The organism is Streptomyces sp. NPDC058052 (assembly GCF_042885515.1).
GTDB lineage: Bacteria > Actinomycetota > Actinomycetes > Streptomycetales > Streptomycetaceae > Streptomyces.
Window position 1 is genome coordinate 55,328 of the sequence record NZ_JBHVRX010000027.1, and the last position, 54,473, is coordinate 109,800.

The window sequence follows — 54,473 nt, forward strand, 5'->3', positions numbered from 1 at the left end:
CAGGGCGGGAATCGGGTCGTGCCACGTGCCGAAGCGGCGGAGGAGCTCGGCACGTGCGTCGGCCAGGTGGGCTCCGGCCGGGACGACGGCGGTGGCGTAGAGGTAGAACCGGCCGTCGGAGAGCGGGGTCACACCGAACCGCTCGCCCCGCCCCCAGCTCTCGCTCATGGCGTCGATCCGCAGGTCGGGGGCTTCCACGAGGGCCCGCCAGGCCGTCTCGCCGAGATAGCGCGGGCCGGGGTGGGCGGGGAAGTGCGCGCCGCGCAGCGGGCCGTGGATCCCGTCGGCGGCGACCACCAGGTCCGCGGGCAGGCCGGGGCCGTGCTCCGTCCGCACGACGGGGCGGCCCGCGGCGTCGTCGACGCCGAGCACGGTGGTGCCGTGGCGGAGCGCCCCCGCCGGGAGCGCGGCGGCCAGTGCGGCGGTGAGGGCGGGGCGGGGGACGGCGATCGGGGGCATGCCGTAGCGCGCCGCCATGTCGGCGGTGCGGACACGGGTCAGCCACCGGCCGTCGGCCCGGCGCACGCCCATCGACTCGGGCACGGCCCCGCCGGCGGCGCGGGTGACGTCGACGCCGACCGCGTGGAGCGCGCGCAGCGCGTTGGGCGCGAGGCCGATGCCGGCTCCGGTGACGGGGGGTTCGGGGGCGCGTTCGCAGACGGTGACCCGCCAGCCCCGGCGGTGCAGCCCCACGGCGGCGGTGAGCCCGCCGATCCCGGCTCCGACCACGACCGCACGACGTCTCGTCATGGAGCCGCCTCCTTCCGTTCCGCCCACCCGCTGTCACCGCGAACCCGCGGCCGCCGCCTCGTTCGCGCGCGTCCGGCCACCGCTCACGGAACGGTCCGTGATCCAGTATCGGGCGGGGCGCGGCCGGTGCGACGGCCGGGACCGCGGGATCCGGCGGAGGGCGTCAGGGCCGGGAGGCGCCGGACGGGGTCACTCCGGGGAGTGCCGGTCGGGCGTGGCGTGCGCGAGGAGGAACTCGGTCGCTCCGGCGATGGCCTCCGCGTAGGTGCCGTGGACGGGCTCGGACTCCTTCTCCCGCTGGTCCGCGGCGGTGGCGGTGTACCACCAGGCGTCGGTCTCGGCGTCGTGGTGCACGACGGCGGTGCCGCCCGCGTAGTGGAGCGGGATGGACTCGCTGGTGGACTTCCTGACCACGGCGTGGGGCCACTTGAGCCGGGCGGACTGCCGCTTGATGCCGCCCCAGGCGGCGCCGAGCTGCGCGTAGTTCGCCCCGCTGCGGCCGGCGACGGTGGCGGCGCTCTCCGCGAGGCGGTCGACGGACTGCTTGGCCTCGTACAGCGCCCGCAGGAGCGCGAGCTGCACGTCCGGCGCCGCCATGAGCACGGGGTCGTGCGTCTTGCCGGCCGCGCGGTAGGCGAGCAGGCGGGTGGAGATCCGCTCCGCCAGGGCGCGCACGGCGTCGTGGACCTCCTCGTCCATGGTGAACGCGTCGTCCTGGGTGGGCTCGTTCCAGGGAGGTTCCACCAGGTTCGAGACGGCGGTCCAGAAGTCGTCGTCACTCTTGTCGGGGGTCGGGATCCCAGCCACATCGTTCATGCGACAAGCCTACCTGTCGGAACCATATTTCGACAGTTTTTACTGTCACATCGCTCCGCTCCGCCGTGTCGGCCGGCCACCGGCGGCACCCCGGGAGCGGCGTGTGGGACGGTGGGGGCATGCCGGTTCCCGTGATCCTCGACTGCGACCCCGGTCACGACGACGCCTTCGCCATCCTGCTGGCCGCCGCCCACCCCGCGATCGACCTGCTCGCCCTCACCACCGTCGCGGGCAACCAGACCCTGGAGAAGACCACGCTCAACGCCCGCCGGGTGTGCGCGGTGGCCGGGATCCGGGGTGTGCCCATCGCGGCGGGCCGGGACCGGCCCCTGCACGGGGCGCGCCGGACCGCCGAGAACATCCACGGCGACTCGGGGCTGGACGGGCCCGGCTTCGGCGCGGGCGAACCGGACGTGCCGCAGGACCCGCGCGACGCCCTCGCCCTCGTCCGGGACACCCTGCTGGCGCACCCGGAACCGGTGACGCTCGTGCCGACCGGGCCGCTCACCAACATCGCCGCCCTCCTCCTCGCCCACCCCGAGCTCGCCGGCCGGATCGCGCGGATCGTGCTCATGGGCGGCTCGACCGGACGCGGGAACACCACGCCCGCGGCCGAGTTCAACATCCTGTGCGATCCGGAGGCGGCGGACATCGTCTTCCGCAGCGGCCTGCCGGTGACCATGTTCGGCCTCAACGCGACCCATCAGGTCCGGGCGACCGCCGAGGTCGTCGCCCGGATCGCGGCGCTCGGCACCCCGCTCAGCGCGCTCTGCGTCGAGCTGCTCACCTACTTCGCGTCCACCTACCGCGAGGTGTACGGCTTCGACGCGCCCCCGCTGCACGACCCGCTCACCGTCGCCCATCTGATCGACCCGTCGCTCGTGGGCCTGGTGCGCGCGGCGGTGACGGTGGAGCTGAACGGCACGTACACCCGGGGCGCGACCGTGGTGGACCTGCACGGGGTGACGGGCCTGCCCCCCGCCGTCGAGGTCGGCACGGACGTCGACACGGACCGGTTCTGGGACCTGATCGTGGAGGCCGTACGGACCCTGGGCGACGCCTCGGGGCGTTAGACCGTCCCGTTCGGATCCCGCCGGGCCGGCTCAGGCTCCACGGGAGACGCGGCCGCCCCGTCAGGCGCGGCCCGCGGCCTTCTGGCTGCGGCGGGACAGCGAGTCGACGACCACGGCGGCCAGCAGCACCGCGCCGGTGATCATGAACTGGACGGCGTTGCTGACGCCCATGATGTTCATGCCGGACTGGATGGAGCCGATGACGAGCGCGCCGAGCAGGGCGGACCAGACGGAGCCGCGTCCGCCGAAGAGGCTCGTCCCGCCGATGACGGCGGCCGCGATCACGTTCATGAGGAGATTGCCGCCGCCGGAGGTCTGGCTCGCGGACTGGATCTGTCCGGCGAGGAAGAGGCCGCCGACGGCCGCCATCGTGCCGGCGACGGTGAAGACGCTCATGCGGACGAACGGCACACTGATGCCGGCCCGCCGGGCTCCCTCGATGTTGCCGCCGACGGCGAAGATCTGGCGCCCGTAGCGGGTGCGGCGCAGCACGAAGTCGAGGATCACCAGCAGGACCAGGAAGATCAGCAGCGCGAGCGGGAGCCCCCGGTACTGGTTGAGGATGTACGCGGCGGCGAAGGCGATCGCCGCGATGACGGCGGTCCGCAGCACGATCTCGGCGAGCGGACGGTACGGCACCCGGGCGGCCCGCCGGCGCCGGGCGTCGAGCAGCCCGGCGAGCAGGAACAGCCCGACGCCCACCGCCGCCGTGACGTAGGCGGCGGCCGGGCTCTCGAAGATCGTGGAGTAGAGCTCGGAGACGATGCTCTCGCTGGGGATGTTGACCGTGCCGCTGGTGCCGAGCACCTGCAGCATCAGCCCGTTCCAGGCGAGGTTGCCCGCCAGCGTGACGACGAAGGCGGGCACGCCCACCTTGGCGAAGAAGAACCCGTGGATGAGTCCGACCGCCGCTCCCCCGGCCAGGGCGACCAGCAGCGCCAGCCACTCGTTCATGCCGTTGATGACGTTCAGCACGGCGAAGATCGCCGCGCACAGGCCGCTGACGGAGCCGACGGACAGGTCGATCTCGCCGAGCAGCAGGACGAAGACGATGCCGACGGCGATCATGCCCGTGCCGACGATCTGCTGGCTGAGGTCGGAGAGGTTCTGCGCGGAGAGGAAGGCGCTGTCGAGGCTGCCGAAGACCGTCCAGATGATGACGACGGCGACGACGACGGGCAGCGAGCCGAGTTCGCCGCTGCGCAGCTTGCGGCGGAACTCGCCCGCGTACCCGCGGAAGCCCTCCTCGCGGACGATCAGCCGGCTGTCGACCGCGGGCATCGCCTCGGGGGCGGGCTGCTGGGCGGCGGCGTCCGGGCCGGGCCGGCCGTCGCGGTCCCCGGGGTCACGGCCGTGCGCGCCGCGGTGGCCGGAGTCGCTCATCATGGCGTCTCCTCCCCGCGTGCCTCCCGCTCCTCGCGTTTCCGGGCCTGGCGCCGGGTGACGGCGCTGTCGGAGGCGCCCGTGATGGCGGAGATGATCTCCTCGGTGGTGGTGGAGCGCCGGTCGAAGAAGCCGTTGTTGCGGCCGAGGCGCAGCACCGCGATCCGGTCCGCGACCGCCATCACGTCCACCATGTTGTGGCTGATCAGGATGGTGCCGAGGCCGTGTTCGCGGAGGCGTTCGACGAGGTCGAGGACCTCGGCGGTCTGCTCCACGCCCAGCGCGGCGGTCGGCTCGTCCAGGATGACGACCCTGGGGTCGCCGATCAGCGAGCGGGCGATCGCCACGGTCTGGCGCTGGCCGCCGGAGAGCGACGCGACGGGGATCCGAACCGACGGGATCCGGATGGAGAGCGTCTCCAGCAGTTCGCGGGAGCGCTGTTCCATGCGGACCTCGTCGAGCACGCCGAAGCGGCGCAGCTCCCGGCCGAGGAAGAGGTTGCCGACGACGTCGAGGTTGTCGCAGAGGGCGAGGTCCTGATAGACGGTGGCGATGCCGAGGTGCTGGGCGTCGTGCGGCCGGTGGATGGAGACCGGCCTGCCCTGCCACTCGATGACGCCGTCGTCGGGCGGGTTCACCCCGGCGATCGCCTTGACGGCGGTCGACTTGCCGGCGCCGTTGTCGCCGACCAGGGCGACCACCTCACCGGCGTGGACCTCCAGGTCGAAGTCCGACAGGGCCTGGACCGCGCCGAACCTCTTGGACACCCCCCGCAGCATGAGCACGGGTGCTTCGGACAACGTCGACCGCCTCCTCGGCGGGAGCGGGCACCAGCGGGCCGGTCACTCCAGCCCGGCTTCCTTGCAGGCGTCGGCGTAGGCCGGCGTGCAGATCTCCTGGACCGTGTACAGACCGTCCTTGACGACCGTGTCCTTGATGTTGTCCTTGTCCACCACGACCGGCGTCAGCAGGGTGGCCGGGACCTCCTGGCCACTGCCGCTGGTGACGGTGACGGGGGTCAGGTCGTCGGGGAGCGGCTTGCCCTCGGCGAGGTTGACGGCCATGGTGGCGGCGATGTCGGCCTCGGGCTTGTACGGCTTCTCGATGGTGATGGTCTGTGTGCCGAGCAGGATGCGCTGGATGGCGTCGAGCTGGGCGTCCTGGCCGGTCAGCGGCACGTTCATGCCGGCCGACTTGAGGGCGGTGGCGATGCCGGCGGCCAGTCCGTCGTTGGCCGAGTAGACGCCGACGATGTTGTCCTTGCCGAGCGCGCTGATGGCACCGGACATCTGCTGGTTGGCGTTGTTCGGGTCCCAGTTGGGGGTGTCGTACTCCTTGCCGATCTTCACCTTGCCGTCGAGGACCGAGTGGGCGCCGGCCTTGAACTCGGCCGCGTTCGGGTCGGTGGGCGACCCGTTGTGCATGACGATCTGGCCGCTCTCGGCCTTGTCGCCGAGCGCGTCGAGGAGCGCCCTGCCCTGGAGCTCGCCGACCTTGCGGTTGTCGTACGAGACGTAGGCGTCGACCGGGCCCTGGGCGAGCCGGTCGTAGGCCACGACCTTCACGCCGGCCTCGTTGGCCTTCTCCACGGAGGACTGGATCGACTTGGCGTCCACGGCGTCCAGGATCAGCACCTGGTCGCCCTTGGCGAGGGCGGTGTTGACCTGCTGCTGCTGCGTGGTCGCGCTCTCGGCCGCGTTGTAGTAGTCGATCTGGGCGTCCGGGGCGAGTTCCTTGATCTTCTGCTCGATGTACGGCCGGTCGAACTTCTCGTACCGCGTGGTCTTGCTCTCCGGCAGCAGCAGTCCGATCTTGATGTCCTGCTTGGCCTGCCCGGGCGACGCGCCTGTCGTCGTCGCCACCACGCCCAGCGACAGGGCCACGGTCGAGGCCACCGCTATCGCGCCTCGCAATGTACGGGTCATGGGAGGCTCCTTTCGCGCGCCTCGACCCGCCCCACGGACCACGGGACCGCGGGGGCGCGGGCGCACCTTCGGCCTATCTCTCGACACTAGACCCAACGCGGGGGCCGGACCATTCGCCCCGAGGGACCGGCGCGGAGCGTGAGCGGACGGGGCCGGACGGTGGCCGGACCGGCGGGCGCGGGAGCCGGCCGGTGTGCGGGGCGGCCTCGTCACCGCGCGGGATCGCCGCCCAGCCTGCGGCGCTCGCGGCGGTCGGGGTGGCGGACGACGATGCCGCCCGCGCCACCGGAGCCGGTCAGCCGGATCAGCGGGGTTCCCGGGAGCCGGTCGGGCGTGGTCCGGTCCTTCAGGCCGCCGACGCCGGGGTCCACGCCGCCGGTGTCCGCGGCCCAGCCGTCGGGGATGACGACGGTGACACCGGACGTGTCCCCGTACACCTCCACCGCGACCTCCGCGAGACGGCACTCGACCCGCGTGAAGTCGAGCTTCACACCCCCCACGCCCCCGTGCGCGATCACCCGCCCGGGGACCTCCCAGCGCCCGGGCCCCCGGGATGCGCCGTACAGTCCGCCCTTGAGCACCAGCGGAGGCAGGCTCTCCGCGGTGACCGGCTTCGGCAGATCGGCGGTCACCACGGCCAGTTCGGCGCGGGTCCTGGACGTCAGCGCCTGTTCCAGTCGCGCGTCCAGTTCCCCGAGATCGATGCGCCCCTCGGCCGCCGCGTCGCGCAACTGCTCGACCACCGCTTCCCGTTCGGCGTCCGAGGCGCGGAGCGCTCCGGTGGGGACGGGATCCGGAAGGGGTGACGCGGGCTGGGCGGTCATGATCGCAAGGATAGGCGAACGCCCCCTCCGGGCGGGCGGATTCAGGAGCCCACGCACGTTCCCGCCGTGCCGGGGCTCACGCCGTGGACGGGACCGGGTCCGGGAGGGGCGGGGACCCGATCCGGTCGCGGACGGCTCGCCGGGCCTGCGGGCTGGCCGACCGGGCCGCGTACACGGTGGCCGTCGCCGCCCTCGACCCCGTCGGGGACGCCGGCACCGACGGCGTCGCCGCGCTCACCGAGGCGCTCGGCCACCTGCCGGCCGTCTCGTTCGCCGTCGCCCCCTGCGCCGGCGACGAGGCGGCGGCCGTCGTCGCCCACGAGGACGACACGGCGGACGCCGTGAAGGAACGCCTGCGCGAGGTGGCGCCGCTCGTCGAGGCGTGCCGGCCGGGAAGTGCCTGGCGGGTCGGCCTGAGCACACCGGTCACCGCGCCCGCTGCCCTGAACACGGCGCTGGCACAAGCCCGTTACGCCCTCGCGGCCACCCGTGTCACTCCCCTGCCGTCCCCCCGTGTCGCCGGCCTCGGCGACCTCGACGGACTGGCCCTGCTCCTCGCCGGCGTCCCGGCCGGCATCCGGGAGATCTACCGCGGCACCGTCCTCGCGCCGCTCCTCGGAGCCGTGCGGGGCTCGGGCGCCATGCTCCTGGAGACGCTGGAGGTGTTCCTGGCGCACGACGGCTCCTGGGCGCGGACCGCCGAGGCCCTCCACGTCCACGTCAACACGGTCCACTACCGGGTCGAGCGCATCGAGGCGCTCACCGGCCGGGACCTGTCCCGCCTCGACGACCGCCTGGACCTGCGCGCCGCGCTCCTCTGCGGCTGAAACGGCTCCCGGAGGGAGCGGTCAGGGCAGATCGATGTGCACGCTGGTCGACTTCACCCGGGCCGTCACGGTGACGCCGACGTCGAGCCCCAGTTCGTCGACGGCCTCACGGGTCACCAGGGACACCAGCCGGTGCGGCCCCGCCTGCACCTCCACCTGCGCGGCGACCTCGTCCACCCGCATCCCGGTCACGATCCCCACGAAGGAGTTCCGCACCGAGGTGGACACGTCGCCCTCCGGGACGGCGTGCGGCCCCGCCCCCCGCTCCTGGGCGAAGGCGGCGAGGGCCACCCCCTCGATCACCCGTCGGCCGGCCCCGTCGCGCACCATGGCCAGCCTGCCCCCGTCCGCCCATCGGCGAACGGTCTCCGAACTCACTCCGAGCAGCTGCGCGGCCTGCCCGATGCTGTACGACGGCACGCCCGCACTCTAGGCCACGCCCGCACCCGGGCGCCGCAGGAGTCCGGGTGCGGTGACGGCAAGCCCTCGGGCGGTGTTCACCGGACGGCCAGATCCCGACCGCCGGAGGTTCGGGTCGGACACATATCCATAACGGGTCTGGACCAAGGAGGCCCGCCCCGGCACCCCCGTCGCCGGAGGAGGGCTCCCGCTCGCGAAGGGAAGTCCCCGTGGATCGCCGATCCCTCCTCACCACCACCGCCGCCACCGGAGCGGCCGGGCTGCTGGCCGCCGGGCAGACGCCCGCGGCCGCCGCGCCCTCGACGGCCGGCTCCCCCGCCCGGGGACGCGGACGGCAGGAACGCCCGGTCGCCACGTTCAACGTCATCAGCGACATCCAGGGCGACCTCCGCGACCTGGGCGTGGCCATGGAGGACATGCGCGTCACCAACCCCGGCAGCGCCGGCCTCGCCGTCGCCGGCGACCTCACGCCGCGCGGATACGACTTCGAGTACGCGGCCCTGGCCGCCGAGTTCCGGAAGCACTCGCGGCCGTCGGCCGTCGCCTGGGCGATCGGCAACCACGAGTTCTACGTGCCGAAGTACCGGGACCCCGACACCCTCGCCCAGGCCACGTGGCCGAACGGCACCACCGAGGACTCCCTCTTCCGCAGCTTCTACCGCTTCGCGGGCCGCGGCGAGGTCTACGCCGAGCACTCCTTCGGCGGCATACCCGTGCTGAGCATCGGCACCGAGAAGTACATGCACTACCACGACCCCCAGCTGTGGGACGAGGTCTGGCTGAGCGACGCCCAGTTCGCCTGGCTGGAGGACCGCCTCGCCCACTGGGCCCGCCGCCGCCGGCCCGTCATGGTGATCACCCACCACCCGCTGCCGAACACGGTCTCCGGCAGCCACAACAAGCTGTACGCGCGGGACTACCTCCAGGCCGAGCGCCTCCTCGGCATCCTCGGCCGGCACCCCGACGCGTTCCTCTTCTGCGGACACACGCACTGGGACCTGGCGCTCTCCGACTGGTACGTCCGCCGGGTCGTCCCCGGCACCGGCAACCTGGACGGCTTCAACGTCCTCAACACCGGTGCCGTCCAGACCGGTTACACGGACAACGGCAGCGGCGGCGAGGTGGCCGTCCCCGGCACCTTCAACCAGGGCCTCCAGGTCTCCGTGTACCAGGACCGGGTGAAGGTCTCCGCCCGCGACTTCGCCACGGGCACATGGATCAAGCAGGTCACCGTCCCCCTGAACACCCACCTGTGACGGTCCCTCCTCCGCGCGTACGGGGAAGAGGGACGGCCGGGCGGAGGCGTACGGGCGGCTCCGGTCAGGGGATCGTGACGGCGTCGAGGGCGTCGCGGGTGGGCAGGGTCTCGGCGGCGCGGCCCTGCTGATCGCCGTTCCCGAAGCTCTGGGACAGGAGCCCGAGCCCGGGGAGGGTGTTGCCGACGCTGTCGGCCGACGCCACCCCGGCGGAGGCGAGGACAGCGGTGGCGGCGACGGCGGCGGACGCGAGGACACGGCGGTGGAAGATCGTCATGCCGGGCTCAACGACGCGGGCCACAACAGGGCACGGCGCGGGCCCCGCTCACCCCTGCCCCCTGGCGCGAGGCGCGCCGGGCGGAACGCGCCGGAACGGTGCCGCCCCGCACCGGAAGCGCGGTTCACCCGCGGTCGCCGGCCGCCTGCCCGGCGGTCTTCGCGTCCTTGACGGGCGGCCGGGGGCCGCGGGGAGGCACGGCGCGCTTCCAGCCCGGCGCCCAGGCCGAGGGCGCCTTCGGCGGGGCTCCCGCGTACCCGCGCCCGGAAGCCGGGGACGAGGACGTCGTCGCGGAATCCGGGAGCGAGTCGCAGTGCGGTTCCCTGCCCCCGGCCTGACCGGCAGACCCCTTACGGCCCGGAGCCTCCACGGCTCCGGCCCTGCCCGGGACCTTCTCGTGGGGGTGGCAGGGCGGCCCGTCCGTCCGGGGCGGCCGTGCGGAGGTACGGGGATCGAGGGGTGCGGCGGTGGCGCGGGAGGACGACGGCGACGAGGAGCCCGGGGACCCGGACGACGGGCTCGCGGGCCCCTCCGGAGGCTGGGGGACGGCGGTGACGAGGCGGGATCCGGGCTCGCGGCTCTCGGTGTCGCCGAAGGGGCCGACCGGGAGGACCGCGGCGACGGCCACGCCCCCCAGGGTCAGGCTCGCGGCCAGGGCCGAGAGCGTGGCCCTGAGCGAGCGTCCCACGCGGCGCTCCGCCGGCCGCCAGTCCTCGCGACGCCGGGTGCGCCGGGACACGTGCAGCCCCGCGTCGCGGGCCGTCCGGAACGCGGCCACCGCGGCTCGGGCCGAGGCGTCGTCCACGTCGGCGGGCCGCAGGGCTCCGGCCAGGTCCGCCGCCATCTCGTCGTGCTCCCGCATGCCGCGCTCGCCTCTCATCCCTTGAGTTCCTTCGCGAGCCGTCGCAGTCCGCGGTGCGCGGCGGAGCGTACCGCTCCGACCCGCTTTCCCAGTACCCGGGCCGCCGCGGGTCCGTCCAGCCCGACGACCACCCGCAGCAGCACCGCCTCGGCCTGGTCCCTGGGCAGGCCGGCGACCAGGGCCAGGGCCTCGGCGGTGGACATCGCCTCCAATGCCTCGCCGGCCGTCTCGCGCGGGGCGGGAACATCGAGCACGCCCGGTTCGAGGGGGGTCGTCGACGGCCGGGAGCGCAGGCGCCGGAGATGGTCCAGCGCGCGGTGGCGGGCGATCGTCGCGGTCCAGCCGCGGAACCCCGCACCGTCGCCCCGGAACCGACCCAGGTCCCGGGCTATCTCGAGCCAGGCGTCGGAGGCCACGTCCTCGGCGGACTCCCCGACGAGTCCCCGCAGATAGCCCAGCATCCCGGGCTGCACGATCCGATAGGCATCGGCGAACGCCTCGTCGTCACCGGCCTGCGCGCGCTCCACCGCGTGCTGCAGAGCGGCGTCGTCCGGCCTCAAATGATCTTCCTCTGGTCTTCCCGCGTCACGCTGTCCGGCGGATCACCTTACGCGGCCGCGGACCCGCGGCCGCCGGTGGTGCGCCGCGACCCCGGCGGGACCTGCGCCCGTCGAGGGATCAACAGGTAGAACTCGTAGGCGGATTCACCGCGACCCGCCTCGAATCGATTGACGACCTTGCCGAGCGGATTCCACGCTCGTCCGTCAGGTGTCCGGACGCCGACCGGCTGCCGGAACAGCTCGGACGTCATGTCGTCGAAGTCCTCCCAGCGGGCGCGCGTCCGGCGGACGATCACCTCGCCGACGTACGCGCCGAGTTCGTGGAGGACCGGTGCCGCGGCGTCCGGGTCGCCGGCTCCGCTCCGCAGCCCGTCCACCACGCGGTCGACGATCCGCAGGCTGGCCGCGGAGAAATCGAGGGGCAGCCGTGAGCGCGCGGTCGCGCGGGAGGCGAACGCGGCGGCGTACCGGCTCATGTCGGCGGCTCGCAGCCGGCGGCTGGCGTGGTCCATCGGTTCCACCCTTCGTGTCCGGACCGGCGCGCTCTCCGCCGGTCCTCCGCGGTCCTCGGGAGGCGTGCGTTCTCCACGTCTCCCGGTGAACAAGCGGAGCCGGACTCCGGATCATCACGGGGGCGGTCTGTGATCATCGTCATACCTGGTGACTTCCGTGACCGGAGGCGCCGCGAGCGGGACCCGCCGGGCACCCGAGGGGGCCCGGCGGTGCGGTGCCGACCGGTCGTCAGCCGGCCGGGCCCGAAAGGGCGGTGCCGGCCGTCGCGTCAGTTTCCGGTGGCGTGGGCGGAGGCCCCCGCGGCCGTGCGGATCTCCGGGAGCGCCGCGTACAGGCTCGCGCCGGGGCAGAGCGTGGCGTAGCCGTCGCGGTGCCCGGAGACGGTGTGGAGCGTGGCGGCCTGGCCCTTCGTCCAGACGCCGGTGTCGGCGGCGGCGGTGAGCGTCACCCGCGCCTCCGGGTCGACGCCGTGGAGACCCAGCTTCCACGCGGCGAGGTCGGCGATGGCCCGCTGGGCCGCCGCCGTCGGCGTGCCGCCGCTCTCGTAGTCGCCGAGCAGGGAGATGCCGGACGAGTAGCCGTTGAACCCGTAGGTGTGCGCACCGAGGACGGGTCGGTCCGTCCCGCCCGCGCGGCCCTCGAAGACCGTGCCGCACTTGTCGACGAAGAAGTTGTAGCCGACGTCGTTCCAGCCGTTCGTCTTCACGTGGAACGTGAGGATCGCGCGGATGATGGCCGGAGAGTCGGCGCAGGCGTAGTCGTTCGTCCCGGCGGTGTGGTGGACGAAGACCGCGTCGACCTTGTTCAGGTACGAGGGCGCGTTCTGGACGAGCGACTCGTCCGCACCCCACTCGGCACGGCTGACGACGGCGGGAGCGGCCGGCGCGGCGGAGCCGGTGCCGGAGGTACGGCTCGGGGTGGTGGCGGGCCCGTCGGTGGAGTCGGCCGTCGGGGAGCCGGTGGGGTCGTCCGTCGGGGCGGCGGTGGGGTCGCCCGTCGGGGCGGCGGTGGGGTCGCCCGTCGGGGCGAGGGTGGGGTCGCCCGTCGGGCCTTGCGTCGGGTCCGTGCCCGGGGCGGATCCGGTCGGGGTGGCCGAAGGAGCCGGGACCTCGGAGGTGCCGGCCGCGGTCGTCGGCACCCCGGTCGGCGCGGGCTCTGCGGAAGCGGTCTGCGAGGTGCCGGAGGAGGTGGTGGGCCCGGCACCCTTTCCGGCGCCGTCGCTCCTGCCCTTGCCCTTGGCCTTGACGGGCTCGCCGGGGTCGATCATGTCCAGGCGGAGCGCGTCGGGCACCGCGGTCTCCCCGACGTCGGCGACCACCCGCGCCTCGACCCCGTCCGACGGGCCGACCCACAGCGGCTCCGACGCGCCCCGCACCTCCGCCTCCCCGCCTTCGGTGGACTCCGGTGCCCGTACGCCGAAGTCGAGGTCGCGCCATGCGCTCCAGGCCCCGGTGGCCGCCTCGCGGGTACGGATCTGGGCGGTGCCCTCGAAGACGTCGCCGCTGTTCTCCCACGAGACGCCGACGAGCGAGAACGTCTGCGTCGCGGTGCGCGGGAGCGCCCGCCGCTTCGGGTCCTCGCCGCCCAGTGCCAGCGCGTGCGCCGTCGCCTGCCGCGTCCCGTCGCCGGGCACGACGTCCTCGCCGCTCGCGGAGGCGGCGACGGCGGTCACGCCCGTGCCTCCCAGGACGACGATTCCCGCCGCGAGCCACGTCATGCGCTTCTTGCCGTTCGCCCGCCTGGCGCGGGCTCCTCGAGGACTCATGTCCCCTCCCTCGTACGCAGCTGATCGATATACGCGGCCGGTCGCCCACGGCTGTTCATGCCGTGGTACGGAAAACGAGGGAAGGACGTAAGAATTCGGAGGCCCTTCCTTTTCCCTCCCCTTCCGGCCGGCGGCAGTCCGGATCGTATGACGGTCCGTACAGCGCAGCGGTTATACACGATGAGCCGTTCCGGTGCACCTGCGTACGCAAACCGGACGGTGAAGGCTTTAACCGACGCTCATGAGGCCGGTGAGCTGGGCGAATCCAGGGTCCAGGCCCGGCGCTCCGGCGAGATGCCGATGCCCGCGTGTTCGCAAGCGAACGGCGCAATCGGGCGATCGACACCCCTTCCGGGCGTACTGCCGTCCCTTATGTCGCCATGATTGACGGGGCATCAAAAGGCTGATTAGAAAGCCGACTGCGCCTCCGCGAGTTCGCGTCTTTCCTGCTTCTCGCGGTCGGCTCGCATGGCTCCCAGCCGGGCGGAAACATCCGCTCCGGCTCGTTCGGCGTGCCCATTTCGCGGACAGCGGTGCGGGCGCGCCGATACCGAAAGGTCTCGTGGTGAAAGTTCCGCACAGGAGACTCCTCTCCTGTCTGGTCGTATCGGCGGTGGCGGGCACGCTGCTGCCGCAGGCCGCCTATGCGGCTCAACCGTCGTCGACGGACGACGACACCGGTGTCTTCGACACGATCGCCGGGTGGTTCTCGGACGACGAGGAGCCACCGGCCGCCGCGCCGCCGCCCGTGGGCGGGGCGCTGGAGATAGCCAGCCGGGAGAAGCTGCCGAAGGGCGAGAAGCTCCCGAAGGCGAAGCGGGTCGGGGAACTGACGGCCCGCCGCACGTCGCAGGCGCGCTTCTGGCAGCTCTCGGACGGCCGGATCGAGGCCGAGCTGACGGCGGTACCGACGTCGTACCGGTCCGGGACGGCCTGGAAGCCGGTCGAGACCACGGTGCGCGCCACCCGGGACAAGGGCTTCGACTTCGCCAACACCGCGAACGCCGGCAAGAGCTGGTTCGGCTCCGACGCCGACCGGTTCATGCGGTTCGAGGCGGAGGGCGGCGGGGCGGTCACGTTCGGCCTGGCCGGCGCGGGTGCGCTCACGCCGGAGGCGAAGGGCGACCGGGTCGTCTACAAGGACGCCGTGTCCGGCGCGGACCTCTCGTACCGGGTCGGCAACGGCCAGGTGAAGGAGGACATCGTCCTCTCCGGACGCCCGGCCGGACCGGTGTCGTTCACCTTCACCCTGGACACCGAGGGCGGTCTGACGCCGAGGGCCCGCGAGGACGGCTCCATCGCCTTCTTCGGGGAGGCCCCGGGCACCCCGGTCATGGTGATCCCGGCGCCGTACATGACGGACGCCAGGAAGGACCCGCAGTCGGTCACCGGCGGCACGTACAGCACCCGGGTCACCCAGAAGCTGAGCCGTGACACGGACGGCAAGGGCTGGAAGCTGACCGTCACACCGGACGCGAAGTGGCTCGCGGCGAAGGAACGCCAGTACCCGGTCGTCATCGACCCGACGATCACGATCACGCCGATCGCCTCGGTCTCCGAGGACACGATGGTCCTGTCGGACCAGCCGGCGGTGAACTTCAACAACAGCTGGAAGCTGTCGGTCGGCAAGACGGACACCGGCATCGCCCGCTCGCTGATCAAGTTCCCGCTGAGCGAGATCCCGGCGGGCGTGAAGGTCGACGCGGCCCGCCTCAGCCTGTACTACGACCAGTCCCACACCACCAACGGCAACGCGGTCGCCCTGGAGGCACACCGCGCCACGGGGGCCTGGAGCGAAGCGGGCGCGACGCCCGCGACCTGGTCCAACACCAGCGCCCTCGTGGGCGAGCTGTCCGGGACCACGGTGCAGCTGGACGACGGCGACGCCGGCACGGCGGCGGTCGGCGAATGGCCGCGGGGCACCACGACCGGCGGTGCGGCGACCAACGACGACTACGCCTCCAACAAGAACGCGCTCACCGGCGAGTCGTACGCCTGGCAGCCCCGGGTCGCGGAGACCGACACCTACCGGGTGGACGTGCACTATCCGGCCGCGGCGGACGCGGCCACGGCCGCCCCGTACACGGTCACCCACAACGGCGGCACCAAGAACTACACGGTCGACCAGACCGGCACCGGCGGAGTGTGGAAGACCCTGGGCACGGCGGAGCTGAGCTTCGCCAAGGGCAACGCCGGGAAGATCGTCCTCGGTGACACGGGCTCGGCCACGACCCGCGCGCTGGCCGACTCGGTGCGCCTGGTGAACCCGGCCGAGATCACCAAGGCCGCCTGGGACTACAACAAGTGGCACGACTTCCCCGTCGCCGACACGGTCCAGAAGTGGGTGTCCGGGACGGCCGTCAACCACGGCTTCGTGCTCAAGGCCAAGGACGAGTCGGGCACCGCCCCGCTGGGCGGCCCGCGCTACGAGGCGGCCGACGGCAACACCTACGGCGGCGAGACCTCCACGTACCCGCGGCTGACCGTGACCTACGGGGCCGTCGGCACCTCGCTGAACTCTCCGACCGTGGTCCACTCCACCGGTCCTGAGCTCTCATGGCCGGCGTACGCCAACACCAGCGGGGACAGCGGTCTCGACATCGCGGAGTACCAGCTGCACCGCTCCACGCAGCAGGTCTTCACCCCGTCCGCCGCGACCCTGATCGCCCCGATCGCCTCCACCACGACGGCGTACACGGACACCACGGCGGTGCCGACCCCCGACTCCTCCTCCAGCGAGATCGGGAAGTCGTACTACTACCAGCTCGCGGTCAAGGCCAAGAACGGCCAGCTCCTCGGCTCCCCGACCCGCATCGTCGGCATCCCCAAGGCCGGCCGGACGATGAGGATCATCCAGGCGGGCCAGGCCGACACCACGCTCTCCTCGCAGCAGCCGACCGTCAACCACGACGGCCTGGTCTCCGGCAAGGCCCAGACCTGGCTGAGCGTCGGCAACAACTCCGGCACGTACGGCAAGACCCGCGCGGCCCTGAGGTTCCCCACCACCGCCATCCCCACCACCGCCACGGTGCTGGAGAACAAGATGTACCTGTGGGGCGCGGAGACCACCAGCACGACCAACGGCGCGATCTACGAACTCCACGCCCTGAACCGGGACTTCACCGAGACCCAGGCCACGTGGAACAACGCGAGCTCGACCACCCCGTGGACCACCGCGGGCGGCGACTTCTCCGCCACCGTCTCCGACACCGTCCCGCAGATCACCGACGAGGTCGGCCGCCACTGGTGGGACGCCACCGGACTCATGCAGTCCTGGGTCAAGACGCCCGCCGCCAACAAGGGCGTCCTGGTCAAGCTGAAGGACGAGACCACCACCGGTCCGCAGGAACGCACCCTGTTCCTGTCGTCCGAGGCGTCCGACCCCCAGCTGCGGCCCTACATGCAGGTCATCTACGTCGACTCGACCACCGAGGACACGTACTACGCGCCGACCACCCCGGCCCGGATGACCCCGAACACCACGTACACGGTCGAGTTCACGGTCACCAACACCAGCTCCGCGGCATGGGCCGCCGGTGAACGCGAGCTGTCGTACACCTGGAAGCTCCCCGACGGCACGGACGTGACGACGGGCGGCAACCAGCTCAGGACGGCGGTCCCGGCCCTGCTGCCCGGCAAGTCCGCCACGATCCAGGCCAAGGTCACCACCCCGGTCAACTCGGACTCCGGCAACAAGCGCGACGAGTACGTGCTCGGCTGGGACGTCCGCAGGATCTCCGACGGCAGCTGGCTCTCCGCCGGCACCGGCGGCATCCCGTCGCTCAAGCAGAACGTCGCGGTCGAGGACCCCACCTCCAACAGCCTCGGCCTGGAGAAGTTCTACAGCTACACCGGCAAGAACACCGGCGCCGGATCCACGCTGATGAACAACCTGGCCTCCGGCAACAGCGTCTGGCAGTACAACGCCTTCACCAACCCCGGCCGTGGACTGAGCACCTTCGTCCGCTTCGCCTACAACTCGCAGGACACCTCCGACACGGTCGCCGGACACGGCTGGTCGATGCAGGCCGCGGGGCCGATCCGGCTCGGCGCGCCCCTCGACCTCCACCCCAACCCCGACCCGACGGAGATCCGCCTCCCGGACGGCGACGGCACCACGCACGTCTTCCGCAAACAGGCCGACGGCACCTGGAAGGCCCCGGCGGGCGTCCACTACAAGGTCACCATGAAGGCGGGCCTGGACTGCAAGCCCTCCAAGGACCCGGTCCCCGACGCCTGGACGCTGACCCGTCCCGACGGCACCCGGTTCCTGTTCGGCTGCGACGGCTACCTGACCTCCACGGTGGACAGGAACGGCAACACGCAGACGTTCACCTACGAGGAGCGCAGGTCCAACAACAAGCCGACCAAGTTCCTGACCTACATCACGGACCCGGCCGGCCGTCAGTCGCTCACCGTCGAGCACTACAAGAAGGGTGACGCGTCCTACGAGTACATCGACGGCTCGGGCGCGAAGGTCACCGGCTCGAACCTGAACAACTCCAAGATCTACGACCACGTGAAGTCCATGAAGGACGTCTCGGGCCGCACGATCGCCTTCCACTACACCGACAAGGGCCTGCTCGGCCGCATCACCGACGGCGCCGGCTCCACCCAGCCCAAGGTCTTCTCGTTCACCTACGACGCCACCCAGGGGAACAAGAACGTCAAGCTGGTCAAGGCCACCGACCCGCGCGGCAACGCCACGAACCTGGCCTACTACGCGCCGCAGGCCGGTGACGACCCGAAGTACCACTGGTGGACCAGGACGATCACCGACCGTCTCCAGGGCACCACGGGCTTCGCCTACGCGGTGAACGGCGCCAACGCCAAGTTCACGGACACCGAGGTCACCGACGCCGAGTCCCGCGCCACGGACTACGTGACGGACGACTTCGGCCGCCCGGTCCAGACGACCAACGCCACGTCGCAGACCACGAAGATGGCGTGGGACGCCGACAACAACGTCACGTACATGGAGGAGGCGAACGGCGCCAGGACCGCGTACTGCTACGACCAGAAGACCGGCTACCCGCTCTGGTCGCGTGACGCCGAGAACAACAAGGGCGGTGTGCCCGCGCCCGCCGAGTGCGCGCCCGGCACCTTCCCGGCGGACGCCCAGCGGTACACCTACCGGACCCGCCTCGACGGCTACTCCGCCGACCTCGCCACCAAGACGTCACCCGAAGGCCGCACATGGCAGTTCGGCCACGACACCTACGGCAACGTCACGACGGTCACCGACCCCAAGGGCGTCGCCACCGCGACGGCGGGCGACTACACCACGTCGTACGCGTACGACTCCCACGGACAGCAGACCGAGGCGACGGACGCCAACGGCAACCCGACGACGTACGGCCAGTTCGGCCCGACGGGCTACCCGGCGACCATCACCGACGCGCTCGACCAGTCCACGGCGTTCGTCTACGACGCGCGCGGCCAGGTCACCGAGGTCACCGACGCGCTGGGCAAGCGGACCACGCAGACGTACGACACGTACGGCCGCCCGCTGGTCAGGACCGTGCCCAAGGACCAGGCCGCCGGTGTCCTGATCACCACGCCCGCTCCGGTGTACGACGCCAACGACAACGTCACCTCCTCCACCGCGGTCGACGGGGCCGTCTACACGGCGGTCTACGACGCGGCGGACCAGGCCGTGTCCACCACCGAACCGAAGGACACCGCGGGCTCGGCGGCGCGGACCACGGCCTACACCTACGACAGGGCCGGAAACGTCCGGACCGTCACCGAACCGAAGGGCACGCTGACGGCGGCGGATCCCTCCGACTTCGTCACCACGCTGTCCTACGACGAGATCCACCAGCTCACGACGGTCGTGGACGCCGCCGGGGACAAGATCTCCTACGGCTACGACAACGTGGGCAACGAGACCCTGGTCGTCGATCCGAAGAAGAACGCCACCGCCGACACCACCGACTACACCGCGAAGACCGCCTACGACCTGAACCACCGTGTCGTCTCGGTCAGCGACGCCGCGGGGAACACCACCCGGCAGTCCTACGACAAGGACTCGCTCGTCGTCTCGACGACGGACGCGGAGAACAACACCACCACCTTCACCTACGACGAGCGCGGCATGCGCAGCGAGGTCGCGGTCCCGCACAAGGACACGACCCCGGTCACCCACCGGACCACGAAGTACGAGTACGACCAGGTCGGCAACACCACCAAGGTGATCACTCCGCGCGGCGCCGGCACCCCGGCCGCCGACGACTTCGCCTCGCGGACCGAGTACGACGCGCTGAACCGTCCGGTGAAGCAGTTCCAGCCCTACGACCCGGGCGACACCCGCTACAACGACCCGAACGTCTTCATCCGGACCTCCTACGACGCCGTGGGCCGCGTGGCCACGTCCTCGCTGCCGCCGTCGGAGGGGCAGACGGTCCGCAACGACACGGACTACAGCTACTTCGACAACGGCTGGACCAAGTCGTCCACCGACCCGTGGGACATCTCCACGACCTACGACTACGACGAGCTGGGCCGGCAGACGGCCCGCACGCTCACGTCCGCCGGTGGCTCCTCGAACCGGACCATGACGTGGTCGTACTACCCGGACGGCAAGCTCCGGACCAAGGCCGACGACGGAGTCCCGGTCGGCAGCGCGGTCGTCCTGGTCGACAACTCGGACAGCCGGCACACCTCCGCGACGGGCACCTGGAACAGCGGTGACCTCACCGGCCAGCACGGCTACGACCACCGCACCCACGCCGCCGGCGCCGGCACCGACGCCTTCAGCTGGAAGCTCACCATCCCCCGGGACGGCACCTACACCGCGTACGTGAAGTACCCGAAGGTCACGGGCGCCACGACGTCGGCGAAGTACACGGTCGAGCACGCCACCGGCACGGTGGACGTGACCAGGGACCAGACCGCCGCGACCGGGACCTGGGTCAGCCTGGGCTCGTACGCCTTCACCCGCGACGGCGCCGCCGGAGTGAAGCTGGCGCAGAGCAGCGGCGGCACGGTCGCGGCCGACGCGGTCAAGCTCGTCCGGGACACCGCGGGCGAGACCGACACCGAGAAGCACAGCTTCTCCTACGCGTACGACGTCAACGGCAACATGACGTCGATCGACGACACCTCCTCCGGTGCGAAGGTCGACGCCTACACGATCGCCTACACGGGCCTCAACCAGGTCCAGAAGGTGACCGAGGCCCTGTCCGGCCAGGAGAAGCGGGCGACGTCCTACACGTACGACGCCAACGGCCTGACCGAGACGATCACCCATCCCGACCAGCACTCCGCGTACGCCTACGACGCGCGTGACCTGGTCAGGACGGTCACGGTCGGGAAGACCGCCACGGACACCTCGCCCAAGGTGACCTCCTACACGTACACCCCCCGCGGCCAGAAGCTGAAGGAGACCAAGGCCAACGACAACACCGTCGACTACGGCTACTTCCTCGACGGCGCGCTCCGGTCCACGGCGGAGAAGAAGCCGAACGGCACCCTCGTCACCTCGCACACCTACGCCTACGACGCCAACGGCAACAAGGCGCAGGACGTCGCGAGGAAGATGAACGCCGACAACCACGCGGCGTACCTGGACTCCACGACCGACTACACCTACGACCCGGCCGACCGGCTGGCCAGGTCGGTCAAGACCGGCAACGGCGCGGGCACGGAGACGTACGTCCACGACGACAACGCCAACGTCATCAGCCAGACGGTCAAGGGCACGTCGACGACCTTCCACTACGACCGCAACCGGCTCCAGTACGCGTCCGCCTCGGGTCTGACCGCCGACTACACCTACGACCCCTTCGGCCGCCAGGAGTCGGTCACCAGCGGCGGGCAGGTCGTCTCCCGTACCGTCTACGACGGCTTCGACCATGTCGTCGAGTCCCAGAAGATGGACGACACGGGTGCCCTGAAGTCGACCACGTACGCCTTCGACCCGCTGGACCGGACCACGTCGAAGACGGCCGCCGGCAAGACGACCGAGTTCACCTACCTCGGCCTGTCGAGCGAGGTGCTGACCGAAGAGGTCGCCGGCGAGCTGACCAAGTCCTACCAGTACAGCCCGTGGGGCGAGCGGCTCTCCCAGATCAAGCACGACGCGGACGGCACGACCGAGGACTCGTTCTACGGTTACAACGGCCACACCGACGTGGAGACGCTGACCGACGGATCCGGCGACACCAGGGCCACCTACGGCTACAGCGCCTACGGTTCCGACGACGCCTCCGAGTTCACGGGCGTGGACAAGCCGGACCCGGCCGCTCCGGGCGAGGAGTACAACCCCTACCGGTACAACGCGAAGCGCTGGGACGCCCAGTCGGGCACCTACGACATGGGCTTCCGCGACTACGACCCGGGCCTGAACCGCTTCACCACGCGCGACATGTACAACGGGGCCCTGGCCGACATGGGCCTCGGCAGCGACCCGTACACGGGCAACCGCTACGCCTTCACCGGCGGCAACCCCGTCAGCCGTGTCGAGCTGGACGGCCACTGCTTCGGCTGGGGCTGGTGCGAGGACGCCGTCGACGCCGGCGGGGAGGCCCTGGACTCCACCCTGGACTGGGTCGACCACAACTCCGACGCCCTGCTCGACGCGGGCGGCAGCCTGCTCGAGATGGCCGGTGGCATCGGCTCGATGGCCGGCGGTGCCACGCTCATCGCCGGATCCGTCGGCGTGTGCGTGGCGGGTGCGATCCCGACCGTCGGCACCGTCTGCATCGCCAGTGTGGCCGGCGTGGCCGGCGGAGCCTCCCTCATCACCGCGGGGGCGTTCCTCTCCGTGCACGGTGCGATGGGGCTCGGAGACAGCATCGCGCGGATGGAGAGCACCGGCGGAGGCGGCGGTGGCTCCGGTTCGTCCACTCCCGAGGTGGGGTCCCAGAACCCGGACATCACGTGGAGCACGAAGGAGTACGACGGCTGGCAGCACACCCTCGACAGGCACCGGGTCGGCGGCAAGGAGTACGACCCGGAGGACAAGGGCGCCTTCATCGGCAAGGAGAAGAAGGTCAAGGCATGGATCCAGCAGGTCGTGAAGAACAACGAGGCGCAGAAGAACACCGACGGCCGTGACGGCTGGGTGTACGAGGGCCGGGTCAATGCCGGCTCCAGCGGCGTCGGAATTCTCAGCGACATGCAGAGCCGTGGAATGTCCCACAAAACGGCTTACGGGATCAAGGTCATCCTCAATCCTGACGGAAGCCTGCGGACGGCACACCCGATTCCGTAGTCGCTCTGCGTGATACCGTCCCCTCCACCCCTGTGCCCGGCGGAATATCCGCCGGGCACAGGCGGCCGACCGGCCACAGAATCGAAAGGTTTTCACCCAGCGATGTTTCTCCTCGAATTCGATCACGACTCGGTCAGGGAGCCTTCGGAGAAGCAGGCGGCCGAGCTGGCCACGACGAGCGAGATGAACCTGCGCTACGGATATTTCGAGGCCAGGATGTTCGTCACGGCGACGGGGTTTGAGACCGAGCGGCTGAAATCCCCTCTTCTCGACTTCGCCCACTGCGCTCTCCTGGCGGCCCGGTCCGTCTCCGCCGGACAGCCCGGCCGCATCAGTTTCACCGAGAGCAGCCTCCTGATCGAATTCATTCCTTCGGGAGAGGACCTGAAGGTCCTGCGATCGTGGGACCCCGTTCCCGGCACGTGCGGGACGACCGATTTCCTGGATTCCGTCCACCGTTTCTCCGCCGATGCGCTGAGCATCGTCGACGAACGCCATCCCGAATTCCGGCGGAACGCGTACCACGAGACCCTGATCCGCATGACCGACGAAATCGCCCCGCCGCGCGGCGCGTGAACCGTCGGCCCGGGCCGAGCCCGGGCCCCCGGCAGCCTCGGGCGTGCGTTCGCCCGACCGCCCGGACCGCCCGGACCCCGGGGTGGTCCGGGCGACTCACATGACCAGGTGCCCGAACACGCCCGCGACCACGACGCCGGCGTCGAGGACGAGGAAGCTGAGCACCGTCATGAGGGCGAGCTGCGCGCCCCGCCCGGGGCTCCATGCCGTGGCTGTCGACGGCGACGAAGACCGCGGCGACGGCCACCTGCGGGAACCACCCCAGCATGACCCCGTCGAGCAGCACGTCCACCCGGTGATCGTTCCCTCCCAGCGCGGCAGGCCCCCCGGTGACGGGCCACCGGAAGGCCGCCGGTCCGTCCGCGGCACCGACACTCGCCCGGCCCCGTCCGCATCTGTGCCCGGACGGGGTCGGGCGTCGATAATTTCGCCATGCTGCGCAGACTCACCAGGAGGTATCCGTGAAGATGCTCATCAACGTCCCGGAGACCGTCGTCGCCGATGCCCTGCGCGGGCTGGCCGCCGCGCATCCCGAGCTGACCGTGGACGTGGAACGGCGGGTGGTGGTGCGGAGGGACGCGCCGGTGGCCGGGAAGGTGGCGCTGGTGTCGGGGGGCGGCTCGGGGCACGAGCCGCTGCACGCGGGGTTCGTGGGGCCGGGGATGCTGGACGGCGCCTGTCCCGGAGAGGTCTTCACCTCGCCCGTGCCCGATCAGATGGTGCGGGCCGCGGCCGCGGTGGACAGCGGGGCCGGGGTGCTGTTCGTGGTGAAGAACTACACCGGGGACGTGCTGAACTTCGAGATGGCCGCCGAACTCGCCGAGGACGAGGGCATCCAGGTCGCCAAGGTGCTCGTCGACGACGACGTGGCGGTGACGGACAGTCTGTACACGGCGGGGCGGCGGGGCACCGGGGCGACGCTCTTCGTGGAGAAGCTGGCCGGGGCGGCGGCCGAGGAGGGCGCGCCGCTGGAGCGGGTGGAGGCGCTGGCCCGGCGGGTGGTCGCGCGGTCGCGGTCGTTCGGGGTGGCGCTGAGCGCCTGCACCACGCCCGCGAAGGGCAGCCCGACCTTCGACCTGCCGCCCGGGGAGCTGGAGCTGGGCGTCGGCATCCACGGCGAACCGGGGCGGGAGCGGCGCGGGATGATGACGGCGCGGGAGATCGCCGAGGCGGCCGTCGACGCGGTCCTGGACGACCTGCGGCCGTCGGATCCGGTGCTGCTGCTGGTGAACGGGATGGGCGGGACGCCGCTCCTGGAGCTGTACGGGTTCAACGCGGAGGTGCGGCGGGTGCTGGACGCCCGCCGGGTGCCGGTCGCGCGGACGCTGGTCGGGAACTACGTGACCTCGCTCGACATGGCGGGGTGCTCGGTGACGGTGTGCGCGGCGGACGAGGAGCTGCTGCGGCTGTGGGACGCGCCGGTGTCGACGGCCGCGCTGCGCTGGGGACGGTGAGCGGGCGATGACGGAGACCTACGGCGCCGCGTTCGTGGTGCGCTGGATGGGAGCGGTGGCGGAGGCGGTGGACCGCGAGGCCGGCCGGCTGACCGAGCTCGACGCGGCGATCGGCGACGCGGACCACGGCGCCAACCTGCGGCGCGGGTTCACGGCGGTGGCCGGGACGCTGGCGGAGGAACCGCCCGCGACACCGGGCGCGGTCCTCGTCGCCGCCGGACGGCAGCTGATTTCCACGGTGGGCGGGGCCTCCGGCCCGCTGTACGGGACACTGCTGCGGCGGGCCGGCAAGGCGCTCGGCGAGGCCGGTGAGGTCACACGGGCCGAACTCGCTCAGGCGCTGGCGGCCGGCGTCGCGGCCGTCGGGCAGCTCGGCGGGGCCGTCCCGGGCGACAAGACGATGCTGGACGCGCTGACCCCCGCGGTGGCGGCCCTGCCCGAGTCCTTCGCGGCGGCCCGCACCGCCGCCGGGGAAGGCGCCCTCGCGACCGTCCCGCTGCGCGCCCGCAAGGGGCGGGCCAGCTATCTCGGCGAGCGGTCGGTCGGACACCAGGACCCGGGGGCGACGTCCTCCGCCCTGCTGTTCGCCGCGCTGGAGGAGGTGGCGGCCGGATGAGCGCGGACCGGGTCGGCATCGTGCTGGTCTCGCACAGCGCGGCCGTCGCGGCGGCGGTCGCGGAGCTGGCGCGGGGACTCGCCGGCGGCGGCGACCTGGCACCGCTCGCGGCGGCGGGCGGTGCGCCCGACGGCGGGCTCGGCACGAGCGCCGACCTGGTCACCGCGGCCGCGCGGGACGTCGACGCGGGGGCCGGGGTGGCCGTCCTGGTGGACCTGGGCAGCGCGGTCCTCACCGTGAAGGCGCTCCTCGCGGAGGGCGACGAACTCCCGGAGGGCACACGGCTCGTGGACGCCCCCTTCGTGGAGGGCGCGGTGGCCGCCCTGGTGACGGCGAGCGCCGGCGGCGACCTCGCCGCGGTGACGGCCGCGGCCTCGGAGGCGTACGGCTACCGCAAGGTCTGACGGGCCCCGGCGGCGGATCCGGTACGGGGACTCCGCAGCGCACGTGACCGACCCCGCATTGTGATGAAGCAGGTCAACACACTAATGTCACAGCGCCTTGGTGTTCGGGAAACCGGTGCAGTACCGGTGCGGCCCTCGCCACTGTGATCGGGAGGTCCGGCTCCATCCCCTCGGGGAAGCCACTGCTCCGCCGCGGGAGACCGTCGCGGGGTGGGAAGGCGGAGTCGGGCGTCACTACCGTCAGCCAGGAGACCGGCCAGGGCGCGTTGTCCATCCACGAGGTGCTGGAGAGGGTCTCCCGATCATGCATATCGCCGAGGGGTATCTGCCCCCCGTCCATGCGGCCGCCTGGGGCGTCGCGTCGGCCCCGTTCGTCGTCCACGGCGTCCGCGCGCTCACCCGCGAGGTGCGCGCCAACCCCGAGTCCACCCTGCTGCTCGGCGCCTCCGGCGCCTTCACGTTCGTCCTGTCCGCGCTCAAACTGCCGTCGGTGACGGGAAGTTGTTCCCACCCGACGGGTACGGGGCTCGGTGCCATCCTGTTCCGGCCGCCGATCATGGCGGTGCTCGGGACGATCACGCTGCTGTTCCAGGCGCTGCTGCTCGCCCACGGCGGGCTGACCACGCTGGGGGCGAACGTCTTCTCGATGGCGATCGTCGGGCCCTGGGCGGGATACGGCGCCTATGTGCTGCTGAAGCGGTCCGGAGCGCCGCTGATGGTGAGCGTGTTCTTCGGCGCGTTCGTCGCCGACCTGTCGACGTACTGCGTGACCAGCGTCCAGCTGGCCGTCGCGTTCCCCGACCCGGGCAGCGGCATCGCCGGTTCGCTGGCGAAGTTCGGCTCCATCTTCGCGGTGACGCAGATCCCGCTCGCCGTGAGCGAGGGGCTGCTGACCGTCCTGGTGGTGCGGCTGCTCACGCAGTCCAGCAAGGGCGACCTGCTGCGGCTCGGCGTGCTCGCCCGGCCGAAGTCCGAGCGACGCGAGGAGGCGGCGGCGTGATGAGCCGGAACGCGAAGATCAACACCCTGCTGCTGGCGCTCGTGGCGGCGCTGGCGGTGCTGCCGCTGGCGCTCGGTCTCGGCGACCACAAGGAGGAGCCGTTCACCGGCGCCGACGCGGAGGCCGAGACGGCGATCACGGAGATCCGGCCGGACTACGAGCCGTGGTTCAGCCCGCTGTACGAGCCGCCGTCCGGCGAGATCGAGTCGGCGCTGTTCGCCCTCCAGGCGGCGCTCGGCGCCGGTGTCCTCGCCTACTACTTCGGGCTGCGGCGCGGCCGGAGGCAGGGCGAGGAGCGGGCCGCGGCCCGCGAGGAGAGCGGCGCCCCGGGCGCGGGCGCGGACGCGTAGCCGCCGATGCTGCCGATCGACGCGGCGGCGCACAGCAGTCGCTGGCGCCGCCGCCATCCGGCGGAGAAGGCCGTGCTCGGCTTCGGCCTGACCCTCTGCGCGGTGTGTCTGCCGCCGTGGCCCGGGGCGCTCCTGGTCGCGGCGGCCACGCTCTCCGTGCTGCTCGGCCCGGCCGGTGTGCCGGGGCGGCAGCTGTGGCGGGCCTTCCGGATCCCGCTGGGCTTCTGCGTCACGGGCGCCGTCCCGCTGCTGTTCGCGGTGGGCGGGCCCGGCGGCGCCGTGGCCTGGGCTCCGGACGGGCCGGCGCACGCCGGGGAACTGTTGCTGCGGACGGCCTCGGCCTCGCTGGGCGTGCTGCTGTTCGCGTTCACCACGCCGGTGTCCGACGTGCTGCCGCGCCTGGTGCGGGCCAGGGTGCCGGCGCCGGTGGTGGACGTGGCCCTGGTGATGTACCGGATCGTGTTCCTGCTGCTCGACGCGCAGGCCAAGGTGCGGCAGGCGCAGGCGGCGCGGCTCGGGGCGACGACCCGGGCGGCCGTCTGGCGGTCGCTGGCCGGGCTCGGCGCGACCTCGTTCGTGCGGGCCTTCGACCGGGCGCAGCGGCTGCAGACCGGTCTGGCCGGGCGCGGCTACGACGGGACGCTGCGGGTGCTGCTGCCCGAGGCACCGGTCTCCCGCCCGTTCCTCGCGGCGACGGCCGGCCTCCTCGCGGGGCTCGTCGCCCTCACCCTCGTACTGGAAAGGTTCCTGCCATGACGGCCCCCACCCCGGTCGTGGAGTTGGTGCGCGCGGGTTTCGCGTACGAGGACGGGCCGGCCGTCCTCACCGATGTCGGCTTCGCGGTGACGGAGGGCCGGGCGATCGCGCTGCTCGGGCGCAACGGCGGCGGGAAGACGACGCTGCTGCGGCTGCTGAGCGGCGGGCTGCGGTGCGGTTCCGGGGCGCTGCTGCTCGACGGGGCGGAGGTGGCGTACGACCGGAAGGGGCTGACCCGGCTGCGGACCTCGGTGCAGCTGGTGGTGCAGGACCCGGACGACCAGCTCTTCGCCGCGTCGGTGGCGCAGGACGTGTCGTTCGGGCCGATGAACCTGGGGCTGCCGGAGGAGGAGGTACGGCTCCGGGTCGCGGAGGCGCTGGAGGCGCTGGACATCACCGCGCTGGCGGACCGGCCGACGCACCTGCTGTCCTACGGGCAGCGGAAGCGGGCGGCGATCGCGGGCGCGGTGGCGATGCGCCCCCGGGTCCTGATCATGGACGAGCCGACGGCGGGTCTGGACCCGCACGGCCAGGAGCGGCTCCTGGAGACCCTGGAGCGGCTGCGGGCGGCGGGCACGACGGTGGTCATGGCCACGCACGACGTGGACCTGGCACTGCGCTGGGCCGACGAGGCCGCTGTCCTCTCCCCCGCCGGGCTGCGCACCGGGCCGGCCGCCGAACTCCTGGCGGACGAGGCGCTGCTGGACGCGGCACGGCTGCGGCGCCCCTGGGCGGTCCCGGTCGGGCGGCTGCTCCGCGCGCAGGGGCTGCTGCCGGAGGGCGCGCCGGTCCCGCGGACGGCGGAGGACCTGGACGCCCTGCTGGACCGGGTGGGCTGAGCGGTCCGGCCGGGGCGCGGCCGGGCGGGACTCAGTCGTCGGCCGCGACGACGAGGGTGAGCCGTCCGGCCGCGCGGTCGACGAGGACGAGTTCGTGGAACTCGCCGTGGACGCTCGCCCAGTCGTGGTGCTCCGCCTCCCCGAGTCCGTCGAGGTGGTGGACGGCGTCCGCCTCCGCCAGCGCGTCCAGCACCTCGCGGCGCAGCGCCTCGGCGAGGGAGCAGGGGACGGGCCCGTACTGCTCCGCCCAGCTCCTCAGGAGGCCGGCGGCCCGCTCCCGGGTGACGGGCGCGTACGCGTCGGGGGTGACGAGGCGGAGCCAGTACGCGCCGTGCCGCGTGCCCTCGGGGTCGACCCCGCCGCCCGCGTAGTCGTCCCGGAACTGCTCGTGGGCGACGAGGGCGGCGAGGAGTTCGCGGTCGGTGGCGGTGGGGGAAGGGAGCCGGAAGCGCTTCACGTCGACCCAGCGGAAGCCGTGGGCGCGGGGTTCGGCGAAGGCGTGGTGCCGGAAGTTCACGAAGGCGCCGCCCTCGTGGACGAGTGTCGCTCCCATGGGGCCCGAGCCTAGTTCCCCGCCCGGGCGAGTGTCGCTCTCAGGGGGCCCGGGCCGGTTCCCCGCGCGAGGAGCGTACGGGCGGGCCCCGTCGGGCGTCCGCGCGATGCGGGACGCCCGACGGGGCCTCGGGGCGGGTCAGCGCACGTCGTAGGCGCGGGTGACCGTCTGGCGGACGGAGTTGCCGTTCGCGTCGGCCAGTTCGGCGCGCAGCGTGACCTGCTCGCCGGCGGCCGCGGTGTGGTCCAGGGTCGCGGTCCACGTGCCGTCGTGCCGGGTGACCGGGGCCTCGGTCCAGGTCGCGCCGCCGTCGTACGAGTACGACAGCGAGGCGGAGACGAGGGCGGCGGGGGTGTAGCCGCCGTGGCCGGTCGCGTTCAGGGTGATCTTCTGGCCGGCCCGCGCGGCGACGGCCTTGGCCCCGTCCTCCCCGGGCAGTCCCAGGCGGGGGAAGAGGAGCGGGACGGGCTGGGAGTAGACGTTCTCGTCCCGCGCGGAGCGGAACCGCCAGACGGTGGCGACCGAGGTCGACCGCTGCCAGACCTTCGCCGGCGTGCCGATCTTCTGGATGAACTGCTCCAGTTCGTACGCGCCTTCGTCCGCCGGTACGTCGAAGACGCCGTACGGGTAGATGGAGCTGCCGATCTGCTTCCCGTCGCGGCGCAGCTTCAGATTGCCGATGTCACCGAACGATCCGGCCTCGCCGTGGTGGGTGCCGTCGCCCCACATCGCGGTGGCGACGCCGATCAGGTCGCCCTGGCGTTCGGCGGCCAGGCGGGGTTGCCCGGCGGCGTCGATCGGGGCGCGGGGGGTGACGACGCCGTCGTACCAGTGGTCGTCGCGGCGCTCCCCCGTGGTGTAGGCGTGCGGTGCGGCGACCATGAACTCGCCCCAGGGGAAGCTGCTGGAGAGGTAGCGCTGCCAGGTGGTGTCGCCGGGGGTGTGGAAGTCGGTCCGGGTGCTGGGCACGGCGACGCTGTCGAAGGGCAGGAGGACCCGCGAGCCGTCCGGCCGGCCGGCGATCGTGGCGTCGATGTAGTCGGCGGCGACGCCCATGGAGTGGTGGGTGGAGGTGCTGCGGCCGAGGCGGTCGTCGTCGACGCGGTAGGTGCGGTCGCCGTCGATCTCGCCCCGCTGCGGGAAGGCGAGGGTGTACGTGTACGGGCTCTTCGCGACGCCCTTCCAGCGGAGCGTGACGCCGCCGGCGGTCAGCCGGTCCAGGAGTGCTCCGGCCTCGGCGGACTCGACGGCGAGGGCGGGGAGTTCGGTGGTGGTGCCGATGGCGGGCTGCCAGCGGCCGGGGGCGGCGTGATGGGCGAGGACGGCCTTGGCGCCCGCGGCCTTGGCGTCGCGGGCCTGCACCGAGACGCTCGCCGAGCTGTCGGCGATCCGGACCAGGGCGATCTTGCCCTGGACGCCGGCGGCCGCGAGTTCCGCGGGCGTGCCGGTCCCGGCGTCGACGAGGGGCGCCTCGCCCGTTCCGTCGAGGTTGAGCGAGCCCGAGGAGGCGGTGACGGGGTGCAGGTCCTCGCCCCCGACGACACCGAAGACGGAGAGCAGCGGCGCCGCGGCCCGCCAGTAGCTCTCGAAGGCGAAGTCCCCGTCGCGGGCCTCGCCGTCGACGGAGGCGTAGTAGCCGCGGACGGTACGGCCGCCGGAGAGGGTCCCGGCGTGCGACCAGGTGTCGTCCCAGGAGCGCGAGAAGCTCAGCATCGCGCTGCGCACCTCGGTCGGGCGGTCGGTCCGCAGCCGCAGCCGGTGGGCCCGGCGGGCGTCGAGGACGACGGTGGTGTCCTTCGTCAGCTCGACCTGGGGGCGGCCCAGGTACGTGATCGAGTCGGCGAGCTTCGCGCCGTCGCCGCTGTCGGGCGTGACGACGAAGGAGGACAGGAAGTAGCTGCCGGGGCGCAGCCGGTACGTCTGCTCCGCCGCGCCCTGGTTGTAGCGGCGCTCGCCGGTGGCGGTGTCGGTGCTGATGACGTCGAGGGCGGAGGTGCCCGCGGCCGGCTTGCCGAGCCGGTCGACGGTCTTCACCGTCAGGGTGACGGTGCGCGGCTCGACGTGGAGGGAGAACGGGGTGGAGACGTGGACGCCGTCGGCGGTGGCGAGGACGCGGCCGGTGATGTCGCCGTACTGGGCGGCCTCCAGCCGGGCGGCCGGGTTCAGCGCGAGCGGGACCTCGACGGTGGCGCCGGCGGGGACGGTGACGGTGTGCGCGCCGAGGCGGGCGATCGGGGAGCCGATCCGGGTGCCGTCGTTCCCGGTGACGCGCTGGAGGGCCAGGCGCAGCTTCACCGGCCGGTCGCCCGTGTTGGTGTACGGGACGGAGACGGTGGTGCGGTCGCCGTCGCTCTGCGGCCAGGCGAAGGAGCCGCCCTGGACGGCGGGGGCGCCGAGCACCGTCGCGTCGAGGGCCGCCTTGACGTCGAGCCGGCCGCCGCCGGTCTCGCGGGCGTCGCCCGGGATGTCGGCCTCGGCCGAGGAGACGAGGGCGGCCTTGATCCGCTGGGGCGTCCAGTCGGGGTGGCGCTGCTTGACGACGGCGGCGGCGCCCGCGACGTGCGGGGCGGCCATCGACGTACCGGACATCGCGCGGTAGGCGTACACCCCGCGTCCGCCCGCGGCGGCGGCGGAGATGGCCACGCCGGGGGCGGCGATCTCGGGCTTGAGGGTGTGGGTGACGGGGGACGGGCCGCGGCTGGAGAAGGGGGCGGTGGAGTCGTCGCGGTCGACGGCTCCGACGGTCAGGACGCTGGGGGCGCAGCCGGGCGAGGAGACGGTGTTCAGGCCCGGTCCGGAGTTTCCGGCGGCGACGACGAAGAGCGTGTCGGTGGAGCGGGCGAGCTGCTCGGTGGCGGCGCTCATCGGGTCGGTGCAGTCGGTCGGGGTGGGGTCGCCGAGGCTCATGGAGACGATGTCGGCGTCGTTGTCGACGGCCCACTGCATGCCGGCGATGATCCAGGACGTGGCGCCGGAGCCGCCGTCGTTGAGGACCTTGCCGTTGAGGAGTTCCGCGCCCGGGGCGACGCCCTTCTTCCTGCCGTCGCTCGCCGCGCCGGAGCCGCCCGCGGTGGAGATCGTGTGGGTGCCGTGGCCCTGGCGGTCGCCGGCGTCCGGGGAGTCGGTGAAGTTGCGGGAGGCGGTGATCCGGCCTTCCAGGTCCGGGTGCCCGGTGTCGGCACCGGTGTCGAGGACGGCCACCTTGGTGCCCTCGCCGTCGTAGCCGGCGGCCCAGGCGAGGTCGGCGCCGACCTGCGCGGTGGACTGTTCGAGGGTGGCCTCGACCTTGCGGTCCAGCCAGATCTTCCGGACGTCGGCGGCGGCGCGGGAGCGGGGCGAGGTGATGTCGGCCCAGAAGGCGGCGGCCTCGTCCTTGTCGGCCTTGAGGGCGACGCCGTGCGCCGCGGGGAGGGCCGGGCCGCGGGAGGCGCCGCGCGGGGAGGCCGGGACGGCGCGGGCGACGTCGACGGAGGAGTCGTAGACGGCGATCAGCGGGAGGGCGGTGGTGCGGGCGTCGTCGTAGCCCTGCCGGATGAGGCCGGTGACGTTGAAGAGTTCCTCGTCGACGCGGTCGGCGGCGAGCGGTCCCGCGGCGCCGTCGGGGTAGACGTACAGGTCCCCGCCGTGGTGGCGGGTCTCCAGGAGCGGGACGCTGCCGTCCTCGCGGGGCAGGGCCGTCGCGGTGGCGCGGCCGGTGCCGTCGGTGGCGACGAGGACGCGGTCGCCGGTGACGAGGGTGACGGTCACGGGCCCGCCCGTGTGCCGGGCGGCCTCCTGGGTGCCGACGAGGGGTCCGTCGCCGGGGGCGGCCGCCGGTCCGGCGGCCGCGGACGGCGTCAGCGCGGTGACGGCCAGGACGGCGGCGGTCGCCGCCCCCAGGGCCGTGCGCGATATCGGGCGCATCGTTCTCCCTTGATCGTTGCTGGTGCGGTGGCGACACCTTGGCAGCGGGCACGGGAGCGGCGGAACAGTACGGACGGGCGGGAAGGTGCCACGACCGTTTCCCGCCACGGCAGCGGTGGAAGGACACCCTCCGGAAGGGGGGTCCCCAGTGCTCGGAGCGATCGGACTCGACGACACGCAGGAGGCGGCGTACCGCGCCCTGGTGCGGCTCGGCGGCGCGGACCAGGGCGGGCTCGCGCGGCGGCTCGGGCTCGGCGAGGGAGCCGTGGCGGCCGCGCTGCGCGGACTGGAGGAGCAGGGGCTCGCGGCCCGGCCCCGTGCCGCGTCGGAACGGTGGGTGCCGGCTCCGCCGGGGGTCGCGCTGGGCGCGCTGCTCACCCGCCAGCGGCAGGTGCTGGACGGGGCCGAGCGGGCGGCGGCGCTGCTGGCGGAGGTGTACCGGTCGGAGGCGGCGGAGCCGGCGGTGCACGACCTGGTGGAGGTGGTGACGGGGGCGAGCGCGGTGGCGCACCGGTTCCTCCAGCTGCAGATGGGCGCGGCGGAGGAGCTGTGCGTGCTGGTCACCGGCGCGCCGGTCGCCGTCGCGCCGACGGAGAACCCGGTGGAGGACGCGGCCGTGGCCCGCGGCGTCGCCTACCGGGTGGTGCTGGAACGGGAGGCGCTGGCGCTGCCGGGCCAGCTCACCGAGCTGACCCTGGGGCTGGGGCGGCGGCAGGAGGTGCGGCTGACCGAGAAGGTGCCGACGAAGCTGGTGGTGGCCGACCGGGCGCTGGCGATGGTGCCGCTGGGCGAGCGGGGCTCCGAGCCGTCCGCCCTGGTGATCCACGCGAGCGGGGCGCTGGACCTGCTGATGGACGTCTTCGAGCGGGTCTGGCGGAACGCGCTGCCGCTCCGGCTCGGCAGGGGCGGGGAGCTGATCGAGAACGAGCCCGCGGGTCCCGACGCGACGGATCTGCGGATCCTGGCCCTGCTGCTGGTCGGCATGACCGACGCGAGCATCGGCAAGCAGCTGCGCCTGGGACTGCGCACGGTGAAGCGGCGGGTGAGGGGGCTGATGGACCTGGCGGGGGCGTCCACCAGGATCCAGCTGGGGTGGTGCGCGTACGAACGCGGCTGGATCGCCGGTCCGCCGGTGGCGCGGTGAGGGTGGATCGCCGGTCCGCCGGCGGCGCGGTGAGGGTGGATCGGCGGGTCCCCGGCGACGCCGTGAGGCTGGAACTCCGAGCCCCCGGCGGCACGGTGAGGCGGGATCGCCGAGGCCCCGGCGCCGGGGTGCGGCTGGATCGCCGGTTCCCCGGCGGCGCGGCGAGGGGGCGTCAAGGGCCGGAGACCTTTCTACCGAGTAGTAACCATCACACCCCGATCCTTCTGCAACTAGTTGCATAAGCGGGGGCGGGTCGCCTACAACAGGGTGCGACGATCCCTGCGCGAGGAGGCGCCCCGTGACCGCGACGACCCCGTACCCGCATCTGCTCAGCCCGCTCGACCTCGGCTTCACCACCCTGCCCAACCGGGTGATCATGGGGTCGATGCACGTCGGCCTGGAGGAGACCGAGCACGGCTTCGAGCGCATGGCCGCCTTCTACGCCGAGCGGGCCCGCGGGGGTGTCGGCCTCATCGTCACCGGCGGCATCGCCCCGAACGAGGCCGGGCGGCCGTGGGACGGCGGCGCCAAGCTGACCACCGCCGAGGAGGTCGCCGAGCACCGGCTGATCACCGACGCCGTGCACGCCGAGGGCGGCAGGATCGCGATGCAGATCCTGCACTTCGGGCGGTACGCCTACCACCCCGCGCTGGTCGCGCCGAGCGCGATCCAGGCACCCATCAGCCCCTTCGTGCCGAACGAGCTGACCGAGGCCGAGGTCGAGCAGACCGTCGAGGACTACGCCCGGTGCGCCGAGCTCGCCCGGGAGGCCGGCTACGACGGCGTCGAGGTCATGGGCTCCGAGGGCTACCTCATCAACGAGTTCATCGCCGCCGCCACCAACCGGCGCACCGACCGCTGGGGCGGCTCCTACGAGAACCGCGTCCGCTTCCCGCTGGAGATCGTCCGCCGGATCCGCGAGCGGGTCGGTACCGACTTCATCGTCGTCTACCGCCTCTCCATGCTGGACCTCGTCCCCGGCGGCTCCACCCTGGAGGAGGTCGTCCGGCTCGCCAAGGAGATCGAGGCCGCGGGCGCGACCATCATCAACACCGGCATCGGCTGGCACGAGGCCCGCATCCCCACCATCGCCACCTCCGTCCCGCGCGGCGCCTACACCTGGGTGACCAAGAAGCTCATGGGCGCGGTGTCGGTGCCGCTCGTCACCAGCAACCGCATCAACACCCCCGAGGTCGCCGAGGAGATCCTCGCCGACGGCCGCGCCGACCTCGTCTCGCTCGCCCGCCCCTTCCTCGCCGACCCCGCCTTCGTGAACAAGGCGTCCGCCGGGCGCTCCGAGACCATCAACACCTGCATCGGCTGCAACCAGGCATGCCTCGACCACACCTTCAACCTCAAGATCACCTCCTGCCTGGTCAACCCGCGCGCCTGCCACGAGACCGAGCTGGTCCTCTCCCCCACCCGGCTCGCCAAGCGGATCGCCGTCGTCGGCGCGGGACCGGCCGGCCTCTCCTGCGCCGTCTCGGCGGCCGAGCGCGGCCACTCCGTCACCCTCTTCGACGCCGCCGCGGAGATCGGCGGCCAGCTGAACGTCGCCAAGCGGGTCCCCGGCAAGGAGGAGTTCGACGAGACCCTCCGCTACTTCCGCGTCCAGCTCGCCGAACACGGCATCGACGTCCGCCTCGGCACCCATGTCTCCGCCGCCGACCTCGACGGCTACGACGAGGTCGTGGTCGCCACCGGCGTCACCCCCCGCAGCCCCGGCATCGAGGGCCAGGACCACCCGAGCGTCGTCAGCTACCTCGACGTGCTGCGCGACGGCGCGCCCGTCGGCGAGCGGGTCGCGATCATCGGCGCCGGCGGCATCGGCTTCGACGTCGCCGAGTTCCTGACCGACGGCGGCGAGGGCGCGAGCCAGGACCCCGAGACGTACTTCCGCCAGTGGGGCGTCGACACCTCCTACGCGAACCGGGGCGGACTGCGCGCGCCCGAGCGGAACGCGCCCCCGCGCCAGGTGCACCTGCTCCAGCGCAAGACCACCAAGGTCGGCGCCGGGCTCGGCAAGACCACCGGCTGGATCCACCGCACCGAGCTCAAGCACCGCGGCGTCGCCATGGTCGCGGGCGTCGGCTACGAGCGGATCGACGACGAGGGCCTGCACCTCACCATCGACGGCGAGCGGCAGCTGCTGCCGGTGGACACCATCGTCCTCTGCTCCGGCCAGGAGCCCCAGCGGGGCCTGTACGAGGAGCTGGTCGCCGCCGGCCGCACGGCACACCTCATCGGCGGCGCGGACGTCGCCGCCGAGCTGGACGCCAAGCGGGCCATCGACCAGGGCACCCGGCTCGCCGCCACCCTGTGACCCGCTGAACCGCCCCGCCCCGCCCGGCCCGGCCCGGCCGAACCTAGGATGCGAGCATGTCCCTCCCGCACGCGATCCTCACCGCGCTGCTCGAGAAGCCGTCCTCCGGCCTCGAACTGACGCGCCGCTTCGACAAGTCGATCGGCTACTTCTGGTCGGCCACCCACCAGCAGATCTACCGGGAGCTGGGGCGCCTGGAGGAGGCGGGGCACATCCGTGCCCTGCCCTCCCCCGTACCGGTGCGCGGGCAGCGCAAGGAGTACGAAGTGCTGCCCGCGGGGCGGGAGTTCCTGCGCGCGTGGGTCGGCGCCGCCGAGGACCCCAAGCCGCTGCGGTCCGCGCTGCTGCTGCGGATGCGGGCCGCGGCCGTCGTCGGCTCGGCGGGCCTGCGCGCCGAGCTGGAGCGCCATCTCGCGCTGCACCGCGCCCAGCTCGCCGAGTACCACGTCATCGAGGAACGGGACTTCCCGGCCGAGCGACGCGGCACCGAACCCGACCGGCTGCGCCACCTCGTCCTGCGCGGCGGCATCGACCTGGAGCGCTTCTGGGTGGAGTGGCTGACCTCGGCGCTCCGCGAACTGGGCCCGGAGGAGCCGGAACCGGAGCGGACGGGGCCGGAGGGCACGGACCCGGAGCGGGCGGGGCCCGAGGAGTGACGACCGGGCGCGGTACGCCCCCCGCGTCCGGCCCCCCGGGTCCCGCCCGGGTCCGTCAGCGCCCCCGCCCCGCGCCCTTCCGCCCCCGGCGCGCGCGGGCCCCGCGCCCTCCCCTCCGTGGATACTGGTCGGTATCGGGTCATGGTCCACGACAGGAAAGGGCGGGTATGACCGACGACTTGGGGCATCGCGGGACACGTCACGCGGTGGTCATCGGGGGAAGTCTCGCCGGGTTGCTCGCGGCGCGGGTCCTCGCCGAACACGCGGAGCGGGTCACGGTCGTCGAGCGCGACCGGCTGCCGGAGGGCCCGGACGCCCGGGCCGGAGTGCCGCAGGGCCGGCACCTGCACGTCCTCATTGAGGGCGGCCAGCAGGCGCTCGACGAACTGCTGCCGGGATTCATGGACGAGCTGCGGGAGCTGGGCGCGCCCCAGGTCGCCATGCCGACGGACATGGTCCAGTGGCAGGCCGGCCAGTGGTTCACCCGGCTGCCCGCCTCCGCGCACTTCTACAGCGGCCCGCGGCCCCAGCTGGAGTGGCTGGTGCGGCAGCGCGTGCTCGCCGACCCGCGGATCGAACTCCTCGACGGTACCGAGACGGTGGGGCTGACCGGCACCGCGTCGCGCGTCACCGGCGTCCGGCTGAGGGAGCGGGGCGCCGGGCAGGAGCCCCGTACGCTCGCGGCCGACCTGGTGGTGGACGCCTCCGGACGGTCGACGAAGGCGTCGGACTGGCTGGCCGCCATCGGCGCGGAGGCGCCGCACGAGGAGACCCTCGACACCGGTCTCGCCTACGGCTCGCGGGTGTACAGGGCGACGGACGCGGTGCCGTCCACGGACGCGCTCGGCTACTACATCGTGCCGGGACCGCAGCAGCCGTACGGCGGCGTGATCGTCCCGCTGGGCGACGGCCACCACATGGTCACCTTCTCGGGGCTGCGCGGCGACGAACCGCCCACCGACGAGGGGGAGTTCGAGGAGTACGCGAAGCGGCTGCCGCACCCGGTGATCAGCGAGTGGCTGGCCGGCGCGGAGCCGGTCACCCCGGTGCACGGCTTCCGCCGGACGGCCAACATCCGCCGCAGGTACGACCGTCCGGGCCGCCGCCCGGCGGGCTTCCTCGCCACCGGCGACGCGCTGTGCGCGTTCAACCCGATCTACGGGCAGGGCATGGCGGTCGCGGCGCTCTCCGCGGTCGCTCTGCGCCGGGCGCTGGCGGACACCCGGCGGGTGCCGAGCACCCGGCGGGTGCAGCGGGCGCTGCTCGACGCGTCGCGGCAGGCGTGGGACATCTCGGCGGGCGCGGACAAGAAGATGCCGGGTGCGACGGGCGACGCGGCGCGGCCGAAGCCGGCGGACCGGGTGACCGGCTGGTACCTGGCCCGGGTGCAGGAGCGGGCGGCGGGCGATGCCGTGGTCGGTGTGCCGTTCCGCGCGGTCCTCACCCTGACGGCGCCGCTGACCAGCCTGTTCGCCCCCACGGTGGTGCGCGCGGCGCTGTTCTCCCCGGTCCCGGAGACGCCGGCGGAACCTCCGCTGCGGATCCGGGACTGACGGGCCGGGACTGACGGCCCGGGACTGGCGGGCCGGGACTGCTGGGTCGCCGGCTGACGGATCGGCAGCCGGCGGTTCGGGGCGGCGGCGGCTCCGGGCGGTGGACGCCCGGGGCCGCCGTCGCCGTGTCCGTCCGGGAGTCCCGGCGGTGGATCAGGCGGGGGTCGGTGCCGCCTGCCGGAGCATGTCGACGGTGGCGCCGGCGGCCTCGGTGACCACGGGGTCGTGAGTGGCGACGACGGTCACGCAGCCGTACCGCTCGGCGGTGCGGGCGATGAGCGCGGTGAGGTCCTCCGCCCTGGTCCGGTCGACGGCAGCGGTCGGTTCGTCGATCAGAAGGAGCTCCGGCTCCAGGAGGAGGGCCCTGGCCAGGGCGATCCGCTGGCGCTCGCCGCCGGAGAGCTGGTCGGGCCGGTGGGTGGGCCGGTGCTCCAGGCCGACCTCGGCGAGCAGGTCACGGGCCCTGGCCCGCAGGGCGCGGGGCCGCCGGCCGGCGACCGAGGCGGCGGCGAGGAGCTGTTCCTCGGCGGTGAGGCCGGTGAGCAGGTTGCCGCTCTGGAACATGTAGCCGACCCGCGTGCGGCGGGCCCGGGCGCGGTCGCGGTCGGTGAGGGCCGCGAGATCGGTGTCGCCGAGGAGGACCCGGCCCCGGTCGGGGCGGAGCAGCGCGCCGGCGACCGCCAGGAGGGTGGACTTCCCCGAGCCGGAGGGGCCCACGAGGGCGGTGAGGACGCCGGGGCGGAAGGTCGCCCCGAAGCCGTCGAGGGCGGTGGTGCGGGAGTCCCCCCGGCCCAGGGTGACGGTGATGTCGTCGAGGCGGAGGCTCATCGGGCGGCTCCCAGCATGGTCATGGGGTCGACGGTGGTGACGCGGCGCAGGGTGAGGGCGGAGCCGGCGAGGCCGACCGCCGCGACCGCGCCCATGGTGGCCGCCAGGGTGGTGGCGGGGAGGCTGAAGGGCACCTGTTCGCCGACGAGCAGACCGACGGCGGAGGCGAGCGCCCCGCCGGCGGCGGTGCCGGCGACCACGACGACGGCCGCCTGGGCGAGGGTGTGGCCGAGCAGGCGGCGCCGGGAGGCTCCCATGGCGCGCAGCAGGGCCAGTTCGGGGGTGCGCTGGACGGTCCAGACGGCGAAGAAGGCGCCGACGACGAGCGGGGCGATGAGGAAGAGGAAGGTCTGGATCGACGTCATGGTGAGGCGTTCCCCGTCGTAGCCGGGGGCGGCCGCGAAGGCGTCCTCCAGGGGGACGGTCGCGGTGCCGTGGCGCCCGTCGGCGGCGGCGAGCGCGGTCCCGTCGGCGTCCGCGGGGAGCCGGAGGGCCAGGGCGCTGTACTGCGCGGGCAGGTCGGCGGGAAGGCCCTCGGCGCCGGGGACGGTGAAGCGGACGCGGCGCCAGGTGTCGGTGGTGACGTAGGCGACGGGGACGTGTCCGTACGAGGAGCGGCCGGTGGTGCCGACGACCTCCAGGGTGATGCCGAGGCGGTCGACGGCGAGGGTGTCGCCGACGCGGACGCCCTCGTTCACCAGCTGGCGCGAGACGACGATCCCGTCGGGCCGGGCCGCGTCGAGGGGTGCGCCGTCGTCGGCTCCGGGGTCGGTGAAGGCGCCGGGCGCGACGCCGAAGGCGGCGAGGTCGACTTCGACGCCCCGGCCGGTGGTGCCCCGGGTGAGGGCGACGCCGAGCGGAGTGGCGTCGGTATCCGGCTCTCGGTCCCAGCCGGCGAGGGTCCGGTCGTCGACGAGCCCGCGGGCGAACTGGTCGGAGGCGGCGCCGGAGGCGAAGGCGACGTGGGTGGCGGGGAGCCGGCGCAGGGCGGAGACGGTGTCGTCCCCCAGGCCGGTGGTGAAGCCGGAGACGATGCCGACGAGCGCGGCGACGAGCACGACGACGCTGCCCATCAGCAGGAAGCGGCCCCGGGCCGCTCTCAGCTCCAGCAGGGCGAGGAACATGGCGTTCACTCCAAAGTTGGGGACAAGGCGTCCCCAAGATAGAAGATGGCGACGCAGCGTCCCTAAGTGGGGGGGGTGGGTACGGACGAGGGCGGCATCGGCCGGGTGCCTAGACTGGCTCCGTGCCCAAGATCCACGCCGCCACGGTCGCCGACCACCGCTCCCAGCAGCGTGCCGCCCTCCTCGACGCGGCACGGGAGCTGCTGGCGGAGGGCGACGCCTCGAAGGTGACGTTCGCGGAGGTGGCCCGGCGCACCGGCCTCGCCCGCAACAGCGTCTACAAGTACTTCCCCGACCGGCACCACCTGCTCACCGAAGTGGTGCGCGAGGCGGCGCCGCGCTGGACCGAGCGCATCCGGGCCGCGCTCGCCACCGCCGGGGACGCGCCCGAGGCGCGGGTCGCCGCCCATGTCACCGTCCAGCTGGAGATGGTCCGCGACGGCGAGCACCGCGTCGCCCGCGCCACCGCCGGGGCGGAGGACGCCGCCGCCCTGCGCGCGGGGGCCGACGCGGCCCACCGGGCGCTGCTCGACCCGCTCGTCGAGGCCCTGGCCGAACTCGGCGACGACGCGCCGCTGATGACCGCCCGCCTGCTCCAGGGCTTCGTCAACGCCGCCACCACCGCCCTCGAAGCGGGTGCCGACTACGCCGCGGTGACCGACCGGACCGTCCGGCTCGCCGTGGCGGCCCTCCGCGGCCTCGCGCCGCTCCCGCCGGCCGGCCGCTGACCGGCCCGGGGCCCGGGCTCAGACGCCCGGGGCCGCCGTGACCATGCCGGCGGCGATGCCGGCGCCGAGGCTCGCGTAGTCGTCGGCGTTCTGGCCGGCGTAGGCGAGGGAGAAGTCGGCGACCGCGCGGTCGAAGACGTCGGAGGAGCCCAGGTACGCGGCGATGGCGATGCGGTCGCCGGAGCGGGCGTGGGCCCGGGCCAGGGCCCGGCCGCACAGCCGGGCGTACTCCCGCAGCATGGAGGAGGTCATCGACTCGACCTCGGCCGAGCCCTTCATGTCGCGCAGCTGGCGCCAGTAGAAGTGGCGCTGTTCGGGGCCGGTCATCCAGCCGAGGAAGATGTCGCTGGCCGCCTGGGTGAGGCGCTGGCCGCGGACGACGCGTTCGCCCTGGTGGGGATAGGCGGTGGGGGGCAGGTACGCCTCCAGGACCGAGCGGCCGGCCTCCTTGATCTGGAGGATCAGCGGGTCGCCGTCGTCGCGGCCCTCCAGGAGGACGACGAAGCAGCGGGTGCCGACGCTGCCGACGCCGACGACCTTGCGGGCGGCGTCGCGGAAGCGGTAGCGGTCGAGGAGGAGGCGTCGCTCCTCGGAGAGCGAGGCGCGGTAGTCGCCGAAGATCTTGCCGAGGGTGGCCCGGTCCAGGTCGGGGACGCGTTCCAGGAGCGGCGGGTCCTCGGCGATGCGGCGGCCTCCGCCGCCGTCGCGGAGGGTGAGCTTGTCGAGGGCCTGGAGGCTGGTGCGGCGACGGGCCTTGGCGAGGCCGCGGGCCACCCGCTCGCGTTCGCGGGGACGGACGAGGGCCGCGAGGTCGTCGGCGTCGATGCGCTCGTACCAGACGGTGAGCTCCCCCAGGCCGGCGAGGCGGCGCATGGTGGTGCGGTACGACTCGGCGGCGGCGAGCGCGGCGCGGTGGGCCTTGGGGCGGGGGCTGCCGTTCTGGAGGGCGGCGACGGTGATGCTGGCGGCCAGCCGCTTGACGTCCCACTCGAAGGGGCCCGGCAGCGTCTCGTCGAAGTCGTTCACGTCGAAGAGGAGCGCCCGTTCGGGTGAGGCGTAGACGCCGAAGTTGAGCAGATGGGCGTCGCCGCAGAGCTGGACGGTGAGTCCGGTGTTGCGGGTCGCGGCCAGGTCGGCGGCCATGACGGCGGCGGCGCCGCGCAGGAACGCGAAGGGGGAGGCGGCCATCCGTCCGTACCGCACGGGGACGAGGTCGGGCAGCCGGTCGGCGGCCTGGCGCTCCAGGACGGTCAGCGGGTCGGGGCGCTGGGAGCTCGGTATCCAGCGGCCGTGCGAGGAGCGAGGGACCCGCTTGCGGGTCGTACGGCCGCGCCGGGCGCGCTCCGAGGGCGTCGTCATCCGGCCTCACCCCTCTTCCACCACCGGCATCGGCCGGTCCTGTCGCCTGGTCCCCATTACAGGGTGCGACGCGGGTTTCGGCCACTCTGCACGGTCGCCCTAGCGGAATGGTTTAGACCAATGATAGGAATTGATCACCCATACGGCCCATGCGGTCACGCTGAGCGAAAAGGGGTTGATCATGGCCGTACCCGATGCCGTACCCGAGGCCGGGCCCGATTCCGAACCACCCGAGGGCGAGGTCCCGCGCTATCTGCGGGTCGCCGCCGCCCTCCGGGACGATCTCGTCCGGCGCGCGCCGGCCCCCGGCGGCCGGCTCCCCTCGGAACGTTCCCTGGCACAGCGCTACCACGTGAACCGGCAGACCGTCCGCAGCGCGCTCCAACTGCTGCGCGAGGAGCGGCTGGTGGTGACCGACCGGCGCGGCACCTTCGCCGCCGACGGGCCGGGGCGGGACGCGGGTCCGCCGCCCGGGCCGCCGCCCGCACCGCCCGTCGCGCGGCCGGTCTTCCCGGGCGGGTCCCGCGCGGCGGAGGCGCTGGTGCGTGCCTCGCTCGGCTGGGAGCCGCCGCCGGTGGCGCTGGCCCCGCGGCTGCACCTGGCGCCGGGCGAGCCGACGCTGGTCCACCGCCACCGGGTGCTGGCCCCGCACGGCCGGGAGCTCCAGCGGGCGGTGTCCTGGTTCTCCCGGCCCGCGCTGGACGAGATCCCGCAGCTGGCCCGCTACCGGCGGGCCCGGCCCTGCGTCAACCAGCCCGACCTGCGGCTCCTCTACCACTGGATGCACCAGGCGGGGCTGCGGGCCACCCACCGGGAGTCGGTCCGGGTGCCGGCCGGCGCGGGGACCACGGCCGGCGCCGCGGCCCGGCTGAGCGTCCACCGGGTGGTGAGCGACCAGCACGGGCACGTCCTGGAGGTCACGGACATCGACTTCTCGGCCCAGGAGGCGGCCTGGACGTACGAGTACAGCCTCTGACCCGCGGTCCCCGGGCCCGCGGACGTCAGACGAGCCCGTCCGCGATCTCCGCCTCCTCGCGGGCGCTGCCGCCGTAGGGCGTAGGCGTGCCGTACGAGCGGCGGGCGACGTACCACCAGACGGTCGCCAGGAACAGGACGGCCGCGAGGGCGATCACCGCGTAGTTCATGGTGTCGACGGTCACCGGACTCTTCTGGGGCAGGCAGAAGAGGACGGTCACCACCGCGACCCAGCAGACCGCGGTCCAGCCGATCGGCCGGCTCCAGCGGCCGAGGCTCCACGGGCCGGGCGTGAAGTCGCGCCCGGCCCGCAGCCGCAGCAGGATCGGGATGGCGTAGGCGGGCGTGATGCCGATGACGTTGATCGCGGTGACCGCCCCGTACGCCGTCGCCGAGTACAGCGAGGGGAGGGCGAGCACGGCGGCGGCGCCGACGGAGAGCCAGACGGCCGGCACCGGGGTCCGGGTGCGGCGGCTGACCTTCCGCCAGGTCGCGGAGGCGGGCAGGGCGTTGTCGCGGCTGAAGGCGAAGACCATACGGCTGGCGGCGGCGACCTCGGCGTTGCCGCAGAAGAGCTGGGCGACGATGACGACGAGCAGCAGCGCGGTGGCGCCGCCGGTGCCGAGGGCGTCGAGCAGGATCTGCGCGGGCGGGACGCCGGTCGCGCTGCCCACGGTGCCCGCGTAGTCCTGGATGGCGAAGGTGAGTCCGGCGAGGAGGGCGAAGCCGGCGATCCAGGAGACCCAGATGGCACGGACGATGCCCTTGGCCGCCGTGACCGAGGCGTTGGCGGTCTCCTCCGAGAGGTGGGCGGAGGCGTCGTAGCCGGAGAAGGTGTACTGGGCGAGGAGGAGACCGATCGCGGCGACGTAGAACGGGTTGGCCCAGCCGGTGTCGTTGACGAACTCGGTGAAGACGAAGCCGGCGGACTGGTGGCGGTCGGGGACGATCGCGAGCGCGCCGACGATCACGGCGACACCGGCCAGGTGCCACCACACGCTGATCGAGTTGAGCACGCTGACGAGGCGGACGCCGAAGAGGTTGAGGACGGCGTGGAGCAGCAGGATCGCCAGGAAGATCAGGAAGGTGGAGCCGGGGGTGGGGGCGAAGCCCCACTGGAGGTTGAGGAAGGCGCCGGTGAAGAGGGCCGCGCCGTAGTCGATGCCGGCGATGGCGCCGAGGAGGCCGAGCAGGTTGAGCCAGCCGGTGTACCAGCCCCAGCGGCGTCCGCCGAGCCGGTCGGCCATGTAGTAGAGCGCCCCGGAGGTGGGGTAGGCGCTGGTGACCTCGGCGAGGGCGAGGCCGACGCAGAGGACGAAGAGGCCGACGCCGGCCCAGCCCCACAGCATGACGGCGGGACCGCCGGTGCCGAGGCCGAAGCCGTACAGGGTCATGCAGCCGGAGAGGACGGAGATGACCGAGAAGCTGATGGCGAAGTTGCCGAAGCCGCCCATCCGGCGGGCGAGCACCGGCTGATAGCCCAGCTCGCGCAGCCGGGCCTCCTCGTCGGGTAACGCGGCGGGCGGCTTGCGCGACGCGGCCGGGGGGGCGGTGCGGGACATGGGGGAACCTCCGGGGACGGGATCGGGAGAGCGGTACGGATGACGGTCCGGGCGGGGGCCTCAGCCGGTGAGGCAGCGGGCCCTGGCCCGCAGGAAGACCTCCTCGGCGAGGGCGCGGTCGTCCGGACGCGGGGTGCGGTCGGCCCAGGGCACGGGCGTGTAGTACGGGCCGAGGGCCTCGAAGACGCGCGCCGCGTCGGTGAAGCGCAGCGCCCCGGAGAGCGCGTGCGCCAGGTGGTTGAGGTCCAGCTGGGACGCCTGCGGCACGGCGCAGAAGAGGAACCAGGCGTCCATCGCCCGCCGGGCCTCCCGCACCGCGTCCTCGGCGACCCAGTGCAGGTCGAGGGCGTGCTCGTGGCCCCGGTCGCGCCGGTAGCGCTCGACCCGCACGTAGAGCGGCAGGGCGTGCAGGGCGGAGCCGCGGGGTGCCGTGGAGGTCGCCCACTGCGCGTAGTTGACGGCCTCGGAGAGCGGGCCGTCACGGCGCGCGTAGAGGAACTGGAGCATGCGGTGGTACGCCTCGCGGTTGTACGGGTCACGCTTCTCGGCCTCGGCGAGCAGCCCCCAGGGGCCGGGCGGGAGCGTCGGCGCGGGCGGCGGGACGCGGTGCCCGGCGCCGTTCCGGCGGGCGTCGAGGGCGGCGAGGGCGAGGAGGCCGATCCAGGGCACGGGGTCGGCGGGGGCGTGCTCGGCGGCCTCCCGGCAGGCGGTCCACGCCTCCTGGCGGAGGACGAGGGCGTGGGCGTGGCCGGACCGGTGGGCGCGGACGGCCCGTTCGACGGCGACCCGGCCGTGCATCACGGCGGCGGCGGGGCTCGCGGGCTGTTCGGCGCGCCAGGCGTGGACGACGTCGGTGCCGGCGGCGACCGTGGCGAGGATCTGGGTGCGGCGGGTCCAGCCGTCCCAGTCGTCGGTGTCGGCGGTGTCCTGGAGGAGCCGCGCCATCTCGCCCCAGCGGCCGGTGCGGAGGTCCTGGAGCGCGTGGCGCAGGGCGTGGTCGTGGCCCGCCGGGTGGAAGACGGGCCGGAAGCCGGGGCCGGGCATCAGCGGGCGGGGCCGGGCTGCGGGGGCCGGGCGGTGGGCGTGGTCATCGGTCCTCGGTCGGGCGCGTCGGTCGGCGAACGGCGCCCGCGGTCCGTCGGCGAGCGGCGCTCACTATAGGCGCGACCGAAGGTGATCGTCCGGATCACCTTCGTGACCGCAACTATCAGGCCAGTGGAAGAATTTGAACTACCGTCAGGTTCGAGGCGCCGACCTGACAGGCTCGCCGGGGAGGGCTTGACGGGCCGCCGCCCGCCCGCGAGCCTGACCCCTTTCCGTGACCGGACGATCACCCGGCGGCGGCCCCGCGGGCCCCGGCCGGGCGCCGCCGGCGGACCCCAGGACGGGAGCAGGTTCATGACGGGCGGTCCGGTACTCGCCGTCGACCAGGGCACCTCCGGCACCAAGGCGCTCGTCCTGTGCCCCCGGCGCGGGGTCCTGGGCAGCGGCACGGCCCCGGTCCGGCCCCGCCACCTGCCGGGCGGACGGGTCGAGGTGGACCCCGGCGAGCTGTACGGTTCCGTGGTCGCCGCGGGCCGCGCGGCGCTCGCCGAGGCGGGCGTCCCGGTGGTCGCCGCGGGCCTCGCCAACCAGGGGGAGACGGTCCTCGCCTGGGACCCCGCCACCGGCGCCCCGCTCACCGACGCCCTGGTCTGGCAGGACCGCAGGGCGGCCGGCGTCTGCGCCGGACTCGCGCCCCACGCGGAGGAGCTGACGGCCCTGACCGGGCTGCCGGTCGATCCCTACTTCGCGGCGCCGAAGATGGCCTGGATCCGTCGGCACGCGACGCGCGCCGGAGTGGTGACGACGAGCGACGCCTGGCTGGTCCACCGGCTGACGGGCGCCTACGTCACCGACGCGGCCACCGCGGGTCGCACCGGACTCCTCGACCCGGCCGCCGTCGCCTGGTCCGCGCCCGCCCTCGACCTGTACGGGCTCGGCGGCGAGCGCCTGCCCCGGATCGCCGACTGCGACGAACCGGTCGGCACCACCACGGCGTTCGGCCCGCCGCTCCCGCTCACCGGACTCGTCGTGGACCAGCAGGCCGCGCTCCTCGCGCAGAGCGCCACCGCCCCCGCCGCCGCCAAGTGCACCTACGGCACCGGGGCGTTCCTGCTCGCCCGCACCGGCCCCCTCCCCCGCCGCACCACGACCGGCCTCGTCGGCTGCGTGGCCTGGCGGCTGCGGGGCCGTACCGAGCACTGCCTCGACGGGCAGGTGTACACGGTCGCGTCCGCCGTCCGCTGGCTCACCGACCTCGGCGTCGTCGCGGGCGCCGCGGACCTCGACGCCGTCGGCGGCTCGGTGCCCGACAGCGGAGGCGTCGCCTTCGTGCCGGCGCTCGCCGGCCTCGCCGCCCCCTGGTGGCGCGGCGAGGCCCGCGGCACCCTCACCGGCCTGGGACTCGACACCGGCCGCGGCCATCTGGTGCGGGCCCTCGTCGAGGGCATCGCCGCGCAGGTCGTCGAACTCGCCGGGGCGGCCGCCACCGACCGCGGCGCGCCGCTGGAGTCGCTGCGCGCCGACGGCGGGCTGACCCGCTCGGCGCTCCTCATGCAGACCCAGGCGGACCTGCTCCAGCTGCCGGTGGAGGTGGCCGCGCTGCCGGACGCGACGGCGCTCGGCGTCGGCGCGATGGCGCGCCTGGGCCACGAGCCGGACCTCGCCGTGGCGGACGCCGTACCGCCGTGGAAACCGTCGGCCGTGTACGAGCCCGCGATCTCGGCGGACGAGGCTGCGGAGCGGCTGGGCCGCTTCCGGGCGGAGGTCGCGCGGCTGCTCGGGCGGCGGGACGACGGCGGGGAGACCCGTCCGGCCGAGGGGGCCGCGTGCACGTGAGCCGGCGCGGGCCGCTGCCCGGCGGGGCGGGGGCCGCCTACGACGTGGTCGTGGTGGGGGCCGGCGTCGTGGGGTGCGCGATCGCCCGCGCGCTCGCCCGGTACCGGCTGCGGGTCGCGCTGGTCGAGTCGGCGGACGACGTCGGCGAGGGCAGCTCCAAGGCCAACACCGCGATCCTCCACACCGGTTTCGACGCCGCCCCCGGCACCCTGGAGGCCGGGCTCGTCCGCGCGGGCCACCGGCTCCTCACCGGATACGCCGCCGAGGCCGGCATCCCCGTCGAACCGGTCGGCGCCCTGCTCGTCGCCTGGGACGAGGAACAGCGGGCCGCGCTCCCCGGGCTCGCCGCGAAGGCGGCCCGCAACGGCCACCACACCACCCGGATCGTCGGCGCGGCCGAGCTCCGCCGGCGCGAACCCCACCTCGGCCCCGGCGCGCTCGGCGCGCTGGCCGTGCCGGGCGAGTCGCTGATCTGCCCCTGGACCACCACCCTCGCCTACGCCACCCAGGCGGTCCGCTCCGGCGTCCACCTGCTGCTCGGCTGCCGGGTGACGGGCGTCGCCGCGGCCCCCGGTCCGGCCCACCGGCTGACCACCACGCGCGGGCCGCTCACCGCCCGGTACCTGGTCAACGCCTGCGGGCTGTACGCGGACCGCTTCGACGCCCTGCTCGGCGTCCGGGACTTCACGGTCACGCCCCGCCGCGGGCAGCTCCTCGTCTACGACAAGGACGCCCGCCCGCTGGTGCGGCACATCCTGCTGCCCGTCCCGGGCCCGCTCGGCAAGGGCGTCCTCATCACGCCCACCGTGTACGGGAACGTGCTGCTCGGCCCCACCGCCGAGGACCTCGACGACCGGACCGCGACGGGCACCACCGCCGACGGCCTCGCCGGACTGCGGGAACGTGGCGCCCGGATCGTTCCCGCCCTCGTGGAGGAGGAGGTGACGGCCGCGTACGCCGGGCTGCGGGCCGCCACCGGACGGGAGGACTACCGGTGCGCGGCGCACCCGGCGCGGCGGTACGTCACGGTCGGCGGGATCCGCTCCACCGGCCTGTCCGCCTCCCTCGCCCTCGCCGAGCACGTCCTCGGCCTGCTCGCCGCGTGCGGACTGCGGCCCGGTCCGGAACGCCCCCTCGCCCCGGTGCGGATGCCGAACCTCGGCGAGGCGTTCCCCCGCCCGTACCGGGACGCCGGGGCGATCGCCCGCGACCCCGCCTTCGGCACGGTCGTCTGCCACTGCGAGCGCGTCACCCGGGGCGAGGTGCGGGCCGCGCTCGCGTCGGTCGTCCCGCCGGCCGGACTCGAAGGGCTGCGCCGCCGCACCCGGGCCGGCGCCGGCCGCTGCCAGGGCGGCCACTGCCGGCCGGCCCTGCGCGCCCTGTTCGAGGAGTACGGGAAGGAGGCCGGGGCACGGTGAACCGAGGGCCGGCGCAGAAGAGGACGGACCGCGCGGTCGACGTGCTGGTCGTCGGCGCGGGCCCGGCGGGGCTCGCCGCGGCGGCCCGGCTCGCGGCGGCCGGCGCCGGACGGGTCGAGGTCCTGGAGCGGGAGCCGGAGGCGGGCGGCGTGCCGCGCCACTGTGCCCGCACGGGGTTCGGCGCGGACCCGCGGGGACGCGCCCTGGACGGCCCCGGGTACGCCCGGCGGGCGGTCCGCGCGGCGCTCCGGGCCGGTGCCGTGCTGCGCACCGGCGTGTCGGCCACCGGCTGGGCGGGCCCGCTCCGGCTGGAGACGACCGCGCCGACCGGCCTGGAGACGATCGCGGCGCGGGCGGTGGTCCTGGCCACGGGTGCCCGCGAACGGGCCCGGCCGGCCCGGCTGCTGCCCGGCACCCGGGCGCCGGGGGTGCTGACGACCGGTGAGCTCCAGCGGACGGTCGCCCTCTTCGGCGCGCGCCCGGAGCGCGTCGGCCGGCGCGCCGTGGTCGCCGGCGGCGGCCCGGTGGCCGGACACGCCGTCCGGCTGCTGCGGCGCGCGGGGGTCGCGGTCGCGGCCGTGGTGTGCGAGGAGCCGCGGGCGGCGATCGGCGCCGGCGGCGTCCCGGTGCTCACGGGCGCGGTGGTGACGGAGCTGGCCGGCCGGGGGCGGCTGGACGGGGTGACGGTGCGGGGCCGGGACGGGCGGACGCGGACGGTGCGGTGCGACACGCTCGTCCTCACCGGCGACTGGATCCCGGAGCGCGAACTGGCCCGGGCGGGCGGACTGCCGCTCGCGGCCGGCACCGGGGGCCCCCGGGTGGACGCGGCGCTGCGGACCGGGGTGCCCGGCGTGTTCGCGGCGGGCGCTCTGCTGCGCGGCGGCGATCCCGCGGTGCGGGCCGCCGCCGAGGGCCGGACGGTCGCCGGCGCGGTCCTGGCCCGGCTCGCCGGCCGCGCCCCGGGGCCGGCGGAGGGCGTGCCGGTGGAGGCCGCGGGCGCGCTGCGCTGGGCGCACCCCGGGCTCCTCGGCCCCGGGCCCGGCCCGCTGCTGCTGTGCGCCGGGCGTCCCCTCGTACGGCCGGTCCTGACCGTCGGCCAGGACGGGCGGATCCTCCACCGGGACCGCCCGGAGGCCACCCTCCTGCCGTGGCGGCCGCTGCCGCTCGGGCCCCGGTGGACACGGGACCTGGACCCGTACGGCGGCCCGGTGGTGGTGCGCGCCGACGACCCCGGTGACGCTCCCGGCTGACGCGCCCTCGGCTGCGGGACGGGCCCGGCGCGGTCAGACTGGCGGCATGCCGGTCACACGCAGTGCGGGTCTGCTCGTCTTCCGACGGACGGGGGACGGCGGGATCGAGGTGCTCATCGGGCACATGGGCGGGCCGTTCTGGTCGCGCCGCGAGGAGGCCGCCTGGACGGTGCCGAAGGGCGAGTACGGGGCGGAGGAGGCACCGGAGGACGCGGCCCGGCGCGAGTTCCGGGAGGAGCTGGGGCTGCCCGTACCGGACGGAGAGTGGCTCTCCCTCGGGGAGGTCCGGCAGGCGGGCGGAAAGACCGTCACCGTGTGGGCGGTGGAGGGCGACCTCGACCCGGCGGACGTCGTGCCGGGCACCTTCACGATGGAGTGGCCGCCCCGGTCGGGCACGCGGGCCGAGTTCCCGGAGCTGGACCGGGTGGGCTGGTTCGCCCCGGAGGAGGCCGGTCCCCTGCTCGTCGCGGGGCAGCGGGTGTTCCTGGAACGACTGCTCGGAAAGGTGCGCGGGCGGGCCTGAGGGGCATTGTCAGACCCGTACGAGAGGGTGGGGTGCGTCAAGCCGTCGAGAGGGAGCCCGACATGACCACCATCACCGCCACCGAGCGCGCCGCGGCCCAGGCGTATCTGCGCCTCCTCGAATCCACCCAGGCCGTGCTGACGGATCCGCGCCTCGCCCCGTACGCGGGGGTGATGCTGACGCACCCCATGGCGGAGGCCGACGAGGCGCTGCGCGCGGCGGGCCTCGCGGGCAACGAGGACCGGCTGTTGCGCCTCGTCTCCACCCTGCGGGCCTCCCCCGCCTCCCCTCCTGGCGCGGCGGCCCCCACGGGCCGCCGCGCCTGACCGTGCCGCCGGCGCGCCGGCCCTGAGGGGGGCGGGCTCAGACGGGGCGGCCGAGCCGGACGGGCAGAGCGCGCACGCTGTTGCCGACGAAGCCCGCGTGGCGGGTCAGGCCGGTCTCGGGGACGGCGAGGTCGAGCTCGGGGAAGCGGGTGAAGAGCGCTTCGAGGGCGACGGCCGCCTCCATCCGGGCGAGCGGGGCGCCCAGGCAGTAGTGGGGGCCGTGGCCGAGGGACAGGTGCTTGGGCGCCCCGGCCCGGGCGAGGTCGAAGCGGTCGGCGTCCGGGCCGTGCGCCTTCGTGTCGCGGCCCGCCGCCGAGTAGCCGGCGAGGACGGGGGTGCCCCGGGGGATCAGGGTGCCGTCGACCGTCAGGTCCCGGGTGGGGTAGCGGAACGGGAAGTAGCTGACGGGGCTGTCCCAGCGGAGGGTCTCCTCGACGGCGTCCGCCCAGCTCGCCCGGCCCGAGGTGATCAGGGCCAGCTGGTCGCGGTGGGCGCACAGGGCGCGGACGGCGTTGGTGACGAGGTTGAGGGTGGTCTCGTGCCCCGCGATGATCATCAGCAGCAGGGTGCCGATCAGCTCCGGCTGGGCGAGCCGGTCGCCTCCCTCGTCGCGGGCGGCGATCAGGGCGCTCGTCAGGTCCTCGCCGGGCGCGGCGGCCTTGGCGGCGGCGATGGCCGCCAGCAGCTCGACGAGTTCGCGGTTGGCGGCGACGGCCCGCGCGGGTTCGGTGTCGGTGGCGACGACGAGGCTGGACAGGCGGTGCAGCCGGTCCTGGTGGGCGGGGTCGACACCGAGCAGTTCGCAGATGACGCCGAGCGGCAGCGGCAGCGCGTAGTGGCGGCGCAGGTCGGCCACCCCGCCGTCGGCCGCGGCGGCCCCGGCGAGGCCGTCGAGGAGACCCGCCGTCACGGCCTCGACGCGCGGGCGCAGCTCCTCGACGCGGCGGGCGGTGAAGGCGCTGCTGACGAGCGTCCGCAGCCGGCGGTGGTCGGCTCCGTCGGCGGTGGTCATGCCGGGCACGGTGGCGAAGGTGCGCAGCGGCCAGCCCTCGGGTATGCGGCCCTCGGCGAGCGCGGTGAAGTGCTGGGGCCCCTTGGCGACGTCGGGGTCGGAGAGGAAGTCGCGGAGGGCGTCGTGGCCGAGGACCACCATGCCGTCGACGCCGCCGGGCAGCACCACGGGTGCCACGGCGTTCCGGGCGAGCAGGCGTGCGTTGGCGGCGTGCGGGCAGCCGCCGGCCGGGTCCAGCCGGTACGGCTCCGGCTCCGGGGCGCGTTCCTCGACAGGTCCGGGGCGTGCGTCCATGGTCCACTCCTGACGGTGTGTGAGGCCGCCGTCCGGGCTGCGGTCGGCCGCCCGCATCCTAGGTCCTGTCCGGGGCGCATCGCGTCCTTCCGCCCGGGGGAGTCCGCACGGGTTCCGGGTCAACGCGCAAGTCCCCGCGCCCAGTTGCCTCGGGGCACGCACCGGTCCCGCGGCCGGCCGGTGCCGGGGTACCGGGTGGCGGGGGCGGTCGAGGCTGCCGGGCGGCCGTCCGGCAGGGGCTGGGTGGGCCGCGATTCCACCCGCCCGGCAGGGGAGGGCCACGCGACCACCCCGTCCGGCGGGGGCGCGAGGGCCGCCCGGTCACCCGTCCGGCAGGGGGGCGGAGGCCGCACGACCACCCGCCCGGCGCACGACGCGCCGCCCGGCGTCGCGTTCTCTAGGCCGGGTGGCGCACTCCGCTCTGCGGGCTTCCCCCCTCCTTCCTACGGTGGCTGAATGATCGTCACGTCAGCTTTTCGCCATGCCGCCGCGGGCTCCGCCGCGATGCTGCTCGTGCTCTCCGCCCCCGTGGCCGACGCCGCCGCGATCGCGCCCCGCGCCCCGGCCTCCGCCTCCGTCTCCGCCCTCTCTCCCGCTCTCTCTCCCGCCCTCTCTCCCGCCCTCTCTCCCGCCCTCTCCTCTGCCCTCGGACCGGACTCCCTCGGCGAACCGACCCCTCCCGCGCGGCGGTTCGTGGACCCGGCCCGGCTCGACCGGTCCGGCACGCAGGTGCAGCCGCTGGCCGGCGCCCCGGACGTGCCTTCCCTCTCGGCCCTGTCCTGGGTGGTGGCCGACGCCGGGACGGGCGAGGTGCTCGCCGCCCGTTCCGCGCACCGCAAGCTGCCGCCCGCCAGCACCCTCAAGGCGTTGTTCGCGCTGACGGCGCTGCCGCACCACGAGGCGTCCGAGCAGCACACGGTGGCCGACGAGGAACTGACCGGCATCGGCGAGGGAAGCAGTCTCGTCGGGGTGAAGGAGGGGTACACGTACCGCGTCTCCGACCTGTGGAACGGCGTCTTCCTCAGCTCGGGCAACGACGCCGTGCACGTCCTCGCGTCGATGAGCGGCGGCTGGGAGTCGATGGCCCGCCAGATGCAGGAGAAGGCCCGGTCGCTGGGGGCCCGGGACACGCACGTGGTCTCCCCGGACGGGTACGACGCGCCCGGCCAGGTCTCCTCCGCGTACGATCTGGCGGTCTTCGGGCGGGCGGGCGTCCACGACCCCGAGTTCACCCGCTACTGCTCGACCGCGTACGCGGACTTCCCCGCGGGCTCGTGGTCGTACGGCATCGCCAACACCAACCGGCTGGTCACCGGCGAGGACGGCATCGGCCGCTACCCGGGCATCATCGGCATCAAGAACGGCTACACCAGCAACGCGGGCAACACCCTGGTCGCCGCCGCCCGCCGGGGCGAGCGCACCCTCGTGGTGTCGGTGATGAACCCTCAGTCGGGCGGCGGGCTCGCCGTCTACGAGGAGGCCCGTTCCCTCCTCGACTGGGGCTTCGAGGCGGCGGGCAAGGTCCAGCCCGTCGGTTCGCTGCTGCCGCCGAAGCCGCCGGAGCGCGAGCGGCCGGAGCGCGAGCGGCCGGAGCGCGAG

The 54,473-nt window shown here is 74.0% G+C and carries 44 protein-coding genes and 1 riboswitch (1 of these 45 cut by a window edge); of the genes, 24 read left to right on the plus strand and 20 right to left on the minus strand.

Annotated elements, in window-relative coordinates; all coding sequences use genetic code 11:
• A protein-coding gene (locus ACFVU3_RS30005) for an FAD-dependent monooxygenase (protein ID WP_390071088.1) crosses the window boundary here: on the minus strand, nucleotides 1-750 show its 5' portion. It extends 471 nt beyond the left edge of the window; only the first 750 of its 1,221 coding nucleotides appear in the window; its start codon is at nucleotides 748-750; its stop codon lies off the left edge, out of view.
• A gap of 189 nt (nucleotides 751-939) precedes the next feature.
• Nucleotides 940-1,566, minus strand: a complete 627-nt coding sequence (locus tag ACFVU3_RS30010) for a hypothetical protein (protein ID WP_390071090.1) — start codon at nucleotides 1,564-1,566, stop codon at nucleotides 940-942.
• 119 nt (nucleotides 1,567-1,685) lie between these two features.
• Between ACFVU3_RS30010 and ACFVU3_RS30015 the strand changes: the two genes are divergently transcribed.
• Nucleotides 1,686-2,639: a nucleoside hydrolase gene (locus ACFVU3_RS30015; protein WP_390071092.1), complete on the plus strand. Its 954-nt coding sequence runs from the start codon at nucleotides 1,686-1,688 to the stop codon at nucleotides 2,637-2,639.
• A gap of 60 nt (nucleotides 2,640-2,699) precedes the next feature.
• Here ACFVU3_RS30015 and ACFVU3_RS30020 read toward each other — a convergent pair whose 3' ends face one another.
• From ACFVU3_RS30020 to ACFVU3_RS30035, 4 genes are all read right to left on the minus strand, one after another.
• Complete coding sequence (locus ACFVU3_RS30020; RefSeq protein ID WP_390071164.1) at nucleotides 2,700-3,920, minus strand: sugar ABC transporter permease; 1,221 nt, start codon at nucleotides 3,918-3,920, stop codon at nucleotides 2,700-2,702.
• A 101-nt stretch (nucleotides 3,921-4,021) separates the two neighbouring features.
• A complete protein-coding gene (locus tag ACFVU3_RS30025; RefSeq protein ID WP_390071165.1) occupies nucleotides 4,022-4,801 on the minus strand; it encodes an ATP-binding cassette domain-containing protein in 780 nt (259 codons plus the stop codon).
• A gap of 63 nt (nucleotides 4,802-4,864) precedes the next feature.
• Nucleotides 4,865-5,947 carry a substrate-binding domain-containing protein gene (locus ACFVU3_RS30030; protein ID WP_390071094.1) on the minus strand — a complete coding sequence of 361 codons (1,083 nt, stop codon included), beginning with the start codon at nucleotides 5,945-5,947 and terminating at the stop codon, nucleotides 4,865-4,867.
• Nucleotides 5,948-6,156: 209 nt separating this feature from the next.
• Nucleotides 6,157-6,771, minus strand: coding sequence for a DUF1707 domain-containing protein (locus tag ACFVU3_RS30035; RefSeq protein WP_390071095.1), 615 nt, complete (start codon nucleotides 6,769-6,771; stop codon nucleotides 6,157-6,159).
• An 83-nt stretch (nucleotides 6,772-6,854) separates the two neighbouring features.
• On the opposite strand from ACFVU3_RS30035, the gene ACFVU3_RS30040 reads away from it, so the two are divergent.
• Complete coding sequence (locus tag ACFVU3_RS30040; protein ID WP_390071097.1) at nucleotides 6,855-7,598, plus strand: PucR family transcriptional regulator; 744 nt, start codon at nucleotides 6,855-6,857, stop codon at nucleotides 7,596-7,598.
• Between the two features lie 21 nt (nucleotides 7,599-7,619).
• Here ACFVU3_RS30040 and ACFVU3_RS30045 read toward each other — a convergent pair whose 3' ends face one another.
• Nucleotides 7,620-8,018 (minus strand): molybdopterin-binding protein, encoded by a 399-nt coding sequence (locus tag ACFVU3_RS30045; protein WP_390071099.1) that lies wholly within the window; start codon nucleotides 8,016-8,018, stop codon nucleotides 7,620-7,622.
• Between the two features lie 209 nt (nucleotides 8,019-8,227).
• On the opposite strand from ACFVU3_RS30045, the gene ACFVU3_RS30050 reads away from it, so the two are divergent.
• Complete coding sequence (locus ACFVU3_RS30050; protein ID WP_390071101.1) at nucleotides 8,228-9,274, plus strand: metallophosphoesterase family protein; 1,047 nt, start codon at nucleotides 8,228-8,230, stop codon at nucleotides 9,272-9,274.
• Nucleotides 9,275-9,338: 64 nt separating this feature from the next.
• Here ACFVU3_RS30050 and ACFVU3_RS30055 read toward each other — a convergent pair whose 3' ends face one another.
• The 5 genes from ACFVU3_RS30055 to ACFVU3_RS30075 form a co-directional block, all read right to left on the minus strand.
• Entirely contained in the window at nucleotides 9,339-9,551 is a 213-nt protein-coding gene (locus ACFVU3_RS30055; RefSeq protein WP_390071103.1) for a hypothetical protein, read from the minus strand.
• Nucleotides 9,552-9,675: 124 nt separating this feature from the next.
• Nucleotides 9,676-10,431 carry a hypothetical protein gene (locus ACFVU3_RS30060; RefSeq protein ID WP_390071105.1) on the minus strand — a complete coding sequence of 252 codons (756 nt, stop codon included), beginning with the start codon at nucleotides 10,429-10,431 and terminating at the stop codon, nucleotides 9,676-9,678.
• On the minus strand, nucleotides 10,428-10,973 hold the full coding sequence (locus ACFVU3_RS30065; RefSeq protein WP_390071107.1) for an RNA polymerase sigma factor: 546 nt from the start codon (nucleotides 10,971-10,973) through the stop codon (nucleotides 10,428-10,430). Before ACFVU3_RS30065 ends, ACFVU3_RS30060 begins: the two co-directional genes overlap by 4 nt.
• A 47-nt stretch (nucleotides 10,974-11,020) precedes the next feature.
• Nucleotides 11,021-11,485: a hypothetical protein gene (locus ACFVU3_RS30070; RefSeq protein WP_390071109.1), complete on the minus strand. Its 465-nt coding sequence runs from the start codon at nucleotides 11,483-11,485 to the stop codon at nucleotides 11,021-11,023.
• Nucleotides 11,486-11,754: 269 nt separating this feature from the next.
• Entirely contained in the window at nucleotides 11,755-13,251 is a 1,497-nt protein-coding gene (locus ACFVU3_RS30075; protein ID WP_390071111.1) for an N-acetylmuramoyl-L-alanine amidase, read from the minus strand.
• 1,567 nt (nucleotides 13,252-14,818) lie between these two features.
• Here ACFVU3_RS30075 and ACFVU3_RS30080 point away from each other — a divergent pair.
• The 9 genes from ACFVU3_RS30080 to ACFVU3_RS30120 all read left to right on the plus strand — a co-directional run bounded on the left by ACFVU3_RS30080 (nucleotide 14,819) and on the right by ACFVU3_RS30120 (nucleotide 28,463).
• The gene (locus ACFVU3_RS30080; RefSeq protein ID WP_390071167.1) at nucleotides 14,819-22,468 is read left to right on the plus strand and encodes a DNRLRE domain-containing protein; all 7,650 of its coding nucleotides are present in this window, start codon (nucleotides 14,819-14,821) and stop codon (nucleotides 22,466-22,468) included.
• A gap of 102 nt (nucleotides 22,469-22,570) precedes the next feature.
• Nucleotides 22,571-23,044 (plus strand): hypothetical protein, encoded by a 474-nt coding sequence (locus tag ACFVU3_RS30085; protein WP_390071113.1) that lies wholly within the window; start codon nucleotides 22,571-22,573, stop codon nucleotides 23,042-23,044.
• Nucleotides 23,045-23,505: 461 nt separating this feature from the next.
• Nucleotides 23,506-24,498, plus strand: a complete 993-nt coding sequence (gene dhaK / locus ACFVU3_RS30090; RefSeq protein ID WP_390071114.1) for a dihydroxyacetone kinase subunit DhaK — start codon at nucleotides 23,506-23,508, stop codon at nucleotides 24,496-24,498.
• Between the two features lie 7 nt (nucleotides 24,499-24,505).
• Nucleotides 24,506-25,114: a dihydroxyacetone kinase subunit DhaL gene (gene dhaL, locus ACFVU3_RS30095; RefSeq protein WP_390071116.1), complete on the plus strand. Its 609-nt coding sequence runs from the start codon at nucleotides 24,506-24,508 to the stop codon at nucleotides 25,112-25,114.
• Nucleotides 25,111-25,518 carry a PTS-dependent dihydroxyacetone kinase phosphotransferase subunit DhaM gene (locus tag ACFVU3_RS30100; RefSeq protein ID WP_390071117.1) on the plus strand — a complete coding sequence of 136 codons (408 nt, stop codon included), beginning with the start codon at nucleotides 25,111-25,113 and terminating at the stop codon, nucleotides 25,516-25,518. Before dhaL ends, ACFVU3_RS30100 begins: the two co-directional genes overlap by 4 nt.
• 53 nt (nucleotides 25,519-25,571) lie before the next feature.
• Nucleotides 25,572-25,794: riboswitch (cobalamin riboswitch) on the plus strand.
• Between the two features lie 28 nt (nucleotides 25,795-25,822).
• Complete coding sequence (locus tag ACFVU3_RS30105) at nucleotides 25,823-26,518, plus strand: energy-coupling factor ABC transporter permease (RefSeq protein WP_390071119.1); 696 nt, start codon at nucleotides 25,823-25,825, stop codon at nucleotides 26,516-26,518.
• Entirely contained in the window at nucleotides 26,518-26,868 is a 351-nt protein-coding gene (locus tag ACFVU3_RS30110; RefSeq protein WP_390071121.1) for an energy-coupling factor ABC transporter substrate-binding protein, read from the plus strand. Before ACFVU3_RS30105 ends, ACFVU3_RS30110 begins: the two co-directional genes overlap by 1 nt.
• Before the next feature lie 6 nt (nucleotides 26,869-26,874).
• Nucleotides 26,875-27,624 carry a cobalt ECF transporter T component CbiQ gene (gene cbiQ / locus ACFVU3_RS30115; protein WP_390071123.1) on the plus strand — a complete coding sequence of 250 codons (750 nt, stop codon included), beginning with the start codon at nucleotides 26,875-26,877 and terminating at the stop codon, nucleotides 27,622-27,624.
• Nucleotides 27,621-28,463 (plus strand): ATP-binding cassette domain-containing protein, encoded by an 843-nt coding sequence (locus ACFVU3_RS30120; protein ID WP_390071124.1) that lies wholly within the window; start codon nucleotides 27,621-27,623, stop codon nucleotides 28,461-28,463. The genes cbiQ and ACFVU3_RS30120 overlap by 4 nt, the downstream gene beginning before the upstream one ends.
• Before the next feature lie 31 nt (nucleotides 28,464-28,494).
• On the opposite strand, the gene ACFVU3_RS30125 is transcribed toward ACFVU3_RS30120, so the two are convergent.
• Both ACFVU3_RS30125 and ACFVU3_RS30130 read right to left on the minus strand, forming a co-directional pair.
• Nucleotides 28,495-29,016, minus strand: a complete 522-nt coding sequence (locus ACFVU3_RS30125) for a hypothetical protein (RefSeq protein WP_390071126.1) — start codon at nucleotides 29,014-29,016, stop codon at nucleotides 28,495-28,497.
• 138 nt (nucleotides 29,017-29,154) lie between these two features.
• Nucleotides 29,155-32,919 (minus strand): S8 family serine peptidase, encoded by a 3,765-nt coding sequence (locus ACFVU3_RS30130; protein ID WP_390071128.1) that lies wholly within the window; start codon nucleotides 32,917-32,919, stop codon nucleotides 29,155-29,157.
• Between the two features lie 148 nt (nucleotides 32,920-33,067).
• Between ACFVU3_RS30130 and ACFVU3_RS30135 the strand changes: the two genes are divergently transcribed.
• The 4 genes from ACFVU3_RS30135 to ACFVU3_RS30150 all read left to right on the plus strand — a co-directional run bounded on the left by ACFVU3_RS30135 (nucleotide 33,068) and on the right by ACFVU3_RS30150 (nucleotide 38,595).
• Nucleotides 33,068-34,063: a helix-turn-helix transcriptional regulator gene (locus ACFVU3_RS30135; RefSeq protein WP_390071130.1), complete on the plus strand. Its 996-nt coding sequence runs from the start codon at nucleotides 33,068-33,070 to the stop codon at nucleotides 34,061-34,063.
• 298 nt (nucleotides 34,064-34,361) lie between these two features.
• The gene (locus tag ACFVU3_RS30140; RefSeq protein ID WP_390071132.1) at nucleotides 34,362-36,386 is read left to right on the plus strand and encodes an FAD-dependent oxidoreductase; all 2,025 of its coding nucleotides are present in this window, start codon (nucleotides 34,362-34,364) and stop codon (nucleotides 36,384-36,386) included.
• Nucleotides 36,387-36,442: 56 nt separating this feature from the next.
• A complete protein-coding gene (locus ACFVU3_RS30145) occupies nucleotides 36,443-37,042 on the plus strand; it encodes a PadR family transcriptional regulator (protein ID WP_390071134.1) in 600 nt (199 codons plus the stop codon).
• A gap of 167 nt (nucleotides 37,043-37,209) precedes the next feature.
• On the plus strand, nucleotides 37,210-38,595 hold the full coding sequence (locus ACFVU3_RS30150; protein ID WP_390071136.1) for an FAD-dependent oxidoreductase: 1,386 nt from the start codon (nucleotides 37,210-37,212) through the stop codon (nucleotides 38,593-38,595).
• A 153-nt stretch (nucleotides 38,596-38,748) separates the two neighbouring features.
• On the opposite strand, the gene ACFVU3_RS30155 is transcribed toward ACFVU3_RS30150, so the two are convergent.
• Nucleotides 38,749-39,423 carry an ABC transporter ATP-binding protein gene (locus tag ACFVU3_RS30155; RefSeq protein ID WP_390071137.1) on the minus strand — a complete coding sequence of 225 codons (675 nt, stop codon included), beginning with the start codon at nucleotides 39,421-39,423 and terminating at the stop codon, nucleotides 38,749-38,751.
• Nucleotides 39,420-40,547 (minus strand): ABC transporter permease, encoded by a 1,128-nt coding sequence (locus tag ACFVU3_RS30160; RefSeq protein WP_390071139.1) that lies wholly within the window; start codon nucleotides 40,545-40,547, stop codon nucleotides 39,420-39,422. The genes ACFVU3_RS30155 and ACFVU3_RS30160 overlap by 4 nt, the downstream gene beginning before the upstream one ends.
• Before the next feature lie 122 nt (nucleotides 40,548-40,669).
• Between ACFVU3_RS30160 and ACFVU3_RS30165 the strand changes: the two genes are divergently transcribed.
• On the plus strand, nucleotides 40,670-41,275 hold the full coding sequence (locus ACFVU3_RS30165; RefSeq protein ID WP_390071141.1) for a TetR/AcrR family transcriptional regulator: 606 nt from the start codon (nucleotides 40,670-40,672) through the stop codon (nucleotides 41,273-41,275).
• A gap of 18 nt (nucleotides 41,276-41,293) precedes the next feature.
• On the opposite strand, the gene ACFVU3_RS30170 is transcribed toward ACFVU3_RS30165, so the two are convergent.
• Nucleotides 41,294-42,634, minus strand: a complete 1,341-nt coding sequence (locus ACFVU3_RS30170; RefSeq protein WP_390071143.1) for a DUF2252 domain-containing protein — start codon at nucleotides 42,632-42,634, stop codon at nucleotides 41,294-41,296.
• 181 nt (nucleotides 42,635-42,815) lie between these two features.
• On the opposite strand from ACFVU3_RS30170, the gene ACFVU3_RS30175 reads away from it, so the two are divergent.
• The gene (locus ACFVU3_RS30175) at nucleotides 42,816-43,610 is read left to right on the plus strand and encodes a GntR family transcriptional regulator (RefSeq protein ID WP_390071145.1); all 795 of its coding nucleotides are present in this window, start codon (nucleotides 42,816-42,818) and stop codon (nucleotides 43,608-43,610) included.
• A 25-nt stretch (nucleotides 43,611-43,635) separates the two neighbouring features.
• Here ACFVU3_RS30175 and ACFVU3_RS30180 read toward each other — a convergent pair whose 3' ends face one another.
• Both ACFVU3_RS30180 and ACFVU3_RS30185 read right to left on the minus strand, forming a co-directional pair.
• Nucleotides 43,636-45,171 carry an amino acid permease gene (locus ACFVU3_RS30180; RefSeq protein ID WP_390071147.1) on the minus strand — a complete coding sequence of 512 codons (1,536 nt, stop codon included), beginning with the start codon at nucleotides 45,169-45,171 and terminating at the stop codon, nucleotides 43,636-43,638.
• 60 nt (nucleotides 45,172-45,231) lie between these two features.
• Nucleotides 45,232-46,215 (minus strand): hypothetical protein, encoded by a 984-nt coding sequence (locus ACFVU3_RS30185; protein ID WP_390071148.1) that lies wholly within the window; start codon nucleotides 46,213-46,215, stop codon nucleotides 45,232-45,234.
• A 354-nt stretch (nucleotides 46,216-46,569) separates the two neighbouring features.
• Between ACFVU3_RS30185 and ACFVU3_RS30190 the strand changes: the two genes are divergently transcribed.
• The 5 genes from ACFVU3_RS30190 to ACFVU3_RS30210 all read left to right on the plus strand — a co-directional run bounded on the left by ACFVU3_RS30190 (nucleotide 46,570) and on the right by ACFVU3_RS30210 (nucleotide 51,568).
• Nucleotides 46,570-48,051: an FGGY family carbohydrate kinase gene (locus tag ACFVU3_RS30190; protein WP_390071150.1), complete on the plus strand. Its 1,482-nt coding sequence runs from the start codon at nucleotides 46,570-46,572 to the stop codon at nucleotides 48,049-48,051.
• The gene (locus ACFVU3_RS30195; protein WP_390071152.1) at nucleotides 48,042-49,469 is read left to right on the plus strand and encodes an FAD-dependent oxidoreductase; all 1,428 of its coding nucleotides are present in this window, start codon (nucleotides 48,042-48,044) and stop codon (nucleotides 49,467-49,469) included. The genes ACFVU3_RS30190 and ACFVU3_RS30195 overlap by 10 nt, the downstream gene beginning before the upstream one ends.
• Complete coding sequence (locus ACFVU3_RS30200; RefSeq protein WP_390071153.1) at nucleotides 49,466-50,719, plus strand: FAD-dependent oxidoreductase; 1,254 nt, start codon at nucleotides 49,466-49,468, stop codon at nucleotides 50,717-50,719. The genes ACFVU3_RS30195 and ACFVU3_RS30200 overlap by 4 nt, the downstream gene beginning before the upstream one ends.
• Nucleotides 50,720-50,765: 46 nt before the next feature.
• Entirely contained in the window at nucleotides 50,766-51,242 is a 477-nt protein-coding gene (locus tag ACFVU3_RS30205; protein ID WP_390071155.1) for an NUDIX domain-containing protein, read from the plus strand.
• A 62-nt stretch (nucleotides 51,243-51,304) separates the two neighbouring features.
• Nucleotides 51,305-51,568 carry a hypothetical protein gene (locus ACFVU3_RS30210; RefSeq protein WP_390071156.1) on the plus strand — a complete coding sequence of 88 codons (264 nt, stop codon included), beginning with the start codon at nucleotides 51,305-51,307 and terminating at the stop codon, nucleotides 51,566-51,568.
• Nucleotides 51,569-51,605: 37 nt separating this feature from the next.
• Here ACFVU3_RS30210 and ACFVU3_RS30215 read toward each other — a convergent pair whose 3' ends face one another.
• Nucleotides 51,606-52,874 (minus strand): cytochrome P450, encoded by a 1,269-nt coding sequence (locus ACFVU3_RS30215; RefSeq protein WP_390071158.1) that lies wholly within the window; start codon nucleotides 52,872-52,874, stop codon nucleotides 51,606-51,608.
• 456 nt (nucleotides 52,875-53,330) lie between these two features.
• Here ACFVU3_RS30215 and ACFVU3_RS30220 point away from each other — a divergent pair.
• Nucleotides 53,331-54,473, plus strand: a 1,143-nt coding sequence (locus ACFVU3_RS30220; protein ID WP_390071160.1) for a D-alanyl-D-alanine carboxypeptidase family protein, incomplete at its 3' end; no start/stop codon positions are given.

What these genes read in the sequence shown, in the direction of transcription:
- ACFVU3_RS30015 (WP_390071092.1), top strand. Translation starts at nt 1,686, where the DNA reads ATGCCGGTTCCCGTGATCCTCGACTGCGACCCCGGTCACGACGACGCC.
- ACFVU3_RS30105 (WP_390071119.1), top strand. Translation starts at nt 25,823, where the DNA reads ATGCATATCGCCGAGGGGTATCTGCCCCCCGTCCATGCGGCCGCCTGG.
- ACFVU3_RS30030 (WP_390071094.1), bottom strand. Translation starts at nt 5,947, where the DNA reads ATGACCCGTACATTGCGAGGCGCGATAGCGGTGGCCTCGACCGTGGCC.
- ACFVU3_RS30110 (WP_390071121.1), top strand. Translation starts at nt 26,518, where the DNA reads ATGAGCCGGAACGCGAAGATCAACACCCTGCTGCTGGCGCTCGTGGCG.
- ACFVU3_RS30120 (WP_390071124.1), top strand. Translation starts at nt 27,621, where the DNA reads ATGACGGCCCCCACCCCGGTCGTGGAGTTGGTGCGCGCGGGTTTCGCG.
- ACFVU3_RS30010 (WP_390071090.1), bottom strand. Translation starts at nt 1,566, where the DNA reads ATGAACGATGTGGCTGGGATCCCGACCCCCGACAAGAGTGACGACGAC.
- dhaL (WP_390071116.1), top strand. Translation starts at nt 24,506, where the DNA reads ATGACGGAGACCTACGGCGCCGCGTTCGTGGTGCGCTGGATGGGAGCG.
- cbiQ (WP_390071123.1), top strand. Translation starts at nt 26,875, where the DNA reads ATGCTGCCGATCGACGCGGCGGCGCACAGCAGTCGCTGGCGCCGCCGC.
- ACFVU3_RS30155 (WP_390071137.1), bottom strand. Translation starts at nt 39,423, where the DNA reads ATGAGCCTCCGCCTCGACGACATCACCGTCACCCTGGGCCGGGGGGAC.
- ACFVU3_RS30160 (WP_390071139.1), bottom strand. Translation starts at nt 40,547, where the DNA reads ATGTTCCTCGCCCTGCTGGAGCTGAGAGCGGCCCGGGGCCGCTTCCTG.
- ACFVU3_RS30190 (WP_390071150.1), top strand. Translation starts at nt 46,570, where the DNA reads ATGACGGGCGGTCCGGTACTCGCCGTCGACCAGGGCACCTCCGGCACC.
- ACFVU3_RS30150 (WP_390071136.1), top strand. Translation starts at nt 37,210, where the DNA reads ATGACCGACGACTTGGGGCATCGCGGGACACGTCACGCGGTGGTCATC.
- ACFVU3_RS30130 (WP_390071128.1), bottom strand. Translation starts at nt 32,919, where the DNA reads ATGCGCCCGATATCGCGCACGGCCCTGGGGGCGGCGACCGCCGCCGTC.
- ACFVU3_RS30060 (WP_390071105.1), bottom strand. Translation starts at nt 10,431, where the DNA reads ATGAGAGGCGAGCGCGGCATGCGGGAGCACGACGAGATGGCGGCGGAC.
- ACFVU3_RS30070 (WP_390071109.1), bottom strand. Translation starts at nt 11,485, where the DNA reads ATGGACCACGCCAGCCGCCGGCTGCGAGCCGCCGACATGAGCCGGTAC.
- ACFVU3_RS30125 (WP_390071126.1), bottom strand. Translation starts at nt 29,016, where the DNA reads ATGGGAGCGACACTCGTCCACGAGGGCGGCGCCTTCGTGAACTTCCGG.
- ACFVU3_RS30205 (WP_390071155.1), top strand. Translation starts at nt 50,766, where the DNA reads ATGCCGGTCACACGCAGTGCGGGTCTGCTCGTCTTCCGACGGACGGGG.
- ACFVU3_RS30210 (WP_390071156.1), top strand. Translation starts at nt 51,305, where the DNA reads ATGACCACCATCACCGCCACCGAGCGCGCCGCGGCCCAGGCGTATCTG.
- ACFVU3_RS30080 (WP_390071167.1), top strand. Translation starts at nt 14,819, where the DNA reads ATGGTCCTGTCGGACCAGCCGGCGGTGAACTTCAACAACAGCTGGAAG.
- ACFVU3_RS30085 (WP_390071113.1), top strand. Translation starts at nt 22,571, where the DNA reads ATGTTTCTCCTCGAATTCGATCACGACTCGGTCAGGGAGCCTTCGGAG.
- ACFVU3_RS30075 (WP_390071111.1), bottom strand. Translation starts at nt 13,251, where the DNA reads ATGAGTCCTCGAGGAGCCCGCGCCAGGCGGGCGAACGGCAAGAAGCGC.
- ACFVU3_RS30055 (WP_390071103.1), bottom strand. Translation starts at nt 9,551, where the DNA reads ATGACGATCTTCCACCGCCGTGTCCTCGCGTCCGCCGCCGTCGCCGCC.
- ACFVU3_RS30180 (WP_390071147.1), bottom strand. Translation starts at nt 45,171, where the DNA reads ATGTCCCGCACCGCCCCCCCGGCCGCGTCGCGCAAGCCGCCCGCCGCG.
- ACFVU3_RS30185 (WP_390071148.1), bottom strand. Translation starts at nt 46,215, where the DNA reads ATGCCCGGCCCCGGCTTCCGGCCCGTCTTCCACCCGGCGGGCCACGAC.
- ACFVU3_RS30035 (WP_390071095.1), bottom strand. Translation starts at nt 6,771, where the DNA reads ATGACCGCCCAGCCCGCGTCACCCCTTCCGGATCCCGTCCCCACCGGA.
- ACFVU3_RS30215 (WP_390071158.1), bottom strand. Translation starts at nt 52,874, where the DNA reads ATGGACGCACGCCCCGGACCTGTCGAGGAACGCGCCCCGGAGCCGGAG.
- ACFVU3_RS30170 (WP_390071143.1), bottom strand. Translation starts at nt 42,634, where the DNA reads ATGACGACGCCCTCGGAGCGCGCCCGGCGCGGCCGTACGACCCGCAAG.
- ACFVU3_RS30025 (WP_390071165.1), bottom strand. Translation starts at nt 4,801, where the DNA reads ATGCTGCGGGGGGTGTCCAAGAGGTTCGGCGCGGTCCAGGCCCTGTCG.
- ACFVU3_RS30020 (WP_390071164.1), bottom strand. Translation starts at nt 3,920, where the DNA reads ATGCCCGCGGTCGACAGCCGGCTGATCGTCCGCGAGGAGGGCTTCCGC.
- ACFVU3_RS30145 (WP_390071134.1), top strand. Translation starts at nt 36,443, where the DNA reads ATGTCCCTCCCGCACGCGATCCTCACCGCGCTGCTCGAGAAGCCGTCC.
- ACFVU3_RS30100 (WP_390071117.1), top strand. Translation starts at nt 25,111, where the DNA reads ATGAGCGCGGACCGGGTCGGCATCGTGCTGGTCTCGCACAGCGCGGCC.
- ACFVU3_RS30175 (WP_390071145.1), top strand. Translation starts at nt 42,816, where the DNA reads ATGGCCGTACCCGATGCCGTACCCGAGGCCGGGCCCGATTCCGAACCA.